This window comes from Nonlabens sp. (assembly GCF_018401815.1).
Taxonomy (GTDB): Bacteria; Bacteroidota; Bacteroidia; order Flavobacteriales; family Flavobacteriaceae; genus Nonlabens.
The window spans coordinates 346029-403699 of the sequence record NZ_JAGYKG010000003.1; the positions used below are offsets into that span (position 1 = coordinate 346029).

At 37.8% G+C, this 57671-nt stretch carries 49 protein-coding genes and 2 tRNA genes (2 of these 51 cut by a window edge); 26 read left to right on the plus strand and 25 right to left on the minus strand.

The window, feature by feature from the left end:
* The 3 genes in view from KG732_RS08210 to KG732_RS08220 are tightly spaced (at most 43 nt apart) and all read right to left on the minus strand, a layout consistent with a single transcriptional unit that may run on beyond the window.
* On the minus strand, positions 1-1096 hold the 5' portion of the coding sequence (locus KG732_RS08210) for an LptF/LptG family permease (protein ID WP_213522351.1). 347 nt of this gene lie to the left of the window's left edge; only the first 1096 of its 1443 coding nucleotides appear in the window; it begins with the start codon at positions 1094-1096; its stop codon lies beyond the left edge, outside the window.
* Between the two features lie 43 nt (positions 1097-1139).
* The gene (locus tag KG732_RS08215; protein ID WP_213522353.1) at positions 1140-1784 is read right to left on the minus strand and encodes an outer membrane lipoprotein carrier protein LolA; all 645 of its coding nucleotides are present in this window, start codon (positions 1782-1784) and stop codon (positions 1140-1142) included.
* A gap of 9 nt (positions 1785-1793) precedes the next feature.
* Complete coding sequence (locus KG732_RS08220; protein ID WP_213522355.1) at positions 1794-4229, minus strand: DNA translocase FtsK; 2436 nt, start codon at positions 4227-4229, stop codon at positions 1794-1796.
* A 1762-nt stretch (positions 4230-5991) separates the two neighbouring features.
* Between KG732_RS08220 and KG732_RS08225 the strand changes: the two genes are divergently transcribed.
* From KG732_RS08225 to KG732_RS08235, 3 genes are read left to right on the plus strand one after another with little or no spacing between them, the layout of a single operon-like run.
* Positions 5992-6291, plus strand: a complete 300-nt coding sequence (locus KG732_RS08225; RefSeq protein WP_213522357.1) for a hypothetical protein — start codon at positions 5992-5994, stop codon at positions 6289-6291.
* Entirely contained in the window at positions 6285-7100 is an 816-nt protein-coding gene (locus tag KG732_RS08230; protein WP_213522359.1) for a GLPGLI family protein, read from the plus strand. The genes KG732_RS08225 and KG732_RS08230 overlap by 7 nt, the downstream gene beginning before the upstream one ends.
* Positions 7084-9789 (plus strand): carboxypeptidase-like regulatory domain-containing protein, encoded by a 2706-nt coding sequence (locus KG732_RS08235; RefSeq protein WP_213522361.1) that lies wholly within the window; start codon positions 7084-7086, stop codon positions 9787-9789. Before KG732_RS08230 ends, KG732_RS08235 begins: the two co-directional genes overlap by 17 nt.
* Positions 9790-10758: 969 nt before the next feature.
* On the opposite strand, the gene KG732_RS08240 is transcribed toward KG732_RS08235, so the two are convergent.
* The 3 genes from KG732_RS08240 to KG732_RS08250 all read right to left on the minus strand — a co-directional run bounded on the left by KG732_RS08240 (position 10759) and on the right by KG732_RS08250 (position 11877).
* Positions 10759-11136, minus strand: coding sequence for a diacylglycerol kinase family protein (locus tag KG732_RS08240; RefSeq protein WP_213522363.1), 378 nt, complete (start codon positions 11134-11136; stop codon positions 10759-10761).
* Positions 11137-11637 (minus strand): thiol peroxidase, encoded by a 501-nt coding sequence (tpx, locus tag KG732_RS08245; RefSeq protein ID WP_213522365.1) that lies wholly within the window; start codon positions 11635-11637, stop codon positions 11137-11139.
* Positions 11638-11706: 69 nt separating this feature from the next.
* Complete coding sequence (locus tag KG732_RS08250; protein WP_213522367.1) at positions 11707-11877, minus strand: hypothetical protein; 171 nt, start codon at positions 11875-11877, stop codon at positions 11707-11709.
* Between the two features lie 193 nt (positions 11878-12070).
* Between KG732_RS08250 and KG732_RS08255 the strand changes: the two genes are divergently transcribed.
* Both KG732_RS08255 and KG732_RS08260 read left to right on the plus strand, forming a co-directional pair.
* A complete protein-coding gene (locus tag KG732_RS08255; protein ID WP_213522369.1) occupies positions 12071-12211 on the plus strand; it encodes a hypothetical protein in 141 nt (46 codons plus the stop codon).
* An 88-nt stretch (positions 12212-12299) separates the two neighbouring features.
* On the plus strand, positions 12300-13238 hold the full coding sequence (locus KG732_RS08260; protein WP_213522371.1) for a hydrogen peroxide-inducible genes activator: 939 nt from the start codon (positions 12300-12302) through the stop codon (positions 13236-13238).
* A gap of 145 nt (positions 13239-13383) precedes the next feature.
* On the opposite strand, the gene KG732_RS13085 is transcribed toward KG732_RS08260, so the two are convergent.
* The 3 genes from KG732_RS13085 to holA form a co-directional block, all read right to left on the minus strand.
* Positions 13384-13584 carry a hypothetical protein gene (locus KG732_RS13085; RefSeq protein ID WP_292891890.1) on the minus strand — a complete coding sequence of 67 codons (201 nt, stop codon included), beginning with the start codon at positions 13582-13584 and terminating at the stop codon, positions 13384-13386.
* A 238-nt stretch (positions 13585-13822) separates the two neighbouring features.
* The gene (gene menA, locus KG732_RS08265) at positions 13823-14899 is read right to left on the minus strand and encodes a 1,4-dihydroxy-2-naphthoate octaprenyltransferase (RefSeq protein ID WP_213522373.1); all 1077 of its coding nucleotides are present in this window, start codon (positions 14897-14899) and stop codon (positions 13823-13825) included.
* The gene (gene holA, locus KG732_RS08270) at positions 14899-15906 is read right to left on the minus strand and encodes a DNA polymerase III subunit delta (protein ID WP_213522375.1); all 1008 of its coding nucleotides are present in this window, start codon (positions 15904-15906) and stop codon (positions 14899-14901) included. The genes menA and holA overlap by 1 nt, the downstream gene beginning before the upstream one ends.
* Positions 15907-15939: 33 nt before the next feature.
* Between holA and KG732_RS08275 the strand changes: the two genes are divergently transcribed.
* The 3 genes from KG732_RS08275 to KG732_RS08285 all read left to right on the plus strand — a co-directional run bounded on the left by KG732_RS08275 (position 15940) and on the right by KG732_RS08285 (position 18368).
* On the plus strand, positions 15940-16386 hold the full coding sequence (locus tag KG732_RS08275; RefSeq protein WP_213522377.1) for a type I restriction enzyme HsdR N-terminal domain-containing protein: 447 nt from the start codon (positions 15940-15942) through the stop codon (positions 16384-16386).
* Positions 16383-17384 (plus strand): glycosyltransferase, encoded by a 1002-nt coding sequence (locus KG732_RS08280; protein ID WP_213522379.1) that lies wholly within the window; start codon positions 16383-16385, stop codon positions 17382-17384. Before KG732_RS08275 ends, KG732_RS08280 begins: the two co-directional genes overlap by 4 nt.
* A gap of 96 nt (positions 17385-17480) precedes the next feature.
* Entirely contained in the window at positions 17481-18368 is an 888-nt protein-coding gene (locus KG732_RS08285) for an OmpA family protein (protein ID WP_213522381.1), read from the plus strand.
* A gap of 408 nt (positions 18369-18776) precedes the next feature.
* Here the strand turns inward: KG732_RS08285 and KG732_RS08290 are convergent, their stop codons facing one another.
* Positions 18777-19400: a short-chain dehydrogenase gene (locus tag KG732_RS08290; protein ID WP_292891884.1), complete on the minus strand. Its 624-nt coding sequence runs from the start codon at positions 19398-19400 to the stop codon at positions 18777-18779.
* 165 nt (positions 19401-19565) lie between these two features.
* On the opposite strand from KG732_RS08290, the gene KG732_RS08295 reads away from it, so the two are divergent.
* Entirely contained in the window at positions 19566-21080 is a 1515-nt protein-coding gene (locus KG732_RS08295; protein WP_213522520.1) for a DEAD/DEAH box helicase, read from the plus strand.
* A gap of 158 nt (positions 21081-21238) precedes the next feature.
* On the opposite strand, the gene KG732_RS08300 is transcribed toward KG732_RS08295, so the two are convergent.
* The 4 genes from KG732_RS08300 to KG732_RS08315 are packed head-to-tail and all read right to left on the minus strand — an operon-like array spanning position 21239 to position 24402.
* On the minus strand, positions 21239-22267 hold the full coding sequence (locus tag KG732_RS08300; protein WP_213522385.1) for a M28 family metallopeptidase: 1029 nt from the start codon (positions 22265-22267) through the stop codon (positions 21239-21241).
* Between the two features lie 54 nt (positions 22268-22321).
* On the minus strand, positions 22322-23128 hold the full coding sequence (locus KG732_RS08305) for a carboxypeptidase-like regulatory domain-containing protein (protein WP_213522387.1): 807 nt from the start codon (positions 23126-23128) through the stop codon (positions 22322-22324).
* Positions 23129-23176: 48 nt separating this feature from the next.
* A complete protein-coding gene (rdgB, locus tag KG732_RS08310; protein WP_213522389.1) occupies positions 23177-23755 on the minus strand; it encodes an RdgB/HAM1 family non-canonical purine NTP pyrophosphatase in 579 nt (192 codons plus the stop codon).
* A gap of 2 nt (positions 23756-23757) precedes the next feature.
* Positions 23758-24402 carry an alpha/beta hydrolase gene (locus tag KG732_RS08315; protein ID WP_213522391.1) on the minus strand — a complete coding sequence of 215 codons (645 nt, stop codon included), beginning with the start codon at positions 24400-24402 and terminating at the stop codon, positions 23758-23760.
* A gap of 194 nt (positions 24403-24596) precedes the next feature.
* Between KG732_RS08315 and KG732_RS08320 the strand changes: the two genes are divergently transcribed.
* The 3 genes from KG732_RS08320 (at position 24597) to menD (ending at position 28515) form a co-directional block, all read left to right on the plus strand.
* Positions 24597-25010 carry a PaaI family thioesterase gene (locus tag KG732_RS08320; protein WP_213522393.1) on the plus strand — a complete coding sequence of 138 codons (414 nt, stop codon included), beginning with the start codon at positions 24597-24599 and terminating at the stop codon, positions 25008-25010.
* Positions 25011-25040: 30 nt separating this feature from the next.
* Positions 25041-26084, plus strand: a complete 1044-nt coding sequence (locus tag KG732_RS08325) for an isochorismate synthase (RefSeq protein ID WP_213522395.1) — start codon at positions 25041-25043, stop codon at positions 26082-26084.
* Between the two features lie 760 nt (positions 26085-26844).
* Positions 26845-28515 (plus strand): 2-succinyl-5-enolpyruvyl-6-hydroxy-3-cyclohexene-1-carboxylic-acid synthase, encoded by a 1671-nt coding sequence (menD, locus tag KG732_RS08330; protein WP_213522397.1) that lies wholly within the window; start codon positions 26845-26847, stop codon positions 28513-28515.
* Between the two features lie 272 nt (positions 28516-28787).
* On the opposite strand, the gene KG732_RS08335 is transcribed toward menD, so the two are convergent.
* The 5 genes from KG732_RS08335 to KG732_RS08350 all read right to left on the minus strand — a co-directional run bounded on the left by KG732_RS08335 (position 28788) and on the right by KG732_RS08350 (position 32533).
* Positions 28788-29222: a c-type cytochrome gene (locus tag KG732_RS08335; RefSeq protein WP_213522399.1), complete on the minus strand. Its 435-nt coding sequence runs from the start codon at positions 29220-29222 to the stop codon at positions 28788-28790.
* A gap of 614 nt (positions 29223-29836) precedes the next feature.
* Entirely contained in the window at positions 29837-30127 is a 291-nt protein-coding gene (locus tag KG732_RS08340; RefSeq protein ID WP_213522401.1) for a hypothetical protein, read from the minus strand.
* Between the two features lie 11 nt (positions 30128-30138).
* Positions 30139-31335 (minus strand): PQQ-dependent sugar dehydrogenase, encoded by a 1197-nt coding sequence (locus KG732_RS08345; RefSeq protein ID WP_213522403.1) that lies wholly within the window; start codon positions 31333-31335, stop codon positions 30139-30141.
* Between the two features lie 185 nt (positions 31336-31520).
* Positions 31521-31649, minus strand: coding sequence for a hypothetical protein (locus KG732_RS13090; protein ID WP_292891693.1), 129 nt, complete (start codon positions 31647-31649; stop codon positions 31521-31523).
* A 473-nt stretch (positions 31650-32122) separates the two neighbouring features.
* Positions 32123-32533, minus strand: a complete 411-nt coding sequence (locus KG732_RS08350; RefSeq protein WP_213522405.1) for a DUF2452 domain-containing protein — start codon at positions 32531-32533, stop codon at positions 32123-32125.
* Between the two features lie 44 nt (positions 32534-32577).
* On the opposite strand from KG732_RS08350, the gene KG732_RS08355 reads away from it, so the two are divergent.
* Both KG732_RS08355 and KG732_RS08360 read left to right on the plus strand, forming a co-directional pair.
* Entirely contained in the window at positions 32578-32748 is a 171-nt protein-coding gene (locus KG732_RS08355; RefSeq protein ID WP_213522407.1) for a hypothetical protein, read from the plus strand.
* Between the two features lie 357 nt (positions 32749-33105).
* Positions 33106-33945 carry a 1,4-dihydroxy-2-naphthoyl-CoA synthase gene (locus KG732_RS08360; RefSeq protein WP_213522409.1) on the plus strand — a complete coding sequence of 280 codons (840 nt, stop codon included), beginning with the start codon at positions 33106-33108 and terminating at the stop codon, positions 33943-33945.
* 287 nt (positions 33946-34232) lie between these two features.
* On the opposite strand, the gene KG732_RS08365 is transcribed toward KG732_RS08360, so the two are convergent.
* Both KG732_RS08365 and gcvT read right to left on the minus strand, forming a co-directional pair.
* Positions 34233-35048, minus strand: coding sequence for an NAD(P)-dependent oxidoreductase (locus tag KG732_RS08365; protein ID WP_213522411.1), 816 nt, complete (start codon positions 35046-35048; stop codon positions 34233-34235).
* Between the two features lie 12 nt (positions 35049-35060).
* Complete coding sequence (gcvT, locus tag KG732_RS08370; protein WP_213522413.1) at positions 35061-36143, minus strand: glycine cleavage system aminomethyltransferase GcvT; 1083 nt, start codon at positions 36141-36143, stop codon at positions 35061-35063.
* Positions 36144-36286: 143 nt separating this feature from the next.
* Here gcvT and KG732_RS08375 point away from each other — a divergent pair, with 143 nt between their 5' ends.
* The 3 genes from KG732_RS08375 to hutH all read left to right on the plus strand — a co-directional run bounded on the left by KG732_RS08375 (position 36287) and on the right by hutH (position 40527).
* Positions 36287-37816, plus strand: coding sequence for an NAD(P)H-hydrate dehydratase (locus KG732_RS08375; RefSeq protein WP_213522415.1), 1530 nt, complete (start codon positions 36287-36289; stop codon positions 37814-37816).
* Between the two features lie 196 nt (positions 37817-38012).
* On the plus strand, positions 38013-38798 hold the full coding sequence (locus KG732_RS08380; protein WP_213522418.1) for an alpha/beta hydrolase: 786 nt from the start codon (positions 38013-38015) through the stop codon (positions 38796-38798).
* 226 nt (positions 38799-39024) lie between these two features.
* On the plus strand, positions 39025-40527 hold the full coding sequence (gene hutH, locus KG732_RS08385; protein ID WP_213522420.1) for a histidine ammonia-lyase: 1503 nt from the start codon (positions 39025-39027) through the stop codon (positions 40525-40527).
* 169 nt (positions 40528-40696) lie between these two features.
* On the opposite strand, the gene KG732_RS08390 is transcribed toward hutH, so the two are convergent.
* The gene (locus tag KG732_RS08390) at positions 40697-43258 is read right to left on the minus strand and encodes an ATP-dependent Clp protease ATP-binding subunit (RefSeq protein WP_213522423.1); all 2562 of its coding nucleotides are present in this window, start codon (positions 43256-43258) and stop codon (positions 40697-40699) included.
* Positions 43259-43524: 266 nt separating this feature from the next.
* Here KG732_RS08390 and gyrA point away from each other — a divergent pair, with 266 nt between their 5' ends.
* Together gyrA and KG732_RS08400 are read left to right on the plus strand one after the other, a co-directional pair.
* Positions 43525-46050, plus strand: a complete 2526-nt coding sequence (gyrA, locus tag KG732_RS08395; RefSeq protein ID WP_213522425.1) for a DNA gyrase subunit A — start codon at positions 43525-43527, stop codon at positions 46048-46050.
* 13 nt (positions 46051-46063) lie between these two features.
* Complete coding sequence (locus KG732_RS08400; RefSeq protein WP_213522427.1) at positions 46064-47251, plus strand: tetratricopeptide repeat protein; 1188 nt, start codon at positions 46064-46066, stop codon at positions 47249-47251.
* 88 nt (positions 47252-47339) lie between these two features.
* Here the strand turns inward: KG732_RS08400 and KG732_RS08405 are convergent, their stop codons facing one another.
* Positions 47340-48089, minus strand: a complete 750-nt coding sequence (locus KG732_RS08405) for a C40 family peptidase (protein ID WP_213522428.1) — start codon at positions 48087-48089, stop codon at positions 47340-47342.
* 5 nt (positions 48090-48094) lie between these two features.
* Positions 48095-49270, minus strand: coding sequence for an acetyl-CoA C-acyltransferase (locus KG732_RS08410; protein WP_213522430.1), 1176 nt, complete (start codon positions 49268-49270; stop codon positions 48095-48097).
* A gap of 137 nt (positions 49271-49407) precedes the next feature.
* On the opposite strand from KG732_RS08410, the gene KG732_RS08415 reads away from it, so the two are divergent.
* The 3 genes from KG732_RS08415 (at position 49408) to KG732_RS08425 (ending at position 51779) form a co-directional block, all read left to right on the plus strand.
* Positions 49408-51444 (plus strand): HDIG domain-containing metalloprotein, encoded by a 2037-nt coding sequence (locus KG732_RS08415; protein WP_213522432.1) that lies wholly within the window; start codon positions 49408-49410, stop codon positions 51442-51444.
* Positions 51445-51539: 95 nt separating this feature from the next.
* Positions 51540-51623, plus strand: a tRNA-Ser gene (locus KG732_RS08420).
* 81 nt (positions 51624-51704) lie between these two features.
* Positions 51705-51779 (plus strand) — tRNA-Pro (locus KG732_RS08425).
* Positions 51780-52109: 330 nt separating this feature from the next.
* On the opposite strand, the gene KG732_RS08430 is transcribed toward KG732_RS08425, so the two are convergent.
* Positions 52110-53258, minus strand: a complete 1149-nt coding sequence (locus KG732_RS08430) for an AraC family transcriptional regulator (RefSeq protein WP_213522434.1) — start codon at positions 53256-53258, stop codon at positions 52110-52112.
* 427 nt (positions 53259-53685) lie between these two features.
* On the opposite strand from KG732_RS08430, the gene KG732_RS08435 reads away from it, so the two are divergent.
* The 4 genes from KG732_RS08435 to KG732_RS08450 form a co-directional block, all read left to right on the plus strand.
* On the plus strand, positions 53686-55554 hold the full coding sequence (locus tag KG732_RS08435; RefSeq protein WP_213522436.1) for a T9SS type A sorting domain-containing protein: 1869 nt from the start codon (positions 53686-53688) through the stop codon (positions 55552-55554).
* 16 nt (positions 55555-55570) lie between these two features.
* A complete protein-coding gene (locus KG732_RS08440) occupies positions 55571-55825 on the plus strand; it encodes a hypothetical protein (protein ID WP_213522438.1) in 255 nt (84 codons plus the stop codon).
* Between the two features lie 31 nt (positions 55826-55856).
* The gene (locus tag KG732_RS08445) at positions 55857-56738 is read left to right on the plus strand and encodes an FISUMP domain-containing protein (RefSeq protein WP_213522440.1); all 882 of its coding nucleotides are present in this window, start codon (positions 55857-55859) and stop codon (positions 56736-56738) included.
* Positions 56739-56958: 220 nt separating this feature from the next.
* Positions 56959-57671, plus strand: partial view of an FISUMP domain-containing protein gene (locus tag KG732_RS08450; RefSeq protein WP_213522441.1) — the 5' portion only. The gene runs 163 nt beyond the window's last position; 713 of the gene's 876 nt are visible here — the first part of the coding sequence; its start codon is at positions 56959-56961; its stop codon lies beyond the right edge, outside the window.

Sequence of the window (57671 nt, forward strand, 5' to 3'; positions counted from 1 at the left end):
TTTCTATTTCGTGTTTTGACAACCGAGATTCTTCTCCTTTTATTTGTGAGACGCGATTTTGAACAGCAGCTCGCTGACTGCGCATTTTTGACATGGCCACGTCTAAGGTCCTGCGTTGGTCAAATATTTTTAAGGAAGCTAATAGGTCTTCGGGGGTTTCTTTTATGCTGTCGAGGGCTATTCTGGTATCTAAGACGTTGGGAGCCCAAGTATTATGCTGGTTGTTTCTGTAGATTTTATAATTGTTGGTCAGTGCCAATGAAAAAGTATCAATGCGATTGTAGAGTTCATTAATTTTAAGCATTCTGTGGTTATCCGTAACCGACTCTTCACTGAGATCGACTTGATTCAATTTGGACACATCGATATTTAGGGTATAACTATCAAAATAACTTTTTATAAAAGGGGAGCTAGTTGCTTTTTTGGGTTGGGTCAGGTATAAATCTTCATAGTAATTGCCTTCTTCTAAAACCAGCTGTATCACGTTAGACTTTAAAGAACTTTTTAACTCTCCTCGGTTGCTTTTTATAACCGTATAATTACCATTTTTACTAGGATTCTTTTTGTGTATGATGACATCGTTTAGGAATTCACCGTTTTCACCAGACTTTTTGGCAACCTTGATGTTGATATCTCCCAGTTGATTAAAGCTTCCCTCGCTTATGGCCATAGCCGGTTTCATCTTAGCAATATTACCACGCAAATTTCTCTGTTTTAAATAGCCCCAAGGAATAACAGAATTAGCAAAAAGAAATGAAGTAATCCCTATTCCTAGAATAATAATAGTTAGTGATCTCATAGCTCTTTGCAGAGAAATACCATTAGACTTCATCGCCGCAAACTCATAGTTCTCTGCCATATTCCCAAACACCAAAATAGCCGCTAGTAAAACACTTAAAGGCAAGGCGATAGGCACGGCTACTGGAGTCGAATAGTAAAGAAACTTTACAATCGTTGCCACGTCGAGGTCCTTTCCTGCGAGCTCTTTTATGTATAACCATATGGCTTGAAGAATAAGAATAAACATTAACACCACAAAGACGCTTACAAAGGTCTTGAGGTACTGAGTTACTATGTAACGATCTAATATCTTCAAATGATATCGAATATAGGTGAATGTAATTTTGGATGAAACAACATCAATTCATTTCTTGAATGACCCAATTGGGATATTGAGCGGCGTCAAATGTAAACGAGCTCTTAGGTAAAGGCTGGTTGGTTTTTAAAGATTTTAAAGTAAATGTAGCTACAGTTCCAGAGTTTTCTGTAATGATCGCTTTTTTGATGTGCTTAGTATTGACATCTATACCTAATAAAACACTCTTGTACTCCGAGCTAGATTTTATAGGGATTAATTTTATAAATTGTATTTTTCTACCGCCTTCATTTTGAATAATATCCCACTTTTTGGCATATCCTTTTTCATAAAAAGTAAGAATGTTAGAAGGAGTGATCAGTTGATTATCATCGGCACTCACTTTTGAAATGCTTACCTCCTGATCTTCAGAGTTAACTGCATATTGCTTTTTACCGTCAAATATGTAGGTAGTTCCTAAAAAGTTGACTTGGTATTTTTGACCTGCCATTAGGGCATCACCTTGCACGTCCATATCGGTGCCGGATTTTGGATTTCTAAAATTTCCTTTATAAGTGAAGGATAGGTTGTTATAGGATTTGATTTTTTGTGCGACTTCATCCAGCAATTGATTTGCTTGAGGGTCTTGTGCTGTTGCTGCTTTCGCGAAAGCGAAGAGCATAAAAACCGAGAATAGGTAATTTTTCATGGTGGGACTTTAATTGTTGCTTTCTTCTTTTAAAAATACTTCTAGAGAGGCAAGATCTGGAATTAAAACATTTCTGGCTTTACTTCCTTCAAAACCACCTACAATACCTGCTGCTTCTAGTTGATCTATAATTCTACCAGCGCGATTGTAACCCAATTTTAATTTGCGCTGCAACAACGAGGCACTCCCTTGCTGGGCAACTACGATCACTTCTGCAGCTTCTTGGAATTTAGGGTCTCTCTCTTCTATATTATTATCAATACTTATGCCACCTTCTTCCCCTATATACTCCGGAAGTACATGTGCTTCAGGATAGGCTTTTTGACCGCCTATAAAGTCGGTTATTTTCTCTACTTCTGGAGTGTCCACAAAAGCGCATTGAATTCGTATCAATTCATTTCCAGCGGTATACAACATGTCTCCACGACCTATTAATTGGTCGGCACCACCGCTGTCCAAAATGGTACGAGAATCTACCTTCTGCATGACTCTAAAGGAAATTCGCGCAGGAAAGTTGGCCTTGATCATGCCCGTAATCACATTAACCGATGGTCGTTGTGTCGCAATGATCAAATGAATCCCTATCGCACGAGCGAGTTGAGCCAGTCGAGCAATAGGAGTTTCTACCTCTTTACCCGCGGTCATGATCAAGTCGGCAAACTCATCTACAACCAGTACGATGTACGGCAAGTACTTATGACCATTTGCAGGATTAAGTTGACGCGCTTTAAATTTAGTATTGTATTCTTTGATGTTGCGGCACATGGCATCTTTTAGAATATCATAACGCTGATCCATCTCAATACATAAACTATTCAAGGTATTGATCACCTTAGAATTGTCCGTGATAATGGCATCTTCACTGTCCGGTAATTTGGCCAGGTAATGTCGTTCTATTTTATTGAACAAGGTCAATTCTACTTTTTTAGGATCGACCAGTACAAACTTAACTTCGGCGGGATGTTTAGAATAGAGCAGGGAAGTAAGAATCGCATTGAGACCCACCGACTTTCCTTGTCCTGTAGCTCCAGCCATAAGCAGGTGCGGCATTTTAGCCAGATCTACCACAAAGGTTTCATTAGAAATGGTCTTTCCAAAAGCTATAGGCAATTCCATTTCGGCATTTTGAAACTTTGGCGATGCAATTACAGATCTCATGGATACTATAGAAGGATCCCTATTAGGCACCTCAATACCTATGGTTCCTTTTCCTGGTATAGGGGCGATGATCCGTATTCCTAGCGCTGCCAGAGATAAAGCAATATCATCTTCTAAACTTTTAATTTTTGAAATCCGTATTCCCGCTTCAGGAACAATTTCATAAAGGGTGACGGTGGGACCAACGGTAGCGCTAATCTTGGCAATACCAATTTTATAATTCTTGAGGGTTTCTACAATACGGTCTTTATTGACTTGCAGCTCTTCTTCATTAATGGTAATGGTCTTTCCTTTGGTATAATCTTTTAACAGATCAATTGGCGGAAATTGAAAGTTGCTCAATTCTAAGGTAGGATCAAATTCGCCAAAATCTTCTACTAGTTTTGAAGCTTTACTGTCAATCAGCTCTTCTTCATCGATGAGCTGTTCGATTTCCATACCTATATCGTTCTCATCTTTTGGAGCAACGGTTTTTTTAAAAAAAGGCTCTGATGCAACCTCTTCCTCTGGAACAGAGAGTTCCATGGCACCCTCAGAAAGGTCTATAGAAGATTCAGGGAATTCTTCAGTGTTGGCAGCATCTTCATAATTACCTTCTAGAGTTGCTTTTTTCCAATCACTTTCTTCGTCTGTACGTTCTACAGCTTCAAAACCTTCTTTAATTTCAGTTGCTTTTTTAGAAAAATAAGCACTGATGCGTTCTGGAGTTAATTTTAAACGCAATACCAAATAAACAATAGCAATAAACGCCATGACCAGTACGGCACCAAGCAATCCTAAATAATCTTGCAGAAAGTCATTGAGTTCATAGCCTACTTTACCGCCCAATAAGGCATTGGATTTATGAAAAAAGCCGAGGAAGATAGAAGTCCATACGAGCAATAAAAGACCCCAAAACCATAGATTAGATATCCGCTTTCGCGAAAGCGAGAACGCATTATCGCCACTGGCAAATAAAAATATTCCTGAAATAATTGTGAGTACCGCAATAGAAAAGGCTGGGATTCCAAAACCTTTATAAATAAAAACATGTCCTAGCCAGGCACCTAGCTGGCTGATCCAGTTCTTAGTTGGTGTGGTGCGCGCTCCTAATTCTTGTAACACACTTTGATCTTGCGTCCCAGTGAATAAATAAGAGATAAAAGAAAAAAGCAATAGCAAACCTATTACTACTAGCGCACTTCCTATGATTACTTCTTGTAATCTATTAAGCTTTAAACTAGGCAGCTGTAATGGCTTTTTAGGTGTTGCAGTAGTTTTCTTGGATGTAGTTTTTTTACTCGTCATGTGTTATAGTGAAGGGACAAAAATAAGAATATTGCGCGTTAATGAAGTTAGTAGTTGTTAGTTATTAGTTAACAGCGCTATTATTGGTTTCAATAAAGAGTGTTTATGGAAAAAGCAGCATCATGTGAAGTATCGATTTTAGGTATGAGGCATTAGGTTTTCCCATTAAAAAAAAGCCGACTTCAGTCGGCGCCAACAAAAAGAACACCGCAGGTGACAAAACAATTCATAGGGGCGGAATTCATTCCGCCCTTTTTCAGTCGGCGCCAACAAAAAGAACACCGCAGGTGACAAAACAATTCATAGGGGCGGAATTCATTCCGCTCTTCTAAAAGGGTTTGGCAGTTGATTTAAATCTCAAAAAAAAGTTTCTGCACCCTTTAGGGTTGGGGAACGGAAACTTTTGAACTCGAACTCAAAATCGAACTCGAACTCGAAATTCTGAATTCCCGAACTAGAGTTTCCAAACCCACAATTCATAGGGGCGGAATTCATTCCGCCCTTCTTCGTCCGCAACAAAGAACACCGCAGGTGACACCATTCATAGGGGCGGAATTCATTCCGCTCTTCTAAAGGTTTGGCGGTTATTTGAATCTCAAAAAAGTTTCTGCACCCTTTAGGGTTGGGGGCTTTGATGAACTCAAACTCGAACTCGAAATTTGAATTCGAACTCGATACGGAATCTGCTGGGCTCTATATCACTGCTATTAAGACGTTTCACCGCTCCAACTGGCATTCTAGTTCCAAACCCACAACATAGGGAACATCGCTCTTCTAAAAGGTTTGCGGTTGATTTAAATCTCAAAAAGTTTCTGCACCCTTTAGGGTTGGGGAACGGAAACTTTTGAACTCGAACTCGAAATCGAACTCGAAATTCTGAATTCCCGAACTCGATAGGGAATCTGCTGGGCTCTATATCACTGCTATTAAGACGTTTTCGACTCTCGCTCCAACTGGCATTCTAGAGTTTCCAAACCCACAATTCATAGGGGCGGAATTCATTCCGTCCTTTTTCAGTCGGCGCCAACAAAAAGAACACCGCAGGTGACACCACAATTCATAGGGGCGGAATTCATTCAGCTCTTCTAAAAGGGTTTGGCGGTTGATTTAAATCTCAAAAAAAAGTTTCTGCACCCTTTAGGGTTGGGGAACGGAAACTTTTGAACTCGAACTCGAAATCGAACTCGAAATTCTGAATTCCCGAACTAGAGTTTCCAAACCCACAATTCATAGGGGCGGAATTCATTCCGCTCTTTTTCTAAAGAATCAGAGGCATCGGTAACCGCGGATTCTTACAACAAGGGTTTACTAGAACTTTTTCACGAGTGGCAATTAGAAGATAAAAAAACGAGAAGAAATGAACTGGTGGCTGTTTCAATTATGGCTTCATGATTAATCAACTAAAAAAAGCAGGATTCCAACTCCTTCCCTCAGGGAAGGTTGGGATGGGATTTTGAATATCTAACACCGACTAAAGAATACTGAATATGGAAATCGAACTTTATTATTTGTTTTAAAAAAGCTCCTTCCCTCAGGGAAGGTTGGGATGGGATTTTGAATATCTAACACCGACTAAAGAATACTGAATATGGAAATCGAACTTTATTATTTGTTTTAAAAAAGCTCCTTCCCTCAGGGAAGGTTGGGATGGGATTTAAGTTAAAAAACACCTCATTAAGAAAATAATTCGATATAAAGTAGGATTTTTCTTAGTTTCTTAGTTTCTTAGTGCTCTACATGAATCATTTAAAACAGGTTAATTATGAGAAAATTAGTTGTTGCAGCACTTGCTGGAGTATTTATGTGGAGTTCATCATTTGATATCATTGATGATCAACAATTGGTGGTTGAAGAGGATTTCTTTTGCCAGTCTAGCTGTTCATTTGTTGGTTCTGTGAATGGTCAACCAGTATTATTCGAATTTTATTCAAGCTCAGCGGGTAGTTGTTCAACAATGACTAACGGCTATGGCACCTACGATTCAAATGATTGTCAAAGTGGTGCTGGAATGTTAAATTCTACTACTGTGGAAGAATTGAAAGCTGCTGAAAAAGGATGTTAAATAGGATATTCTTTCTCTTTTTCTACACTTTAATTAGTTGGAATGTTTATTCTCAAAATGATAAAGTTTTATCAATTAATTATGAGGTGAAGTTCAATCATCCGATGATAATTAATTCGGTTGTAAGTAAATTTGATTTATTCGTTGATGATAAAACCTATAAATATGAATTTAAAGAACAAATCAATTCCAATTCTACATATCAAATAAGTGATGATAATTATTACAAAAATTATTACTCTTATCATATTGGTAAAATAGATTCTTATTTGGATTATCATTTAACGAATGATGGTGAGGCTGATAATACTTATGGCTATAACGTGGTAGATTCACTTCCTAAGCTTAAATGGCATATCACAAAAGAAAAAAGTACAATAGGTAAGTATACTTGTTCTAAAGCCACTACAAATTATAGGGGAAGAAATATAATAGCCTATTTTACAACCTCCATACCTTGTAATATTGGGCCTAACAATTTGAACGGACTTCCAGGAGCAATACTATATGCTAAAAGTCATGATGACGTTTTCATTTTTGAAGCAAAAAAAATAGAGTATACAGAGAGACCTGATTCTTTTATAAAATTTGACAGTTTCGATTTTGCAGATACAATTAGCTTAAAGTCATTTCTTGAAATTAAAGATGCTAAAATGGGAAAGAAACTAAGAGAGATGAAAGCAAAATTTATGAATAGAATACGAGAAGTAGATTCTGAAGCAGCTGCATCCACAGCAAAAGTGTCCCGAGTTATAACTACTCTAGAATTGTTTTATGAATGGCAGTTAGTTGATGAAGAAAAAAAATAAGTTCAAATATTTATTTAACTCAAAGAAAAAGACCCTAAGTGGTCTTTTTCTATTTTTACTATGCTTTATAAGCAATGCACAAATCTCTGGTACTGCGGTAAATGAATTAAAAGAACCAGTGGCTTTTGCAACGGTGATTCTTAAAACCGCACAAGACAGTAGTATTGTGGCTTTTACACAAACAGATCAACTGGGTTTTTATAACATCCAACCAGAAGATACTGGCGCACACTTTCTTACTATCTCTTCTTTATCCTATAAAGCTGCGCCAGTTACTATCAATATTATAGATGTTAAGGAAGAGATCACCATTAACGTAACCATGCAAGAGCAACAACTAGAGCTCAATGAAATTATCATTAATGCAGACTTGCCTATACGTATTAAGAAAGACACCATTATTATAGATGCCAAAGCCTTTATACAAGGCAATGAAGAAGTGGTAGAAGATTTACTTAAAAAAATCCCTGGTCTCATTGTAGAAGCAGATGGCACGATTAAAATAGGTAATCAAGAGGTAGAAAAAGTCATGGTACAAGGCGATGACTTTTTTGAAAAAGGCTATAAAATCCTCACTAAAAATATGCCTGTAAAGCCCCTCAACAAAATTGAGATCCTTCAACACTATTCAAATAATAAACTTCTAAAAGGAGTAGAAGAAAGTGATAAAGTCGCTTTGAATCTTACTCTAGATGAAGATGCCAAACGCCAGTGGTTTGGTAATGTAGAAATAGGTCAAGATCTAGAAGGTGATTCTTTTTATCAAGCACGGTTTAATTTAATGAGCTTTGGTAAAAAGAATAAATTCTATTTTTTAGGAAATGCCAACTCTACTGGTCAAGAAGCCACAGGAGATGTGAGTACTCTTATCAATCCTATTCGCTATGAAGAACCTGGTCGTGTAGGAGATGGCGAGCAAGTTAGCAATTTATTGAGTCTAGAAGCTGGATTGTATAACTTTAAAGCCAGTCGTTCAAATTTTAATAACGCAGAGTTGCTTTCGCTCAACGCTATTTTTAACCCAAGCGAAAAACTAAAACTAAAAACCATAGGCTTTTTTAATTGGGACGAGAAGGACTTTTTTAGAAACAGCACCAATAGCTTTTTTGCAAACGATACTGATTTCACTACTACCGAAGATTATGTATTGCGCAACAAGTACCAGACCAGTTTTGGTAAATTCCAGCTCAATTATGATATTTCTAAAACCGCAAGTATAGAGTCCATAACTTCCTACAGCGATAGAGGCAACGATGCAGGTAGTAATTTAGTATTCAATGGTGTTTCTACACTAGAATCGCTTACCGCAGCAAACCAGCGACTGGATCATATTACCACTTATACGAATAGACTTGATGACGCGCGTGTGATACTCATTACCGGTAGATTTATTGATGAAAAAGCACCACAGCGATATGATGTGAATCAGTATTTCTTTCAGGATTTGTTCAATACGACACCACAACCAGAATCTGTTTTTCAAGATCTAGAAAATGGCATGACCTACGCCGGTTTTAACGCTCATTATTTGGATCGCAAAGAAAACGGTCACTTGCTAGAAGTACAAGTAGGGAATGAATATCGAGAAGATCGGTTAGAAAATAAGTTAGGCTTTCGCGAAAGCGGAAACACCATCAATCCCACGCCAGGTTATGAAAATGATACCAGATACCGTGTCAATGACCTGTACTTGAAAGGGAAATACCTTTACAAATGGAGCGATGTAAAACTAACAGGATCGCTAGACGCACACCAATTATTTAATAGTCTGGAACAATCAGGAACTAGCTCAAGTGAGCAACCGTTTTTCATTAATCCAAGACTCGATGCCAGTTATAAGATCAATAAAAAAAATAGAATAAGCATAGGAGGCGCACACAATACAACAAACGCTGGTATTCTTGATGTGTATGATCAATTTGTGTTGACCAGTTTTAGATCTTTTAATAAAGGAACGGGCAGTTTTAACCAAGTAGAGGCGAGCAGTCTTAATTTTAATTATCAGCTAGGTAACTGGAGCGATCAGTTTTTTGCCAATTTTATAGCCAGTTATACCCAAGATCACGATTTTTTCTCTACAAATTCTGTTTTACAACCTAATTACTCGCAAACGTCTAAGATTCTCATCGAAGACAGAGAGTCTATAATGCTCAATGCCAACATGGATTATTACTTGGGTAACATCAGTTCTAACTTTAAATGGAAAGGCGGCTACTCGCAACGTAATTTTAAAAACATCATTAATAATTCTAACTTAAGAGAAGTAGAAAGTGCCAACTATAATTTAGGTCTAGAAATGCGATCTGCCTTTGACGGTATTTTTAATTACCACATAGGTACTACTTGGACATGGAATGAAATAGAGTCGGCTGGTATTAAAAACTCTTTTGTAGATAACAACTCGTTTCTGGATTTAAACTTTGTTTTTAATGAGCAGTTTGATGTTCAGGTCAAATCAGAGCGGTACTTCTTTGGTAATATTAACGAAGGCGATAACACCTATTATTTCCTCGATATGAATGCTCGATATAATATAAAAGACAGTCCGTTTTCGTTCTCCTTTATGGCAAGGAACCTTACCAATACAGAGCAATTTAGAACCAGTTCCATAAATGATGTTTCTTCCTCTACGGTTTCTTATCGATTGTTACCTCGATACTTATTGCTTAAGGTGAAGTATCGATTTTAGGTATGAGGCATTGGGTTTTCCCATTAAAAAAAGCCGACTTCAGTCGGCGCCAACAAAAAGAACACCGCAGGTGACGTCATAATTCATAGGGGCGGAATTCATTCCGCCCTTTTTCAGTCGGCGCCAACAAAAAGAACACCGCAGGTGACAAAACAATTCATAGGGGCGGAGTTCATTCCGCCCTTCCAAAAGGGTTTGGCGGTTGATTTAAATCTCAAAAAAAAGTTTCTGCACCCTTTAGGGTTGGGGAACGGAAACTTTTGAACTCGAACTCGAACTCGAAATTCTGAATTCCCGAACTAGAGTTTCCAAACCCACAATTCATAGGGGCGGAATTCATTCCGCTCTTCTTCAGTCGGCGCCAACAAAAAGAACACCGCAGGTGACAAAACAATTCATAGGGGCGGAATTCATTCCGCTCTTCTAAAAGGGTTTGGCAGTTGATTTAAATCTCAAAAAAAAGTTTCTGCACCCTTTAGGGTTGGGGAACGGAAACTTTTGAACTCGAACTCGAAATCGAAATTCTGAATTCCCGAACTCGATACGGAATCTGCTGGGCTCTATATCACTGCTATTAAGACGTTTTCGACTCTCGCTCCAACTGGCATTCTAGAGTTTCCAAACCCACAATTCATAGGGGCGGAATTCATTCCGCTCTTCTTTTTAAAAGGGATAACAGAGCTTGTGCCTAAGAATATCGGTACTGGCTGCGATCTTAGCTATGCCAAGAGAGCAACCAAAAGGGTTTGGCGGTTGATTTAAATCTCAAAAAAAAGTTTCTGCACCCTTTAGGGTTGGGGAACGGAAACTTTTGAACTCGAACTCGAAATTCTGAATTCCCGAACTCGATACGGAATCTGCTGGGCTCTATATCACTGCTATTAAGACGTTTTCGACTCTCGCTCCAACTGGCATTCTAGAGTTTCCAAACCCACAATTCATAGGGGCGGAATTCATTCCGCCCTTCTTCTATTCAAAAAGCACCTGTATATAGGGGACATAGATAATCAATCCCACAATACAGGAAGCAATGGCGGTAATGACCACTGCACCAGCAGCAATGTCTTTTATATGACCTATCTTCTTATGAAAATCTGGATGTATAAAATCGGCAATAGCTTCTGCGGTAGTATTCATTCCTTCCATCCCCATAACAAGGCCTATGCAAAAGGTTTGTGCGATCCACTCCGTGGCGGTTATACCAAAGTAACAACCCGCAATAGTCATAAAAAGAGCTATTGCAGCTTGTACCTGTAAACTGGCTTCAGTGCGCAACAGTAAGAAAACACCTTTGAAGGCATACCTTACTGCCTTTAGCCTGCCGATTATGAATTTAATGAAACTCAATTACAAAAGAGTTTTAAGAGCTTCTAAATAATTAGGTTCGTCTGCTATTTCTCCAACTTGCTCGTTGTAAATTACGTTTCCTTCTTCATCAAGAACTAGTACTGCTCTAGAATGAAAACCAGCAAGAGGACCAGAGGTCATCGTCAAACCGTAATCCGTTCCAAAAGAACCATTAATAATATCACTTAGATGTTCAACATGTTCTAATTCTTCATCGCTTGCAAAACGCTTTTGGGCAAAAGGGGTATCTCTTGAGATACACAACACTGCAGTATTATCAAGTTGAGTGGCTCTTGTATTAAAGTTCTTTACTGATGTCGCACAAACGTCTGTGTCTATACTAGGAAAGATGTTCATAATAACGCGTTTTCCTTTGTAGTCCTTTAATGAAGCTTCAGAAAGATCTGTTTTTTTGAGTTGGAAGTCCGGAGCCTGAGTTCCTACTTCCGGAAGAGTACCGTTAGTGGTTATTTCATTTCCTCCTATAGTGATGGTTGACATGGTGTTGGTTTTAAAATGAAACATCAAAGTTACAATTAACCTCAAGATGCTTTTTTAATGTCTTGTTAATTATTTAGCCAGCTCCATCCATGACCGGATAGCGGCTACCTCTTCAGTTAAAAGTGGAGGGAACACCTTCCTATTAGATGGCTTGTACACTGTATATTGGGCCACTGCTTGCGCATCTCCAGATTGGATCATCGCTGTACTCTTATAGATCCAAGTATAGATCCATTCCATTTCTCTACGCTGGGTGAGGTCCTACTACTTTTTTATGTTATTGATGACAAGAAGCGCAATTGGCATTAAAAATGGACTTTTCTAATTCTTGTTGTTCTGTTATGGTTACTGTTGGTGGGAGGTCAATTGTTTCAAAAGGAGCTTGAATCGCATATTGTTGCTGCTTGTGTGCGACTAAAAATGCTGCGCAAAAATGACTGCAATCATTGCGAGAATACGTCCTGAAAGGACTGCTAGAGAAGCAGAAAGTTGGTTAAAGGTACGTATGGATTTGATAAGTTGTACCTGTGCCAAGCTCGCTTTCGCGAAAGCAAACCAACCTCAATACCGTTAATGCAACTCCTTATTTTAGAAAAGAAATACCCGCTTATCATGATAGATAAATCAAATGACATTCCTTATTTTTGTAGAAAATATCTATCATGACAATCACACAGTTAAAATATGTTCTTGCCGTTGCCCAATATCAAAACTTCACCAAAGCAGCAGATAAGGTTTTTGTGACTCAGCCTACGCTGAGTATGCAAATTCAAAAACTAGAAGACGAGCTGGATGTACAAATTTTTGATAGAAGTAAAAAACCTATCGAGCTTACTGAGACAGGAAGGAAAATAGTCAATCAAGCACGTAATATAGTTAATGAAAGTGATCGCATTCAAGATATTGTAGATCAGGAAAAGGGTTTTATAGGTGGCGAATTTAAGATAGGGATTATTCCTACGGTTATGCCTACTTTGTTGCCGATGTTTCTAGCCAATTTTGTAAATAAATACCCGAAAGTAAAACTGCGTATAGAAGAACTAACAACAGAAAACATTATAGAAAGTCTTCAAGATGGGAGTATAGATGCTGCAATTGCGGCTACCCCACTGAAAAACGAAATGATCAAAGAGCGAGTTTTATACTACGAGCCTTTCGTAGCTTATGATCCGAGGTTATCGAGCCAGCCAAAAACCAAAATTAAAGTAGAAGATATCAATATAGATGAGTTACTACTTTTAGAGGACGGACATTGCTTTAAGGACAGTATATTAAATTTATGTCGCAGTTCAAGAGATACGGATAGAGAGCGTTTTATGTTAGAAAGCGGTAGTTTTGAAACCCTGATCAAACTTGCCGATGAAGGGCTGGGGATGACCTTACTGCCTTATTTAAACACTATGGATTTATCAGATCATAAGAAAGCAAATTTGAGATTCTTTGAAGACCCGTCCCCAGCTCGTGAAGTGAGTTTAATCTACCATAAAAGCGAACTCAAAATGCAAATTATTGAAGCATTAAGAACCGTTATTGCTGGAGTGGTAAAAGGAGCGATCGCTTTTCAAAATGTACAAATAATAAGTCCGCTTGCGGGAAGGTAATACCGAAGTGACGCACTTCACCGCTACGTGTTTGTGCCGCGGCTTTGAGGTCGATGCAGCAGAAGTTGTTCACTTGTTAGAATAAAAAAAAGGATAAAAGGAATTTCAATTCCTTTTATCCTTTTTTGAAGAATTCATTTTTGAGTTATGATCCCTCCAATAAAGTCATGCACGATCCTAATTTTGGATGTTGTAAAACCAGTTGTTTGATCCAAATTTCTAATTCTTTTATTTCAAAGGGTAATAAACGACTAACTGCCTTTTGTAATTCCTTGCAAAATAGTGTAGAATCGAAACTCACTTTTTCAAGTATCATTTTAGTATACTCAAACATAGCTCTAGCCATAATTTTCAAGATTTTTGGTTAAGTAGTTTTTTTTAAACGGTTATTGCCTTATAAGACTGACTTAAATATACATCATAATCTTAATAACTACAAGTTTTGAAGTTTAAATTAACGCAATTTTATTTCCTGAAAAGGATCTATAATGCCGCATGTAACGCATGTATAGTGTTTGAAAATATTCCTGCTTTTAAAAGAGAAAGCCCTATAAAAAGGGAGCACCATCAACAACAGTTGAATGTCAAGATAACATCCAAATACTAATCACACAGAGCACCGCAAAAAGAAAGGTAGATAATGCTACCTTTTTTAGCTCAGGATCCAGTAGGGCAGGAGCACTTGTTTTTTTGACTTTAAATACATGCATAATTAAAGGAATGAAGGCGAGTAGCGGAAGAAAAGCTATGTAATTGAGCTCCTTTATGCTGCTTATTTTAAAGAGAACAAGCTGAGCATGCTGAAGGTTTCCAGTAATTCTTAGGGCACTTAAAAAAGCAATTAAAATCATTGCGTAATGCAACCACTTAGCCTTAGCAAGTCCCAGCTTTACGACTATGGTATTCTTTCCAGCCTTTTTATCACTTTCCATATCTCGCATATTGTTCAGGTTGAGAACGGCAACACTCAATAAGCCTATGGTGATCGAAGGAAAAATCATTTCCCAATTGCTGGTTTTGGTAATTAAATAATAGCTCCCCATGACACTAACTGGACCAAAAAAGACAAAAACAAAAACATCACCTAGTCCGCGATAACCATAAGCATTATCCCCTACGGTATAGTTAATCGCTGCCCAGATGGCCGCGATACCCAATGCTAAAAAGAATAAGGAAATCAATAAACGGTCCATTCCTAGACTTACATATATAAGGAGCACTGCACTGATTAGAGTAAGTATTGCCGTGATGACCATGCCACGTTTCATTTCTTGAGGACTGATGATACCACTTTGAATCGCCCGCATGGGGCCTATGCGATCTTCATTATCCGTTCCTTTTACTCCATCACCATAATCGTTAGCAAAGTTCGAAAGGATTTGGAATCCCAGAGTTGTAATTAATGCAAGGATTGGAATAAAGTAATTAAAATCAATTAGATATACGTCAAGAACCTCTGAAAGTTCATTTCGCAAATTATTTGACAGCTGGTGATAACCTTTTTCTTTTTGTATGTTTTCTAAGATAGACTTAGCTAATGTTCCTTGATATAAACCCCAATATGCGTAAGCACTTCCCGCCAAAATCCCACTAATACTCAACGGTAGTGTTCTTAATCTTGCAGCACTGATCCAGGCTTTTAATTTACTTGCTTCTGCCATTACTTAGACATGATATTTACCATGGCTTCTTTTAAAAGATCAGCATGCGTTGCTTGATGCGTTCCTACACCTTTTGATTTGACATCCATATCTCTAATCACTTGAATAGCGCGACTGCAGTATTTCATCGGGTAGTTTTTTGCAGCTGTAATAATTTCTTGAACAAAAAACGGATTCACCCCAGCAGCTTTTGCCACTGCTTGCGGATTCATGTCCTTTAAGGTGTGTACTTTTAATAATTGAGTGAAAAAGCTAAATAATTGAGCTGTTGTTAGTACCAACGGGTTTTCCTTAGGGTTCTCTGTAAAATAGTTGATGATTTTATGCACCTTTACCACATCTCTTGCCCCTAACGCTTTGCGCAGCTCAAAATTATTGTAATCCTTAGAGATCCCTATATTGTCCTCGATGACTTGAGGAGTAATAGGGTGTTCTTTGGGGTGTACTAAAGCTAATTTAGAAAGTTCGTTATTGATTTTACTCAGATCAGTTCCTAGAAATTCAACCAGCATTCGGGTGGCATTAGGATGGATTTGATATCCCATTTCTTGGAAACGGCCAGTGACAAAAGCAGGAATCTTATTCTCATAAAGAGGCTTGCTTTCCATGTAAACCGAATGTTTTTTTAATAGTTTAGTAATTTTGCTGCGGCCATCAGGCGTTTTGTATTTGTAAGCAAATACAAGAATCGTGGTGGGTTGAGGTTGCTCGATATAGCTTTCTAGTAGCGCTAATTGCTTCACTAGATGCTGTGCTTCCTTTACGATAATGACCTGGTACTCTGACATCATGGGATAGCGTTTGGCATTTTCCAGTACTTCTTCCATGCTGGTTTCTTTGCCGTAAATAACCATTTGATTAAAGCCTTTCTCACCTTCATCAAGAACGTTATCTTCTATATAATCACTAACTTGATCTATAAAATAAGGCTCGCTGCCGCATAAAAAGTATACGGGGGCGTATTTTCTTTGCTTTAAGGAAGCTAAAATGTTTGTGACATCACTCATCGAGAGCTGTTGTTGTTTTTGTATTATTGTGCTATGAAGCCATTGCGACTACCAACTGGAAATTTCAGAGTCAAAAGTACTGAAAAAGGACGTGCTATCTTTGACCAAATCAGGAAAAAGTTTGTCATTTTGACACCAGAAGAATGGGTGCGGCAACATGTTGTTTTGTTTTTGCTTTCGCGAAAGCGGATCCCGCAACACCTCATCAACATAGAAAAACAATTGATCATTGCAGGAACAACTAAACGATATGACATTATTAGTTGTAACACCGATGGCTCTATACATTTAGTAGTAGAGTGTAAAGCGCCTAGCATTAAGATTGATCAGTCGGTTTTTGATCAAATAGCCAGGTATAATTTATCTTTAAAAGCTGATTATTTAATGCTTACTAACGGTATGGAGCATTATTTTTGTACCATGGATTATGAAAACCAAACCTACCATTTTATCCCAGACCTACCTGAATACGTGTTATGAAAATAGGAATTGTCATATTAAATTGGAATGGAATAGAGTTGCTCAAAACCTATCTATCTAGCGTGGTGGAACACAGTAAAGAACATGTAATTTATCTGGCAGACAACGCCTCTACTGACGATTCGATAGAATGGACAACAACTCATTATCCAGAGGTGAAGATTATTGCTATGGAAGAAAATAGGGGGTATGCAGGTGGGTATAATACAGCTCTAGAAAGCATATCGGAAGAGGTGGTTTGTTTACTCAACAGCGATGTTGCGGTTACTTCTGGCTGGTGTGATGTAATCGTCTCGAGATTTGTAACCGATTCAAAACTTGCTGCATGCCAGCCTAAAATTCGCGATGATAAAAAGAAAGCGTTTTTTGAATACGCCGGTGCTGCTGGCGGATTTATAGACCGTTATGCCTACCCGTATTGTAGAGGTCGTCTTTTTGACACCATAGAAAAAGATAGTGGGCAGTACGACGATGTAATTGACTTAGACTGGGCGAGTGGTGCCTGTTTGTTTCTAAGGAAAAGCGCTTATTTAAATGTTGGTAGGCTGGATGAAGACTATTTTGCTCATCAAGAAGAAGTTGATTTATGCTGGAGGTTGAGGCATGCAGGTTTTGTAATTAGTTACGAGCCACAATCAATTGTATATCATCTGGGAGGAGGTACTTTAAATACATTGCACCCGAGTAAGTCTTTTTATAATTTTAGAAATTGTCTGTATAATATAGTCAAAAACGATCACTCCAGTTTATGGATAGGAGTTTTGACGATGAGAATGCTTATGGATGGTATAGCAGCACTAAAATTCCTTAGCGAACTGAAGTTTGCTCATTTTTTGGCAGTACTGAAGGCGCATTTTTATTTTTATAGTCAGCTAGGATCGCTATTAAAGAAAAGAAAAAGAATAAGAGCATTTGAGCATACTCTAACATTTGGGAACACTAATTTAAGTATCGTCTATCAATACTTTGTAAAAGGAAAGAAGACCTATCAAAAATAACCTGTAATAACTTAAATCCTTGTTAATGATCATGTCTTCTTGTAGGATATTGCTAATTTTGAGTTGTTATTTAACAAACTAAACAACAATTATAAAATGAAGAACCTATTTTTAATATTGCTCGCAGGGGGACTTATCGTTTCCTGTGCATCCAAAAAAGATCTTGAAGCAGCGCTTGCAAAACAAAAAGAAACTAAAGAACTATTAGATACTGCAACAGTAAAATTAAATGCTTGTCTTTCAGATGAAAGAGCAGCAAATGCCCGAATTGAAGGATTTAAAGAACAAATTGAAACCCTTAAAAATTCTAATAACGCACTTTTAAGTAATCAAGGGGATCTAGTAACGCTATCTACTACGGGTAGTAGAAATTTAGAGCGTTCTCTAGAAAGTCTGAAAGAAAAAGATATGCAAATCAGGTCTTTAAACGATGCGATCACCAAAAAGGACAGTGTAACACTAGCTTTAGTGACTAGTTTAAAAAGTTCTTTAGGTAATTTGCAAGATGAAGATATAAGCGTTAACGTAGAAAAAGGAGTGGTATATATCTCTATTTCTGATAAGTTATTATTTGCTAGTGGTAGTGATAAAATTAATGATAAAGCTATTGCTGTTTTAGGTAAAGTAGCCAAAGTAGTAAATGACAAGCCAGAAATCGAAATCATGGTAGAAGGCCATACAGATGACCAACCTATCTCTTCAGCAAAATTTGCAGATAACTGGGCTTTAAGTACAGCTCGCGCAACTGCTGTTACCAGAGTGTTACAAGAAGACTTTAAAGTTGCCCCTAAACGCATGACTGCTGCTGGAAGATCGTATTATATGCCAGTTGCTAGTAATGATACTGCCGAAGGTCGTTCTAAAAATAGACGTACCAGAATCGTGGTACTTCCGAAGTTAGACCAATTCTTTGATATGGTAGAAAAAGGAATGGAACAAGCAAAAGAAAATGCAAAGAAAGAAACGGAACTAAATAAGAACTAAGCAGTTCCCACTTGAACTATAAAGCACCTGCGTAAGCAGGTGCTTTTTTTGTAAGCAGTATGTACTCAAATGGGTTTTGAAGCATGCGATCTAAGCGACTAGAATGTTGCTTTGATTAAAGCTACATGATCTTCCATAAACTCTTCGTCGTGGACGCTGTAGTTGCACGTCATTATTGGTGCTTCCTTCTTCCTTCTTTACCTCAGACTTGCAATCCCAATGCTATAGAATGCTGCGATTGGACCAAAAGTAGAAAAAGTACAAGGAAGCAGAAGAATCACCTTAAATTCAAAGCTAAATCAGCACGATTAAGCAGTTATAATCGATCAGTGTACCCTTAGACTACCCAAATATTCAATTACAGCTATACATGGTTAGAAAACAGTTCATATCTTCTCATTAACTTCTCTATACTAAAGAAAAAATAGCAGCTCCGTATATAGCAAAACGCACAAAACGCAATAAGCCAATTAGAATCCATTGCTTTACCGGGAAACGCAACATTCCTGCTACTAGACTCGCCATAGAAAAAGGTAAGGGAAGTAAAGCGCCAACCGCTATAAGTACCCCACCCCATTTTCTAGCCATTACCAGTTGTTTGGCCATTTTGACTTCCAGATAATTGTGTAAACTGGGAATCCTTAAGGCTCTTTTACCTATGGAGTAAGAAGTAAAGCCTCCTAAATAAGAAAATAAGGCGATAAGAAATAAATTTAAAATAGGAGTACTGGTTTCTCCCGCCCAAGCGATAAATAACTCTGGGGGAATCAATCCCAATAGGGTTTCTGACACATAGAAAAAAGCAAGAACGCCGTAGTCCGGTAATTCTTCAACTGCAAGTTCCAGAAGCCCCATTAATCCACCATCCAAAGCAAAGTGAATAACAATTAGAATACCAACAACAACTAATACTGGGGGCATAGATTTCTTGATGCTACTAGTTACAAAACTGTAAAATCCTGTAAGCTTGTAGTATCTGTGAGCACGATCAGGTCTGAACCTAGTTTTTTTTTGTGTAGTGGACTGTTCCAATTTAGTTATTGTTAAAAACGTAAAATTACCATTTAAACGCATTTTAGAGCGTTAAATTCTTATCAATAAAAATTATATTAGATTCTTAACACTACACAACCTTTAATACCTTTAGAAAAGGCCTATTTTTGCAAATCTCAAAAATGAAAATCCAGAGCAATGTCGATGAAAATTCCTACTGAAATTAAATCCCTATACGATTACCAAGAACGCGATCTGGAAGCGGTTTTTGAACGTATAAAAAATCAACCAGATGATTATAATTTGTTGTATCAATTGCCTACTGGTGGTGGTAAAACAGTTATTTTTTCTGAAATGGTGCGCCGGTACATTAGAGAAACCGGCAAAAAGGTGGTGATATTAACCCACCGTATTGAACTCTGTAAGCAAACTTCTAAAATGCTTAACGGTTTTAATGTAAAAAATAAGGTCATTAATTCTAAAGTAAAAGAACTTGACGATCAAAAAGAATACGATTGTTTTGTAGCTATGGTAGAAACCTTAAACAACCGTATTCAAGACGATAAATTGAAATTGGACGATATAGGTCTGGTCATTATTGATGAAGCTCACTACAACAGTTTTAGAAAGTTATTTAAATACTTTGATCACTGTTTTATGTTAGGGGTGACAGCGACACCATTGAGTTCTAACTTTAAGTTGCCTATGAAGGACAACTATAAAGAACTAATAGTGGGTAATAGCATCACTTCACTGGTAGAACAAGGATTTCTTGCTCAAGCTGTTACGCATACTTACGATGTAGGCCTAAGTGGACTTACTATAGGAATGAATGGAGACTATACCGTCAAAAGTAGTGAGAAACTCTACACAGCAGTAACCATGCAGGATAAGCTAGTACAGTCGTACAATGAAGTAGCAAAGGGTAAAAAAACCTTAATCTTCAATAATGGTATCAGAACCAGTATTGAGGTAGAAGAAACCTTTAGACGTGCCGGAATAGAGGTAAAGCACTTGGATAATACTAATACCAAAGAAGAGCGTAAAGAGATCCTGAGATGGTTTAGGGATAAGCCAGATGCCGTTCTTACTTCTGTTAGTATTCTAACTACTGGTTTTGATGAGCCTAGTGTGGAATGCATTATTTTAAATAGAGCAACCAAATCCCTCACTCTTTATTATCAAATGATAGGTCGTGGCTCTCGTATTCTTGAAAATAAAAAGGAATTCCAAATTATAGATTTAGGTAATAACGTGGCTCGTTTCGGTTTATGGAATGAACCTATAGATTGGCAGCAAGTATTTAGGTCTCCAGATTTCTATGTAGAAAATATTGTTTCAGATGAAGAGATAGAACGCAACTTTGTTTACAAAATGCCGGAAGCCATCAAAGCCGAGTTTCCCAATACCAAAGATTTTACCTTTGATATCAAAGGAGCGTATAAACGCATTACCAAAGAAAACAGAAAGTCCAAGGATGTACTTGACGAATCCATCGCACAGCACGTACAATGGTGTATCGAAAATAGTGAAGATGTTTTTGACGCACGTATTCTAGCAAAATTGCTTAAGGAAGATATTAAAGACCGAATACGAAGATATGCTTACTGCATTATTAATAACACTAATAATTATAAAGACTGGTTGGAAGAGGATTATTACCGCCGCTTAAGAATGGCGATACAACAAGAGTTTGCAGGGATAGAGACAGATGCATAACAACCTCATTGTTGCGTGCTTTCGCGAAAGCGAGACCCTGATCCATCAATACTGACAAGTTGTATAGGTTTTCTGCCCCTTCATTCTTCATTAAAAGGACTAGTAAAAAGCGCTTCCCTGAAGGAAGCGCTTTTTTAATATGGTATAAATAGAATGGATTAGTTAAGTGCTGGACGTTGGTCTGCATTTGCGACATCCCATGCAGTTACGAATATTAATTTTATTCTTTTTTGGTACAACTCGTATTCAATTTTGTCAGGCGTGTCTGTAGCTTTGTGATAATCTTCATGAACTCCGTTGAAATAGAATATTACAGGAACATTATTTTTAGCAAAATTGTAATGATCGCTTCGATAGTAAAAACGGTTGGGGTCATTTTTACCATTATAAGTATAGTCCAATCTTAGATTCACAGATTTTTTATTTGCTGCTTCAGAGATATCATGTAAGTCTTGAGAAAGCATATCACTACCGATCAAATAAATATAGTTTGGGTCATCTTTTTGGTCAGGATCTATGCGGCCTATCATATCAATATTAAGATCAGCAATCGTATGTTCCATTGAATAAACAGGGTTATCAGCATAAAAAGCACTTCCCTTAAGACCTATTTCTTCTCCAGTAACATGTAAAAAAAGTATCGACCTTCTAGGTCCATAGCCGTCATTGACCGCTTGCTTAAATGCTTCTGCTAGTTCCAGGAGGGCTATCGTACCACTACCATCATCATCAGCTCCATTAAACACTTGACCATCTTCCATTCCGACGTGATCAAGGTGGGCAGAAATCACCAATACTTCATCTGGAAATTCTCTACCTTCTATAAAAGCCAATACATTTTCAGAAGAAAGTTCTGGCTTTCCAAAAGCCTTTCCAGGCACTACTTGAAAATAAGCACCATAAGGAGCACCTCCTGCAACCCCCATTTTCTTGTATTGATCTCTTAAATAATTTACGGCTCTTTTCTGTCCTGGACTACCCGTATAACGTCCCTCCATTTCATCACTGGCGTAGTAATACAGTTGTTCCTTTAATTCTTCTACGGTAATGGTATTGGCATAATCCATGACCTCTACTTGAGAATAATCGAGTACTGATTTACTAGGGCCCGTTACAGAAGCACTTGTACTCGGCTTAATGTCTTTAGTTTTTATGCCTTTACATCCTATAAATAGGCTGATTGACATAATGCTGATTATGATGTATTTAAAATTCACGGATTGTTTTTATTGAGGTTATTTTTAATTTTTGTCTTTCGAGGTCTTTAATACTTTATATTCTTCGTAGCATTCACTTATGGCATCTAGAATCTGCAAATCGTTTGCGGTTTCAATAAACTGCTTAGAGTACTGACAATTTCTTAAAATAGCATCTATATCTACTTTGTCCAATTGCAGCAAGTTCATTAGTGTTTCTCGGTCGTATTTGCTTTGTAATAAAGTTCTAATTTCGTCTTGTTCTTTGACCTGACGTAATTTACGCATGGATTGCCCCTTTTTTCCAAAAGTATTATATAAGAAATCTGCCGGATTAAAAACACTTTCTAGTACTTGCGTTATTGCACCTGGCTCGCTGTCACCAGCTTCATAACCTTTTGGCAACCCACTTATTTTGTACCTTCTCGTCGCGTAGATAGGAGCGCGTTTAGCATCTATTTCAAGAAATCCGGTCAAGGAGGTCTCGGTAACAGTAACTTCGTCTAAAGCAATTCCTTTTTCAGTCATGGAGATGGTGACATTACCAAATTTGAGCCAGTCTTCTGTAACTCTTACGTTGATGGTTTCAAACCCTAAATAAGATAAATAAAGAGTATCGTTAACTTTGGCAGCAATTTTAAAAAGTCCCTCTTTAGTGGTTGAGGTTCCTTTGATTTGATTGAGGTTTACAATATTAACATTCTCTAGGATGGAATTGTCTTTGGCGTTGAGGACTTTTCCATTGACAACGCTGCTAATCGCCTCTGCGGGTTTTTGATTTTTATCTTGAGCCTTACCCAGCGTAAGGGACAAAGAAAATAATAACAACGCAATGTAGTAATGTAATTTCATAGAATTATAAAAATAAACTAAAGCACTTATTTAATAGGCTTTTATCATTTAATTAACATCTCTCAAATAGGCAATAAGCTGGAACAAAGCCTTAGCTCTATGGCTTATCGCACCTTTTTCGGTTTGTGACATTTCGGCAAAGGATTGGTGAAAACCTTTCGGTTGGAATATTGGATCGTACCCGAAGCCTTGACTTCCTTTTTTCTCTTTTAAAATGCTTCCTTCACAAATGCCTTCAAACAATGTCTGTTTATGGTTCAAATCTAAGGCAATAGCAGTAACAAATCTCGCGTCTCTATGGTTATTGTCTGTTAACTTTTCTAACAATAAATTCATGTTGTCCTCGCTATTCTTGCCTTCACCAGCGTATCTAGCACTATAAACTCCTGGTTCTCCACCTAATGCATCTACTAGAAGTCCTGTGTCATCTGCAAAAATGGGCAGGTCATAGTATTTTTTTAAATACGCTACTTTTTGAATGGCGTTTCCTGCAATGGTGCCAGAAGTTTCTGGTATGTCTTCTTCAAAACCCAAATCTTGGAGGCTTATTAATGTGATGTGAGAAGGCATCAAAGCCTGTACTTCTAATAATTTATTCTGATTGTGTGTGGCAAAAATAAGCTCCATAATTACAAAGTTTTAGCGATTTTTTTAATAAGCGGGACGTGAACTACGTGTTTTATTTTAGGTCGATACAACTCACAATCTGTTCCAAAAAGGAGTTCTATTTTTTCTTTTTCTCTTTTTGTAATAGTACCGGTAGAATATTCATCGTTTGTTCCAGCGATGTGTATGAACCTAGAACAATACTTTTTAAAATGTGCACCATCCTCTGATGTTAGCTCTTCAGGAATACTGCCGCTGTGCAATAGGAGTGCTTTGACTGGCTGGAGGTAACTCTTTAAAAAGCGCATAGCAATAGATACGCCTTGCGAGTAACCAAAAAGAACTATACGTGGATCTCCTACGAGGTTTTCAGCGGCTAGCACCCCGTGGATGTACTCCAAGTTATTGTTCATTTCTCGAGCGGTATCAACCCTAGTTAACCAGCAAGCACCTACGTGTTTAAAATCAGATCCTATATACGATTTTGACGGTGCTTGAAGCACGATTACAAAATTGTCTTGAGCATGAAGACCTTCCAAATAGCGCTTGAAATACGCAGCTAAATATCCTAAGCCATGAAAGCAAATCCAGATATTTTTTGTCTTTTCTGTGAGTTCAAAAAGAGTCTCATAGGAATTAGTATGCGTATAGGAAACTGTTTTTACCATTATGCTGCCATTTATTTTTAAATTGATAAAATTGAGATGTTTGCTTTTGATGCCGATATCTAAAGAAACCTCAGCTTATACGATACTTTGTTTTCTATTAGTGCTAAAAAACGGTACTTGTAGACCTTTTATTTTTCAGGAAATTCAAACAATAAATACGTATTCTTTTAGGATGGCTTATTTTTGGTAAAGATATGGACAAAGAAAAGATACTACAGCGTTGTAATGCTATAAGTCGCAATACGCTAATGGAAACCCTAAATATTGATTTTGTAGACGTAGGAGATGATTTTCTAACTGCTCGAATGCCGGTTACTTCAAAAGTGCATCAACCAGATGGCGTGCTGCACGGAGGTGCTAGTGTAGCGTTAGCAGAGTCGGTTGGAAGTGCTGCAAGTTATTTGTTCTTAGATACTGATCATTTTACCGTTCGCGGTCTAGAGATTAGTGCCAACCACACCCGGTCTAAAAAGGATGGCCACGTATTTGCGACAGCTCGTTTCTTGCACAAAGGCAGAACAACTCAGCTTTGGGAAATCAGAATTACAGATGAAGAAGACAAGCTTATTTCTATCTGTAAATTGACGACTATAGCTTTGAGAAAATAACAGAATTTTTAACCTTTATTTCTTTACCGCTTGCGCGAAAATTTATTCCCATACCTGGCTGATTTACTGGAAAAACAACTGCCATTCTTATTACTAAGAACTGCCAACACCCATCGCGTGCGAGTTGTTTCACAACGCGATCAAAAGTGGTATACTACAGCACCTGACAATATGACTTATGCTGTTTTTTCTGAATTCCAAAAATCTGAAAATCAGGTGTTTATTATCGCTGAAGATGATCAATACTTTACTATAAATAATAATCAATCGCCAGCAGTTCAAGAAATCAATAGGCTCGATTTAATGGAAGAAGTGGAGCAACATCGGTACGTAAAACTGGTTGAAAAAGCAGTAACGATGTTGAAAGATACGCCTTTGAAAAAGGTGGTACTTTCGCGTAAGCAACGCTTTTTAAAAAAAGCTTCCGATTTAAAAATTCTTTCGAATTTATTAAATCAGTATATGGAAGCTAATTGTTATTTTTTTTACCACCCTCAAGTGGGAAAATGGATGGGCGCTACACCAGAAGTATTGCTAAGCGTAAAAGACGGGAAACTACAAACGATGTCACTAGCAGGAACAGCCATATATAAAGAAAATCACCTGCATCATTGGGGTAAAAAAGAACTACAAGAACAAGAATTGGTCACAGACTTTATTATTGATCACCTCCATAAAAAGGGTGCGAAAGACATTCGTAAATCAGAAGTAACCACGGTTCAAGCAGGTAACCTGATACATTTACGTACTGATATTAGCGCCTCTGTTTCTGCAGAAGATTCCAGTAATTTTATAGATGCTTTACACCCAACTCCTGCAGTGTGTGGGATGCCTAGAAATCAAGCATTGAAGTTTATTCTGCAGCATGAAAACTACGAGCGTTCTTTCTATACTGGATATTTAGGTATTGTGGATGAATGCACAGCAAATTATTTTGTGAATTTAAGATGCATGCAACTCTATGACCAAGAGGTCGACCTTTATGTAGGAGGCGGGGTTACTGCTTCAAGTAATCCACAAGCAGAATACGAGGAGACCGTGAATAAATTACTTACAATGAAAAAAGTATTATAAATTACTTATAAGACACTTCTAAAAGCAGTGCGCAATAATGTGGTCTTAAATCCTGCTCCTTGGCGCTGCTCCTTAGGATGATCACTCCATGATTTAAAATAACAAGAACCTTTTCTTATACCAAGCATAATAAATAAAGCAGATTGATACAATCCTACAAACGAATAAAAGATTAGGTATTTTAATAGAATCATAGTTGGAACTGTTTTTATGGAAATTTAAATATCGTCTAAATATTTCAAATAAACTAGTTTGATTTTTAAAAAAATCTTCGATTGAATTTATACAAAGTAAAACAACACAGATTAACTGTATTGTTAGAAAGTCCAGTAGATGGTTACCCCTCCCGCTTTGTTTTCTGCAGTATTCCGTTCTTTAAGCGATACCTTTAGGATCGTAAATTTTAACGATTAGAAATTATAGTTGTTATCTATTGTTACACGGGAGGTTTTTGTCATTTTTATTTAATTATTAAGGAGTGAATCCAGCCAATAAAATGATTTTTTAACTTCCAAGTGTCCAACCCTTAATTTGTAAAGCTTGATAATAAAGTGGTCTATAAGACTTATTTGGTAGCGTGATGTTGCGTTTTGGATCAATACATTAGCAAATTACAATAAGCACAAGGCGCCTTACATTTTTACCAAAATCATTCAGGTCTAGAGTCTTGAATAACATGCGGGTATCTTATTCATGAAGTATCGTAAGAAGCTGTTAAGGAAGTTGGTTACACCGTTTTTCGCAACTACCTTTGTAGCTTATGTATCCAGAAATTTTACATGCTCAACAAGTCATCCTTTTATTTCAAGAAAGAGGTATTAGGAATATTGTTATTTCGCCAGGTTCTAGAAACGCTCCATTAACTATAGGCTTTTCAGAAAACGATTTTTTTAATTGTTATAGCATTGTTGATGAGCGTTGTGCAGCCCATGTAGCTCTAGGGATGGCCCAGCAATTGCAAAAGCCAGTAGCCGTACTTTGTACTAGTGGTAGTGCTTTATTGAACTATTACCCGGCAATTGCTGAGGCTTATTATTCAGAAATCCCACTTATAGTACTCAGTGCAGACCGACCACTACACAAAATAGATATAGGTGATGGACAGACCATTAGACAACAACATGTATATGCCAACCATATCTTATACGATACGCAGCTAGAGATGATCACCTCGTTACAGGACAAAGAAGGAATTGCAACTAATGAGCGATGGATTAATAAAGCAATTAATACTGCTATCTCAAAATATGGCCCGGTCCATATCAATATACCTTTTGAAGAGCCCCTATACAGCAGGGTGAAAACCCCTTCCCTCCAGGTCAAGGTAATCAACCTGTTAAAGGACGAATCCACCGCTATTCCAGATCGCTTTACTGCCCAATGGAAAACAGCCAAAAAGAAACTCGTGATACTAGCAACGCTAAATCCGCCAGTATTGAATAAGGAAGATTTAGATATATTAACTAGTGACCCTAGTGTTCTTGTAATGAGCGAGGTGAGCAGCAATGTGGTACATGAAAAAGTGATTTGGAGTATAGATACCTTAATCGCTCCAATAGAGAGGGAAGAAGACCAGATTCAAGACCTTCAACCAGATCTTGTGATCACCATAGGTGGGATGATTGTGTCTAAAAAGATCAAACAATTCTTAAGACGTTTTGAGACTAAAGCACATTATCATGTAGGAAAACGCCGTGCGTATGACACCTTTTTTAAACTAGCAGGTCATATCCAAGTAAAACCACAAAAATGGGTGCGTCATTTGCCTGAAGTTGATATGAAAAGTACGTATCAAAAAAGATGGATGCAGCATTTTCATGGGTGTTTAGTCAAGAGAGCAGATTATTTTGCGCAAATGCCTTGGTCTGATTTTAAGGTATTTGAATTGATATTTTCAAGGTTACCAGACGCTATTGTCTTGCAGTTAGGGAATAGCAGCACGATCAGGTATGCGCAACTCTTCCAGATGAATGCTACGCATACCGTTTTTTCTAATCGAGGTACTAGTGGTATCGATGGAAGTACCAGCACAGCCATAGGAGCAGCGATGGCCATTGATCAACCCGTAGTTTTAATTACAGGGGATCTTAGTTTTTTCTACGATTCCAATGCTTTATGGAATAACTACATACCCAAAAACTTTAAGATAATTCTCATCAACAATTCAGGTGGTGGGATTTTTAGAATTTTGCCTGGCCATAAAGACACTAAGGTGTTTGATACTTATTTTGAGACGAAGCACCAGCTTACTGCTCAACACCTCTGTAGGATGCATGGTGTAAACTATAAAAGCATTAGTAAGCAGAACGCTTTCGCGAAAGCATGTAAAAAGCTGTTCTCTAGTAATGATCAACCACAATTATTAGAAATATTTACGCCTCGACAAATCAATGATGCTGTTCTACTAGATTACTTTAAAGTGCTTAAATAAAAGCTTTTTTAACTTTCAAAGCAATACAACTTAAAAATTTAAGGAAGGGCATCCAGCTAACGTTCCCTGGGAATTTCCCATGTGGTAGCTACCAAGAAAAGTTTGGTATACCTATACTAAAGAATCGCTGTAAAAAGTGGCTCAATAATAAAGTCGGTACACCTATCATAAAAATATGCAGAAAGAAAATGTTACGTCCAAAGAGAAGCGACGTAATCTTTATTGTAAAAATTCAACGAAGTTATAAATGCTCGTCGGATTCACAGAACAAATTATTTTTTTACAGCCTTGACTTCCTCTTCGGTAACCATCGCGCCAGTATTCCACTTTTGAATGGTGTAATTCATTACATCGGCTACTTCTTGATCACTTAAACCTAAGGGTAACATGACATTATTGTAACTCATACCATTAACTAGAATTTCACCTTTTAACCCATATTTAACCGCATGAATACTCTCTTTACGTTTGTTGACTAGCCAGTCGGAAGGATGAAGTGGTGGGAAAGCTCCTGGAACCCCTTTGCCATTGGGTAGGTGACAAGTTACACAAAGCTCGCCGTAGATCTCCTTGCCACGAGATACACTTTGCTCTAATGGTGTTTTTTGTACCGCATTTGCAGCATAGGTTCCTGTATCTTCCTTCTTTTTAGTACCGCCACAACTGCTAAAAAAAAATGCAGCGGCTAGTATGAATAGGTATTTCATAATTTCTTTGATGTGGCTTAAAAATACAAACCAATCGGTAAAGTATCCTTGTAATTGAATAAAATTTGATGTTATTATAAGTTTTTTATTCCGATAAGATTTCATCAAAAGTAGGCCGAATGATTTAGGTATCTTTCAAATTCAAATCCAATTAGAAAGCTCAGCATTTATAGCTAGGAGAAACTTTTCGATATTTTATAGGTACATCATAGCAAGGCGGAATGAATTCCGCCTCTGGGAATCTGTTTTGTCGTCTTAGGGCATTCTTTTTATTTAGCGGAATGAATTCCGCCCCTGGGAATCTATTTTGTCGCCTTAGGGCATTCTTTTTATTTAGCGGAATGAATTCCGCCTCTGGGAATCTATTTTGTCGCCTTAGGGCGTTCTTTTATTTAAAGGCGGAATGAATTCCGCCCCTGGGAATCTATTTTGTCGCCTTAGGGCGTTTTTTTTATTTAGCGGACTGAAGTCCGCCCCTGGGAATCTATTTTGTCGCCTTAGGGCGTTCTTTTATTTAAAGGCGGAATGAATTCCGCCCCTGGGAATATATTTTGTCGCCTTAGGGCGTTTTTTTTATTTAGCGGACTGAAGTCCGCTTTTTCAGTTCAAAAAATTTATTTTCCACATTCCACATTCCACATTCCACATTCCACATTCCACATTCCACATTCCACATTCCACATTCCACATTCCACATTCCACATTCCACATTCCACATTCCACATTCCACATTCCACATTCCACATTCCACATTCCACATTCCACATTCCACATTCCACATTCCACATTCCACCTTCCACATTCCACCTTCCACATTCCACATTCCACATTCCACATTCCACATTCCACATTCCACCTTCCACATTCCACATTCCACATTCCACATTCCACCTTCCACCTTCCATAAACGCAACAACTACCGATCTATTCTAAAAATCCCTTTGCCTTCCACAGCAATATAAATCAAGCCGTCAGGTCCTATTTTCACGTTACGCAATCGGCCCAAACCGTCGACTAGTTTTTCTCTTTTAATAACCCCTTGATCCATCACATAGAGCATTTCTAGGTATTGGAACTTTAAGGAGCCTACTAAATAGTTGCCATTCCAGTCTCCGTAAGCAGCATTATCAAGAATAGCAAAACCACTTGGCGCTATACTCGGCACCCAATAATAGAAAGGTTGTTCCATTCCTACTTTGGAAGTACTTTCTGCAAACTCACCGCCTCCATAATTCTCACCGTAACTGATGACTGGCCATCCGTAGTTGCGTCCAGGTTTTATAAAGTTAATTTCGTCACCACCTTGAGGGCCGTGTTCATGAGCGATGATTTCACCAGTCTTTGGGTGAACCGTCATCCCCTGCGGATTCCTGTTTCCATAAGTGAAAGCAGCGGTTTTAGCTTCAGGAACATCTACAAAAGGATTATCTGTTGGAATACGTCCATCGTCATGTATCCTATAGATTTTACCACCATCTCGCTTCAAATCTTGTGGGTTGATATCTCGTTCTCCGCGTTCACCAATAGAAAAATAGAGGTATCCTTCAGAGTCCCATGCAAATCGACTGCCAAAATGTTGCCCTTTTTTTGTATTGGGAGTTGCTTTGTAGAGTACTTTAAAATCGATCAACTCATCGTGTTTTAAAAGGGCTCTTGCAATTGCGGTATTTCCACCCGAACCTTCACCTTCCATGCTGGCATAAGAAATATAGAGGTGGTTGTTTTCTATAAAATGCGGATGTATTGTGACATCGAGTAAGCCACCTTGACCTCGTAAATACACTTCGGGCACTCCGGATATTTCATGTGATTTCTTCCCGTCAAAACGGTACAATTTCCCTTCCTTTTCGGTATAGATCAAATCGCCATTAGGCAACCAAGTCATGCCCCATGGATTAGTAAGGTCCTTTACAATTGGGGTTAAGGTATAGTCTTTTTGATCTTCTATAAGAGGAATGTTTTGTACAGAAGGAACTTGTTGATCACTTTTAAAGTTTGCAGAAGGAGCATCCTCTAATCCCTGATTAACCGCCAGATCTTCTGTAGAATTGGAGCTATTCTTACAACTGGCACACAGCATAATGAATAGTAATAGTGGAGGAAATCGTTTCATGATCTGTTATTTCATTTAAAAGTAAATATTTGACAGTCACAAAACAATAATAACATAATAAATCCCTTAGCGTTCACTAAGGGATTTATCTGTTTTTGATGCTGATTCAATTAACGTGTCTTTGGAATGGAGTAGGATAGAAGGCTAATTCAACTAGCTACTTGTTTGAAAAAACGCGAGTGCTCTTAGCATAAAAAGAATGTTCTAGTGGCTTCCATGTCTTCATTGAAAGGAAGGTTCTCATCTGTAGAACGATTTCTAGAAAGCATTGGAAAATCAGAGTTCAGGTCTAAAATCTTTATGGATGTTTTCATGATTTAAATTTTTGGAATAAATAATTAATTTATTTGTAACGACGTCTGGAGTTCCAGATATCTGAAAAAGTAATGGCGTTACTAGTTCTGTTGCTGGTTTCTTGATTTCCGTTTAAAAATCCTATTGAAGTTTTCATTGTGTTTTATTTTGAGATGACAATTTAAAGACCATTATTCTCTTGAATTGTTACAGCCCACCCCGTAAATAGTTCTATCGAATTTACTCCAAAGAATCATTTCAATGATATGGTCTTAAGGGTGCTAAATATCAAATACAGGGGAGTTTTTTGAGGTATTTTTTAAGTCGGCCACACATGATGTAACGATTATTCTTGTAGGTTTCGCCTGATTAGAAGTGCAGTTGCACCAGGTTAGCTGTACTTAGAAAAAGCTGACAAAAGCGATTTGAAAAGAACCTGTAGGTTGTTAAAAAAGAGGAAAGATCAAAAAGATTGTCGCGTTTGTACGATCACTTATGTTCCTATTTCTTCCCATAATTTTTCAGATGTAAGCCTGTACGTACCAATAAAATCCCAAGAACACTCCTCTGGAGATATAACAGATAGGAAAGGAAGTGCATCTTTAGTTCCTTGGTATAAATGATAGGTTGCACCAACGATAGGTTCAAAAGAGAATTTTGCTCCATATACAAGCTGGTTATCCTCGTATTTTTTAAGCATCGCGTCGTATTGCGCTTTAAGTTGGTCAAATTGGGATTTGATCTCGTGATTGACCTTATTGATATTGGTCTGTTTCCATGAGGTGATATCTGGAGTAGTGATTTTAGGAGCCGATACCCCACTAGAGTAGGGAAGAAGTGCGGCATTATAGGTGCCTGTTTCTTCGTCATAAACTACGTAATCTGGCTTTTTCTTTTGACTCATGAAGCAAAGTTACAACTTGATATCTTTTCTTGTAGAAGATTAACATGATTTTCTTAAACAAAAGAGAACAGGAGAACAATCTGGTTCGATTGGAATCATTTTTCAGTTCTAAAAATCACGAATTAGATGTCAACGTTATGGTAACCAATGCTATACCTAAAATATTCAATACCTATATAACTATTTCAAAAACAGGAACACTAATTTTGAGTTGATGTGATCTCGCTTTCGCGAAAGCTTAACAAATACCATCTTATTACCACTAATTTACGATAACAAATCCAATCAATTATATAGACTTTGAGCCTCAAGTAGTACATAAAAGTTTCTAGAAAAGGAATAAGTATAAAGCTACTAAGGTGGATACGGAACGCGTGAGTGAATGGGTGCGCAAAAACAACAACTCAAAAATCATCAACGTAGAAACAGTTCCTATTCTAGTTTTTAAAGATAACAAGAAAGAACACCATGCCAAATGATTGAACATGCAACGCGGTTATGTTTCTATGATTCCAGTGGCGAGAGTGTGGTATGAATAGGATAGATCTTATATTTGTCACAAAACTGATCTTATGTCCATACCTTGGAAAACTGCCATAGAATTTGAAGATATCACCTATAAAAAATGTAATGGTATCGCCCGTATCGCATTCAACAGGCCTGAGGTGCGCAATGCCTTTAGGCCTAAAACAGTCAGCGAACTCATCAAAGCATTTTATGACGCACAAGAAGATCTTTCTATAGGGGTAGTCGTACTGACCGGTGAAGGGCCTTCAAAGAAAGATGGAGGCTGGGCTTTTTGTAGCGGAGGAGATCAAAATGCTCGTGGTCACGATGGTTATAAAGACGCTTCTGGAACTGGACGCCTTAATATTCTTGAAGTACAACGCATGATACGCTTTATGCCTAAAGTGGTTATTTGTGCCGTGCCAGGTTGGGCAGTAGGTGGAGGGCACAGTTTACATGTGGTTTGTGATATGACTATAGCGAGCAAAGAACATGGTGTATTTAAACAAACAGATACCGATGTAGCCAGTGTAGATGCTGGTTATGGAAGTGCTTATCTCGCAAAAATGGTAGGTCAGAAAAAGGCACGAGAGATTTTCTTTTTAGGTCGTACTTATTCTGCTCAAGAAGCTATGGAAATGGGAATGGTGAATGCGGTTGTACCTCATGATGAACTGGATCAAACCGCATACGATTGGGGGCAAGAAATCCTTAAGAAATCTCCTATAGCTATAAAAATGGCAAAATTTGCATTAAACGCGACTGATGACGGAATGGTAGGTCAACAGGTATTTGCTGGAGAAATGACTCGATTGATCTACATGACCGACGAGGCAAAAGAAGGAAGAGCAGCCTTTTTAGAAAAGCGACCACCTAATTGGGGGAGTGATCGGTATATCCCTTAATTTTTAGTCTCAGTCTTTAGTTGGCAGTAGGCAGGTTGATTTGTGAGCAAGCTTACAATTTAGAATAAGCAGTATTTTATAATTTCAACTTTGGAAATTAATTTCGGCACTTGATGCGGATACCATGGTAGTTGCTATGAGTTACTAGGCGTGTTTTTCTATTTGGAGAAATTTCGGGGGGATAAGTGGCTTGCGATGCTTTAGTTATTTTAAATCTGGTGCTTTACCGGTCAAAATAACACAGTGTCATACGATCTCGCTTTAGCGAAAGCCTTATGCACATTCCTCTACATCACGACACTACTTTTTACCACCTCTTCCACATAGAGTTGTAAATGTTTAGGCAGCATATTGTCTTTGGGCAAGACCGCGAGATATCGGTCTTGATTGGAGTCGAAAATCTGTTTTAATAAAGGCTGAGGATGGCCTAACTGCAGGCAAATATCTTTTACTAAATCTATGTGATGTATCAGGTCATTACTGCCTAGATGAAAAACACCACGTCTTCTTCTATTGATAATATAATGCAGTTGTTGTACTAATTTGTTAATGTGAGTAGCATTGATTACCACATTGGGAAAAACATCTATTGCCTTATTTAAGTTAAGAAGCGCTTTTATTTCATGAACGCGGGGAGATCCTGCTCCATAAATCATAGGAATACGGCAAATCACATATTTAGCACTAGGTTTGCGCAGTAATTCATTTTCAATTTTAATTTTAAACCTTCCATAACTACTTTCAGATAGTGTTTTGTCGTATTCGTAACTAGGGTAATTGGTGAACCGATCAAAGACATTTGCACTGGATAGAAAGATAAGCTTGCAGTCATTCTTTTCTATATATTTTGCAAGTTCAAAATGTAAACGCACCAGACTGGTCACATTTCCTCTTAAGGCAGTTACTATAAACTTAGGCTTGAGGTTATTTAAAAGTATATCGAGAGGTTCAAGATCGTAATCAAACTGATGGAAATGTTTATTTTTTTCAAAACGAGCATGATCTGTTTTAAAAGTAGCATGCACATCAAAGAATGGTGCTAGTTCTTTATAAAGGGCATTACCTATAAAACCGCTACCTCCTAAAATTAAAATTCTATTCAAAAATGAATCTGTTTACTTTTTATAAAAAGGTAATGTTACCACAGTTGCAGGAACTAATTTTTTTCTAATTTGAATGTAAATGTTACTTCCTGGAGTTGCTGCAACCGCAGGCACATATCCCATTCCGATTCCTACTCCCAAAGAAGGAGACATCGTTCCACTAGTAACTATACCTATATCTTTATTGCTGCTGTCTTTTATTTCGTAACCACCGCGAGGTATCGCGCGGTCATTCATTTCAAAGGCAACTAGCTTGCGATCAACGCCATTTTCTTTATGATTTTGTAGCTGCTCATAATTAACAAATGGCTTGGTGAATTTAGTTACCCAACCCAGTCCTGCTTCAAAGGGAGAAGTGGTTTCATCAATGTCATTCCCGTAAAGGCAGTACCCCATTTCTAGCCGTAAGGTATCTCTAGCGGCAAGTCCAGCAGGTTTTATTCCAAAACTAGCTCCTGCTTCAAATACTTTTTTCCAGATGTGTTCAGCCTCACTATTTTTACAGTAGATTTCAAAACCGCCAGATCCAGTATAACCAGTGGCACTAATGATAACATGATCGATACCGGCAAAATCTGCCACCTCAAAATGATAGAATTTTATAGCACTTAAATCTACAGATGTTAAAGATTGCATCGCTTCCACCGCTTTAGGGCCTTGAATGGCAAGTAGGGAGTAATCATCAGACAGGTTTTTTATATCGGCATTCATGGTGTTATGCTTAGAAATATGAGCCCAGTCTTTATCAATATTAGAAGCGTTGACCACCAGAAGATACTCGTCTTCTTTTATTTTATAAACCAGCATATCATCTACTATACCCCCAGTTTCGTTAGGTAAGTACGCATATTGAGCTCCTCCTACAGTGAGTTTTGAAGCATCGTTGGAAGAAACTCTTTGAACCAACTCTAAAGAATTAGGACCACTGATCAAAAATTCTCCCATATGAGAAACATCAAAAACACCTACATGTTCTCTGACGTTTTGGTGTTCTATATTCACCCCATCGTATTGAACAGGCATGTTAAAGCCGGCAAAGGGTACCATTTTTGCTCCTAATGATTCATGAATAGAGGTAAGTGCAGTATTTTTCATGTATTAATTTTATAAAGTCAAATGTAAAGTTTTCCTATTAAAACTACCTAGTTTTTAGGTACTGCAAATTGCCAACTAATTCACAAATCTGATAAAGAGGTATTGCTGAGATTTAATTAAATTGCTTATCTAAAAGAGACCTATTGAAGATTTTAAGCGCAGAACAACTGGCAGAGGCTGATCAGTCTACGATTAGCAAACAGCACCTAACTAGTGTTGATTTGATGGAACGAGCTGGAACACTTGTTTTTGAAAGAATTCATCAGCGATTAAAAGCTGATGCAGTACTGGTGAAACTATTTTGTGGTAGTGGCAATAATGGGGGTGATGGTCTCGTGATCGCCAGACACCTTATAAATCACGGCTATCAAGTAATTGTTTATATTACCAATTGCAGTACAAAAAGGTCGCCTAATTTTCTTATCAATTACAACCGGATTAAAGAGGTGGCCAAGGATTGGCCCATTTTATTGAGTTGTAAAGAGGATTTTCCAGAAATAACAGCTCAAGACATTGTTATAGACGCCATCTTTGGAACTGGACTCAACCGGGTCCTGGAGGGTTGGGTGGCCGATTTGGTTCACTATTTAAATGACTCAAATGCTTTAAAAGTCGCAATAGATATGCCTAGTGGGTTATACGCAAATAAAGCTCATGATCCAGGCGATGCTATTCTAAAAGCAGATCACACCTTTACGTTTCAAACACCTAAACTATCTTTTTTTCTTCCAGAAACAGGAAGCTATGTAGGTAGTTTTGAGGTTGTTAATATAGGCTTAGACCCAGCATACCTGATGGGAGTTGCTCCTCTAGCAGAATTAATAGACCGAGAAGCAGCTCAAAATAGGTACAAGACTCGAGAGAAATTTACTTATAAAGGCGATTATGGTCACGTACTTACTTTTGCTGGCAGTAAAGGTAAAATGGGCGCAGCGGTTCTTTGCGCTGGTGCTGCTATTAACTCTGGAGCAGGAAAGGTAACTGCATATATTCCAGAAGAAGGGAATTATATGTTGCAGACTTCCTTACCAGAAGTGATGACTTTGCAGAGCAAAGGAGATGAATTTATTACAGATTTTAATCACGATTTGAAGGATTATGTTTTGTGTATAGGTCCAGGAATAGGGACAGAGAAAGATACGGTTTCCGCTTTCGCGAAAGCGATACAAGAGCAAACCACCCCGATAATAATAGATGCAGACGGTATAGTGATCCTATCCCAACACCCTGAACTAGTAACATCACTTCCCAAAGATTCTATTCTAACTCCTCATGATGGTGAGTTACAACAGCTTATTGGACCATGGAATCACAGTTATGAACGGATAAGGAACGCTCAAGAATTTTCTAAGAAGCATGGTGTCATCCTTGTCCTGAAAGGTGCACACTCGATGATTATCTCACCATCCGGTAGTTACATTAATGATACGGGAAATCCTGGTATGGCTACCGCGGGTAGTGGAGATGTGTTAAGTGGTATCCTTGCTTCTTTTCTAGCCCAAGGATATGATCCAATTTCAGCAGCTATTTTCTCTGTTTATATTCATGGAGCTAGTGGTGATCTCGCTGCTCAAACATACGCTTATGAAGGGTTAAAAGCCTCTGTAATTTCCAATTATATAGGCCCCAGCATCCTTGACCTTTTAAAAAATCCAATAGATCAGCAGCAATAACCATACTTATTATATAGAGTTTCTTCTATTTAAATGTGATACAGGATGTGATTAGTTGAAGTGTTAAAACAAAATTTAGGCGTATCAATAATTAAGATCAATAAGCTTTATTTGTGGGTGGTACTTTTGAAATGGATCTTTTACTCTTGTAACTTTAAATTGTAAGTGGTATACGAGTATATTTGCGATAGATAATATGCTACATCATTACACATATTTAAATGAAAACACCACCAAGTGGGTCAGCTTTGTGCATGGCGCTGGTGGGAGCAGTTCTATTTGGTTTCGTCAAATAAGAGCTTTTAAAAAGGAGTTCAACGTCTTAGTACTCGACCTTAGAGGGCACGGTAATAGCAAGCCAATACTCAAAGACACCTTTAATGAAATTTATACTTTTGAAGTGATCACAGATGATATTATTGAAGTTTTGGAGCATTTAAAAATTAAAAAATCTCATTTTATTGGTATTTCTTTAGGGACTATTTTGATTCGTAATTTGGCTGAAAAAAGACAAGACCTTGTGGAAAGTATGGTAATGGGAGGAGCCATTTTAAAATTAAATGTTCGTTCTCAGATTTTAATGCGTTTAGGTTCTATTTTTAAATCGGTAGTTCCTTATATGTTGCTCTATAAGTTGTTTGCATTTATTATTATGCCAAAGAAAAACCACAAAGAATCTAGAATTCTTTTTGCAAACGAGGCAAAAAAATTATACCGAAAAGAGTTCATCAGGTGGTTTAAATTAACAGCAGAAATTAATCCTCTATTGCGTTTATTTAGAGCAAAAGACATTCAAATCCCGACTTTATATGTTATGGGAGCTCAAGACCATTTGTTTTTGCCTTCTATTAGAAGGGTGGTAAAAGAACACGTACAATCTTCTTTGTATGTAGTAGAGAATTGCGGGCATGTTGTTAACGTAGAGCAACCAGAAAATTTCAATATAAAGGCTATTGAGTTTTTAAAAGCCGTACCTTCTTAACTTTCCTCACCAAAACCCCTTTCTTTTTAGGTGCCTTCTTATAATCTTGTAGCAGGAAGGAATGATAAGAACTACTAGATATAATAAGGTACAACTGTTTTTTTAATACGGAAGCTTATACCAGTATCCACAAGTGAATGCGTTTATATTCTTAGGGATAAGAATAAGAATTGCTATGAAAGCGCAATCTTTTTGTTTAATATTACCAGGTCTAAACAGCCTATAAATGACACACAAAATTTCTTCCAAAAGATTAAGTTTAAAAGATTTAAATCATATTTCTCAAAATGTTACTGAACTACAGCTATCAGAAAGTTCGCTTCATGCTGTTCAAGCATGCCGGGATTATTTAGATAAGAATTTTGGTAGTGCTAACAGTACGCCTACTTATGGCATTAATACTGGTTTTGGTTCTTTATGCCATACTTCAATAGATCGCAGTCACTTAACTCAATTACAGCATAATTTAATCATGTCTCACGCTTGCGGGACAGGTGAAGAGGTTCCTGAAAAGATTGTCAAGTGGATGTTATTTCTAAAGATTCAAAGTTTGTGTTACGGACATAGTGGGGTGAGTGTGGCTGTGGTGCAGCGTTTAATAGATTTTTATAATCACGGAATTTATCCAGTCATCTATGAGCAAGGTTCGTTAGGGGCGTCCGGAGATCTAGCGCCGCTAGCACATTTAGCATTACCGCTTATAGGTTTAGGGGAGGTTGTGTACAAAGGAAAGCGATACACTGGTGAACAAATCAATAATATTAAGGGTTGGGAATCATTACAATTACAATCTAAGGAAGGTTTGGCCTTGATTAATGGCACTCAGTTCATGCTTGCTTATGGAGTATACCTTGCTTTGGAATCTAGAAAGTTATGGTACTGGTCTCATATTACGGCTGCGTTATCTTTAGATGGATTTTCTTGTAATATGTCTCCATTTGATGAGCGTATTCATTTTATTAGACCTCACAAAGGGCAGTTAACAAGCGCTGCTTTATTCAGGGAATTATTAGACGATAGTGAAATAGCTGCAGACGAAAAACTGAACGTACAAGACCCGTACAGCTTTAGATGCACGCCACAAGTGCACGGTGCCTCCAAGGATGCACTAGATTATTTTATTAAAACTATCTTGACCGAATGCAATTCGGTAACAGATAATCCAAATGTGTTTCCCGAATCAGACGCTATTATTTCTGGGGGAAATTTCCATGGACAGCCGCTAGCTTTAGCTTTGGATTTTTTATCAATAGCTATGAGTGAAATAGGCAGTATCAGTGAACGAAGAATATTTCAATTGATGAGTGGAACTCGCAATTTACCACCTTTTTTATCCAGAAATGCAGGTCTAAATAGCGGTATGATGATCTTGCAATACACCGCTGCAAGTATAGTTAGCCAGAATAAACACCTAGCAAATCCTTCCTCAACCGATAGTATCGTTAGTTCTAATGGTCAAGAAGATCACGTAAGTATGGGAGCAAATGCAGCTACTAAATCATTTAAGATTATTGATAATATAAAAACGGTACTTGCTATAGAGTTATTAACTAGTTCACAAGCACTTGAGTTTCATACCAAACAGACGTCTAGCTTCTTAAAATCTATTATTTCCATAGTGCGTAGTGGTATAGCACCATTTGAAAATGATCGGGTGATGTATACCGACATACAACTCGCCAAAGAAATCATAGCGTCGACGGAGTTAGATATGGAGGTGTTGCATTAGTTTCTAGATGGCTTTCATCTTTAATAACAGCCAAAAAGGTTCTGTTACTTCTAAAAAACTGCTTGCTTGTTGTTTCAAGCATCAGCTGTATTCTTTCTATAAAAATAAAAACGCATCTTAGAGATTAATTTCTAAGATGCGTTGGTAGTACTAGCTGTCGTCGGTAAGGTTATTCTGCCGACTGTTCGGCGCTTGGCTTAACAATCTTTACGACCAGCTTATCATTTTCTTTATCAAAATCCATGAATATGGAATCGCCTTCTTGCATTTGACTATTCACGATCTCTTCAGCAAGAGTATCTTCGATGTACTTTTGAATAGCACGTTTAAGAGGTCTGGCACCATATTCTTTGTCAAAACCTTTATCTACTATGTAATTTTTAGCTTCATCACTTAAGGTTAATTCGTACCCTAAATCTTTAATACGAGCAAAAAGCTTTGCCAATTCAATATCGATAATTTTATAGATATCTTCTCGTTCTAAGGCGTTAAAAACAATAACATCATCAATTCTGTTTAAGAATTCAGGTGCAAATGTCTTTTTTAAAGCTGCCTGTATAACACTACTCGCATTGTCGCTTTCAGCTAATTTACGGGCTGCGGTACCAAATCCGACTCCAGAGCCAAAATCCTTCAATTTACGAGCTCCTACATTAGAGGTCATGATAATAATGGTGTTTCTAAAATCAATTTTTCTTCCTAAGCTGTCGGTTAAGAATCCATCATCCAGTACTTGAAGTAACATATTGAATACATCTGGATGTGCTTTTTCAATTTCATCTAGCAAGATAACAGCATATGGTTTGCGTCTTACTTTTTCAGTAAGTTGGCCACCTTCTTCGTAACCTACATAGCCTGGAGGTGCACCTATTAATCTAGAGATAGCAAATTTCTCCATGTACTCACTCATATCAATACGAATAAGCGAATTTTCAGAATCAAAAAGCTCGCTAGCAAGAACTTTTGCTAGCTGTGTTTTACCAACACCAGTTTGTCCCAAGAAAATAAATGAACCAATGGGTTTGTTAGGGTCTTTTAATCCAGCTCTATTGCGTTGTATGGCTTTTACTACTTGTTTTACGGCTTTTTCTTGACCTATCACCAGATCTCCTATAGATTCATTAAGGTTGCTCAGTTTTTTCATTTCCTTAGTAGCGATGCGATTTACAGGTATTCCTGTCATCATGCTCACTACTTCAGCGACATTTTCTTCTGTTACCGTATCTTTATGAAGTTTAGAAGCTTCTTCCCAGGCTGTTTGCGCTTCAGCAAGTTGTAGTTCTAATTTTTTCTCATCATCGCGCAATTTTGCAGCTTGTTCATATTTCTGCTTTTTAACGACGTTATTCTTCTCTTCTTTAACTTCCTCTAGTTGTCTTTCTATTTCAACGATTTGGTCAGGAACTTCTATATTGTTGATGTGAATGCGAGATCCAGCTTCGTCTAGTGCATCAATGGCTTTGTCTGGTAAAAAACGATCTGTCATATAACGATTGGTAAGCTTTACACAAGCATTGATGGCTTCAGGAGTGTACGCAACATTATGGTGTTCTTCATACTTACCTTTGATGTTGTTCAAGATTATAATGGTTTCTTCTACTGAAGTAGGTTCTACCATAACCTTTTGAAAACGTCTTTCTAAGGCACCATCTTTTTCAATACTATTTCGGTACTCATCAAGCGTTGTGGCTCCTATACATTGAATCTCTCCACGAGCTAGCGCGGGTTTGAACATGTTTGAGGCATCTAAGGAACCAGCAGCCCCACCGGCTCCTACAATGGTATGAATTTCATCTATAAAAAGAATGATGTCCTCATTCTTCTCCAATTCATTCATTACTGCTTTCATGCGTTCTTCAAACTGCCCCCTGTATTTAGTGCCGGCTACTAGACTGGCTAGGTCTAGGGTGATCACTCTTTTGTCAAAAAGAATACGAGATACTTTTTTCTGAATAATCCTTAAAGCAAGACCTTCGGCTATAGCACTTTTACCAACTCCAGGCTCTCCTATTAACAAAGGGTTGTTCTTCTTGCGTCGACTTAAAATTTGAGATACGCGTTGTATTTCTTCTGCACGACCAACTACAGGGTCTAACTTATCATCTTCGGCCATTTTAGTTAAGTCACGGCCAAAATTGTCAAGAACAGGAGTTTTAGATTTTTTGTTACCCTTTTTATCCCCGCTTGGAGAGAATAGATTTTCTTTACTCCCATCTTGCATTTCCTCCCCAGCATCATCATCACTAAAAGATTGTGCACTTACATCTTCTACATAACCATCTTCTTGGGATAGGATCATTTTAAACTCGTCCTTGACATTATCGTAATCGACTTTAAGCTTGTTTAGAAGCTTTGTAGTAGGATCATTTTCATTGCGTAAAATACACAATAAAAGGTGTGCCGTATTTATAGAAGTACTCTGAAAAAGTTTGGCTTCTAGAAAAGTAGTTTTAAGTGCCCGTTCTGCCTGTCTGGTTAAATGCAAATTCTTCTTTTCATTGATAGCGCTGGAGATATTAGGGTTTGCTGGGCTGAGTATTTCAACTTTGCGACGCAAACTATCCAAGTCTACCGATAAGTTAGTTAAAATCTCTATCGCCTTACCGTCACCATCACGCAGTAATCCTAACATTAAATGTTCTGTACCTATAAAATCATGCCCTAATCGCAACGCCTCTTCCTTGCTATAGGCGATGACGTCTTTTACTCTTGGTGAAAAATTATCGTCCATATTGCTTCTTTCGTTTAAATGTATTGAATTTATTCTTTCAAAAAGCATTCCGTATTATAAAAAAGGGTTAATACTTTTTTAGCTTTCGCGAAAGCCTAATGTTACCGCTTAATTCCCTCCATTTGTAAAGGCATAAAACTTATCCACAGGAAGGGATTAAAAGTGTTAATAAAAACAGTTCATAAGGTGTATCAAAGCCTTATTAAAACTAGGGATTTACTTAAATTGCTAGTTGTTAAATTAACTAATAATATAATCTGATTTACATGGCAGATGGAGAAAAGTTAATCCCGATAAATATCGAGGATGAAATGAAGTCAGCATACATCGATTACTCGATGTCAGTCATAGTGTCACGTGCACTGCCAGATGTGCGAGACGGACTAAAACCAGTACATAGACGCGTTCTTTTTGGAATGTATGAATTGGGAGTACTCTCTAACAGAGGTTACAAGAAAAGTGCAAGAATCGTCGGAGAGGTGCTTGGAAAGTATCACCCGCATGGAGATACTTCTGTTTACGATACCATGGTACGTATGGCTCAAGAGTGGTCATTGCGTTACATGATGGTAGACGGTCAAGGTAACTTCGGTAGTGTGGATGGAGATCCACCTGCAGCAATGCGTTATACAGAGGCGAAAATGCGCAAGATATCTGAAGAGATGCTTGCTGATATTGACAAAGAAACAGTAGATACACAACTGAACTTTGATGACACCTTATCAGAGCCTACGGTTCTTCCTACCAAAATCCCTAATCTTCTCGTAAATGGTGCCAGCGGTATAGCGGTGGGAATGGCTACTAATATGCCGCCACACAACTTGACAGAAGTAGTAGATGGTACTATAGCCTATATCGAGAATAATGATATTGAAATCGAAGAATTGATTACCCATATCAAAGCTCCTGATTTTCCTACTGGAGGAATTATTTACGGCTATGATGGAGTGAAAGAAGCTTTTCATACTGGACGTGGACGCGTGAAAATACGCGGAAGGGTGAGGGTTGAGGAAGTTAAGGGTCGCGAATGTATCATAGTAGATGAGTTGCCTTATCAGGTCAACAAGGCTGATATGATAAAGAAAACTGCCGATCTTATTAATGATAAAAAATTAGAAGGAATTGCTTCTATTAGAGATGAGTCTGATAGAAATGGAATGCGCATAGTTTATGTTCTTAAACGCGACGCTATTCCTAATATCGTGATTAATAAACTCTACAAGCATACCGCACTTCAATCTAGTTTTAGTGTCAATAACATTGCATTGGTAAAGGGACGTCCACAGTTGCTCAATGTAAAGGAAATGATCCATCACTTTGTAGAACACCGACATGATGTAGTGGTTAGAAGAACCGTATATGAACTGCGCAAGGCAGAAGAACGAGCTCATATATTAGAGGGATTGATTATTGCAAGTGATAACATCGATGAGGTGATTGCTTTGATAAGGTCCAGTAGTAATGGTGAAGAAGCCCGTGAAAAATTAATAGAGCGTTTTGATCTTTCAGAAATACAAGCTCGTGCGATAGTTGAAATGCGATTGAGACAGCTTACTGGGCTGGAACAAGATAAATTGCGTACCGAGTACAGTGAGTTGATGGCGACCATAACCGATTTAAAAGACATTCTTGAAAAGAAAGAACGTCGCATGCAAATCATTAAAGAGGAACTTGTCGAGGTAAGAGAGAAATTTGGTGATGAACGTCGCTCTAAAATTGAATATGCCGGTGGGGACCTGAGTATAGAAGATATGATCCCAGATGAACAGGTAGTAATTACTATTTCGCATGCAGGTTATATAAAAAGAACCAGCCTTACCGAATACAAAACCCAAAATCGCGGCGGAGTAGGACAGAAGGCAAGTACTACAAGAGATGAAGACTTCCTAGTAGATCTGTTTGTAGGAACGAACCACCAGTACATGCTATTCTTTACCGAAAAAGGAAAATGTTTTTGGATGCGTGTGTACGAAATTCCAGAAGGAAGTAAAACTTCTAAAGGTCGCGCTATTCAAAACTTGATCAATATAGAGCAGGATGATCAGGTGAAAGCGGTTATTTGTACGCAAGACATTAAGGACGAAGACTATATCAATAGTCATTTTGTAATTATGTGTACCAAGAAAGGTGTGGTTAAGAAAACATCTCTAGAACAATACTCTAGACCTAGATCCAACGGTATCAATGCCATCACTGTCAGAGATGGAGATACGCTTCTAGAAGCAAAACTCACTACCGGAGACAGTCATGTGATGTTAGGCCTTAGAAGTGGTAAAGCCATCCGTTTTGATGAATCTAAAACACGTCCTATGGGTAGAAATGCTAGTGGAGTGCGTGGAATTACATTGTCTCATGACGATGATGAGGTCATAGGAATGGTTGCGGTTAACGATATGGATTCTAATATTCTTGTTGTTTCAGAAAAAGGATATGGAAAACGTTCTAGTCTTGACGATTACAGAGAGACCAATCGTGGAGGAAAAGGTGTAAAAACCATCTCAGTTACCGAGAAAACTGGAGGTCTTGTAGCCTTAAAGAATGTAAGCAACGAAGATGGGTTGATGATAATTAATAAATCTGGAGTTGCTATACGTATGAATGTATCAGACTTGAGAGTAATGGGACGCGCAACGCAAGGAGTGCGTTTGATTAATCTAAAAGGAAATGATTCTATTGCAGCGGTAGCTAAAGTTGTCAGAGAGGAAGAGGAAGTAGTAGCATCTGAGGATGATGTAGTTTCTGAAGCTCAAGACACTGAGGCAAATGTGGTAAATGATGATAGTGAAGAATAATAAAATTCATAGTATGAAAACTAAATTAACACTACTTTTTCTGGCTGTAGCTTGTATAGCTATGGCCCAGAAAAAAGAAATGAAAAAAATCGAGAAGGCAATAAAGGCAAATGATAGTTCAAAAGCTATAGAATTATTTAATTCCATAGATGAAAGCACTTTAGAACCGGAGTATGAAGGGGCTTATTCTTTTTACAAAGCAGTCACTTTAGTAGGTATTTCAGGTGAGAGCAATGCATCGGAGCAGGATGTTTATGAATCTTTTAACTTGATTGAAAAAGCAGAGAAATTAGGATACGATGAAAAGGATCTCATAGCCGTATTACAAAGTAACGCAAAAATACGATTGTTTAGTCTTGCTAACGAAAAGCTTCAATCTAATGATATCGAAGCAGCCTTTACGATGGTCAGTTATTTATCTGATAAGGACCCTTCTAATATGGGAATGTACTTTGATGCGGCTAACATGGCTTATCAAGCAGGTAAATTTGAAATAGCCAAAGAAAAGTATCAAAATTTGCTGGATAAAAAATATACAGGTGAACAGGTGGCTTACCTCGCGTTGAATAAATCAACTGGTCAACAGGAGGGTTTTCCTAGTAAAATATTACGTGACTTAGCCATTACTTCTGGGTCGCATACCAACCCAATGGAGGATCGAACTTCCTCTCAGGTAGGCAGTATGGTAACGAACTTAGTCTGGATGCATAAAAATGACGGGAATGAAGCTCGAGCAACATCTGTATTGGAGAAGGCTTTAAAAGATTTTTCTAACGATCAGTCCTTAAAGTTTGCATTGGCAGATATATATTTGATCTTAGAAATGATAGAAGAATATAAGGCAGCCACTAAAAGTCTTACCGAAGAAGTAAAAGATCCTAAGGTTTATGATAAACTTGCGCTTGCTGCACTCAATACAAAAGATTATGATCAAGCAATCAACTATTACGAGACGAGCATTGGGTTGGAGCCTATTAATTTTGTTGCACAAGCAAATTTAGGACTTTCCTATATAGAGAAAGGAAATTTAGAAGCAACTTCTGCTCAGGATCAATTAGAATTGTACAAGAAAGCAATTGCTTGTTATGAAAAAGCGCTTTCAATAGATGCAGAAAATACACTAACTATTAACACCTTAATCAGTTTATACGGTGTGTTTAATATGAGCGACAAGGTGGCGGAAATGAAAGCCAAATTGTAATATACATAAGTTACAGATGTCGGTGTCTCGCTTTCGCGAAAGCATTGTTAAAAAGTTCTTAGATAATACTTTTAAGAGCTTTTTTTAATCAAATGATTTTCTTGATCACTCTCAGTTTATGAGTATGTATATTTTTTTCTAAATGGAAGATGCCACTTTGATCCAGTCGGTCCATACGTACTTTACCGTGAGCATGTATAATATAATTATCACTCATAATGATGCCCACGTGAGTGATCCTTCCTTCGGGATTGTCAAAGAAAGCTAAATCACCTGGTTCAGATTCTTCTATAAAACTAAGAGCTTCACCTTGTGTAGCTTGTTCATTAGCATCTCTTAAGAGGTCAAAACCGTTTAATCTATAAATAAGTTGTGTAAAACCACTGCAATCTATTCCTAGAGGGGTTCGACCGCCCCACAAATAAGGGGTGTTTAAAAATAACAATGCGTTATTTACAAGTTGAGATTTATTAAGATTAATTTTAGCGCTATCAATAGGGAACAAGTCGTGTAGAAAATTAGAAGAACTCACTTGAGCTCCAATGGTTATCGTACTCAATGTATGATCTTTATGAGTGAGATGCGCTATTAAATCTTTAGCGTAATAGTGGTCCTGTTTTAATAGATGGTGATACTCTTCTGCTTCAATCTCTTGGAACTGTTTGTTGTCGATCCAGCCTTCATAATTATCATGAGCCAGCCTTATTTTAGACCACTTTTTTCTGCTTTCTACAATTTTAAATAGTTCTCCGTAAAGTACTTGAGACCGCATTTCACTAGCGTCACTAGTTTCAGACCTTAAAGGAGCGATAGAAATCGGACAGATACCGTATCTCATGTAACTTAATTAGATTGTAAAATTATAGCACTAGCACCACCACCACCATTGCAAATGGTAGCTGCTCCTATAGTTCCATTTTCTTGTTGTAGTACACTCAAAAGAGTGGTTACAATCCTTGCTCCGCTACATCCTAATGGATGGCCTAATGATACGGCACCTCCATAAACGTTAACATTTTTATCTTCAAGGCCTAGAATTTTCATATTGGCAAGACCTACTACGGCAAAAGCTTCATTAAACTCAAAGTAATCAACATCTCCTAAATTAATCCCAGCTTTTTTAAGCGCTTGAGGTAATGCTAAAGAAGGTGAGGTAGTAAAATACTTAGGTTCTTGAGCGGCATCGGCATAACCTATGATGGTTGCAAGTGTTACTAAACCTAGCTCCTGAGCTTTTTCCTCGCTCATTAACACTAAAGCTGCAGCGCCGTCGTTAATGGTAGAGGCATTTGCAGCAGTTACAGTTCCGTTTTTTGAAAATGCAGGTCTAAGAGCAGGGATCTTTTCTAGGTGTACATTGGTAAACTCCTCATCAATAGAAACAATTACATCATCCCCTCTTTTTTGAGGAATAGTAACTGGGACTACTTCATTTTTAAATTTACCATTTTCCCATGCGGCTTTTGAACGTTGATAGGATTGAATGGCAAAGTTGTCTTGATCTTCTCTTGTAAAATGATGATCTGTAGCACACAGGTCTGCACAAGTTCCCATGGCTTCCTGACTGTAAGCATCAACAAGACCATCTTTTTGCATTCCATCTATTAGGGTAGATGGACCAAACTTCTGTCCAGTCCTCATTTGAACATAATGAGGAATCATGCTCATGTTTTCCATTCCGCCAGCAACAACGATATGGTTATCGCCTAGTGCTATAGATTGTGCAGCCATCATTATGGTTTTCATTCCACTAGCACATACTTTATTTATAGTGGTAGCAGGGGTGCGATCGCTTATTCCTGCTCCGATAGCAGCTTGTCTTGCTGGAGCTTGTCCAGTGCCAGCTTGTACGACGTTACCCATCAATACCTCATCAACATGATTTGGATCCAACGAAATTTTATCTAAAGCGGCTTTAATAGCTATGGCTCCTAATCGTGTCGCTGGAACAGACGATAAGCTACCCATAAAACTACCTATTGGAGTTCTAGCATAAGATACAATAACTACTTTTTTCATGTTTCTAATTTACCTTGCAAAAATAATGAATTTAACAAGCAATTCATAGAGTTCTGGCAATACATCAATCAATTGTTTATCATTAATATACTGGTATTTTAAAAGTATAGTTGTTAATTTGTGGTATACTGTATGAGATGAGTAGTTTGTATAATTATCAAAATATTATTTACCGAGTATTTTTGTTGTGCTTTTGCACCGCATTAACCGTTTACATATTCCCTAATAATAATCGCTTTAAATACGATTACCAGCAAGGAGAGCCCTGGGATTATGAAACTTTGTACGCCCCTTTTTCTTTTCCAATAGAGAAAAGTGAAGCAGCTCTTTTAAAAGAAAGGCAACGTGTTTCAGATGAAGCGCCGTATTATTTTAAAATTGATTCAACTATTGAAAAAAAGGTGCGCACCAATTGGGCTAATAAATACTTGATCCCCTCTAAAGAGGACCTCCCTGAGCAAGATTTTAAAAGCATAGAAGCTGAATGGAACAACATACTCTATGAGATTTATAAAGTTGGCTATCTAGAATTACCGCTGGAATTAAATCAAAGCCAGCCTATTTTAATAGAATTGAATAACGAATTAAAAGCTGCTATTTATGATGACCTTTACAAGCCAGAAGATTTAGGTAGGCTTATAAATGATCGAGTACAGCGCTTAAAGGAGGTTGGCATTAATAGAAGTGAGCTATTAGCTGAGTTTTTAGAGGTGATACAACCCAATATTACTTATGACAAGCAATTAACAGAATTAGCAATTCAAGAGGAGTTAAATAAGATTCTAACCACTCGAGGCGTAGTTTCACAAGGAGCCAGAATTATCGCTCAAGGTGAGATTGTTGAAGGGGAGCAACTGCAAATACTTCAGACACTCAATAACACCTATAAATCTCAAACATGGACAGAGTCTCAGTATAATTGGAAGCTCGGTGGTTATATTGTGCTTGTCGGTATGGCTTACACCATGTTGATCTTATTTTTACGGAGGTATAGAACGTCTGTTTTTGAGAACTTCCGAAAGCTATTCTTTATATTTTTTAACATTCAAGTAGTGGTTGTTTTAACCGCGACCGTTGTTACTATTGATGTTCAGTACATTTATGTTGTCCCCGTATGTATTTTACCTTTAATATTAAAAGCCTTTTTTGATGCGAGATTAGGTTTATTTACGCATGTGATTGCTATTTTTATTTTAAGTTTTATTGTCCCTAATAGTGACGAGTATTTGTTTTTGCAAATGATGGCTGGTATTGTGACAGTTCTTTCCAATAATGAAATCTACAAGAGAGCAAATCTATTTCTTACCGTAGCCCAAATAATAGGGATCTATTTTCTATCGTATTTTGCTTTTTATGCTATTAATCAAGGAGGAGTTATTGGTCTGGATTGGAGTCGATTAGGTTACTTTGTGCTCTGTGGATTAGCGATGCTTTTTGTTTGGCCATTGATTTATATTTATGAGAAGATTTTCGGATTGGTAAGTGATGTATCACTTTTAGAGTTGAGTGATACCAATTCCAAACTTTTGAAAGCATTATCTAATAAGGCTCCTGGAACATTTCATCATTCTTTAAACGTTGCTAATATCGCAGAAACTGTAGCAAATGAAATAGGGGCAAACGCCATGTTAGTGCGTGTTGGAGCACTTTATCACGATGTCGGTAAAATGTCTAATCCCACCTATTTTACAGAAAATCAAGGTAGTGGTATTAATCCACATAATGATTTAGATCCAGAAGACAGTGCGAGAATTATCATTGATCATACCCTTAAAGGAATAGAGATTGCCCGTAAATACAACTTGCCAGACCGCATCATCGATTTTATAAGAACCCATCATGGCGATAGTTTGGTGTATTATTTTTATACCAAAGCCAAGGAACATCATCCGGAAGTTGCCAAAGATAACTTTCGGTATCCGGGTCCAAAGCCTTTTAGTCAAGAAACGGCCATACTGATGATAGCCGATAGTGTAGAGGCAGCTACCAAAAGCATTAAGAATCCAACCTCAGTAAAAATAGATAATTTAGTAAATAAAATTATAGAAGGGCAGGTAGAAAGTGGCCAGTTTCTCAACGCAAATATCACCTTTAAACAGATAGAAACAATTAAAGCTGTGATTAAAAAGAAGTTAGCTAGTATATATCATTTACGCATAGAATACCCTGAATAATTTATTGAAAAAACATTCATTTTTATTTGTGAAAATCTAAAGTTCGCTTACCTTTGCAACCGCTTTCAGAAATGGAGCAAGTTCTTTAAAATTTAGGAGAGGTGCCAGAGTGGTAATGGAGCAGTTTGCTAAACTGTCGACGGGTAACCGTCGCCAGGGTTCGAGTCCCTGTCTCTCCGCAACTTAAGCCTTTTAATACTTTTAAAAGTATTAATTTTAAAGCTAAAGTCATCAGTTCCCGAACTGATGTAAAAAAAAATCGGGGTGTAGCGTAGCCCGGTCATCGCGCCTGCTTTGGGAGCAGGAGGTCGCAGGTTCGAATCCTGCCACCCCGACTAAGTAAAAGCCTAACAACTTAATTATTAAGATGTTAGGCTTTTTTATTGCCAAAAAATCCGAAATACCGTCTCAACTATTTTATTTTTCAAAGTGTAATTGAAACATATTAAGGTTTTTAAAGAACAAAATGAAGAGAAAATCAAGCTATTTTAAAATGTGAAAACTATATACTTAGATGAACAATAGGTTTAAATTGGGGAAGTCTACATAAACAAAAGGAATCTATTATCTACTTGCAAAGAGTCAACTACCGCCTCGTTGGATTCCCAAAGGCCTTCAGAGGCTTTGAAAACTAGCAAGGATTGATATCATTAAGTCAGTTTTATTTACACCGTATGATAATATTCTTTTGGAGAAACTCCTGTAACTGATTTAAAACTTTTGAAAAAAGCACTATACGATGAAAATCCAATTTCAATAGCCAAAGCCTCTAAGGTATTCATTTTTAAAAAACCCTTCTCAATTAGGCCAATTGCATTTTGAATCCTCACAATTTTTTTAAAGTCGTTAAAACTTATTTTTGCGTGGTATTTAAACACATAAATCACATGACTTTTAGGAATATTGAGTTTGTCTGACAAGTCCTTTACTTTAAATGATTCTGTGAAAATTAAAGGAATAGCTAAAGCTAAATGCTCAATTTGAATTATATAATTATCAATTTCTAGGTCTATTTTTTCTTTTAAAACATTATCCTGAAAATTTGTAGGAGCTGCTACGCTTTTTAAAATCCATATAGTATCAAAAACAATTTTATATTTTTTGTATTCTTTGATTTTATTTTGAAACAAATCATAGCCGTATAAAAATTCAGGTGAATACAATACTTTTAAATAAAGTACAATCCACATTAATGCGGTAACCCATAAGAAATTGCTATCGTGTTGGTACCATAACCCATCCCTCTTTACAAGGAAAAATAAAGTAAATCGGATTAACACTAAGATAAAAAATCCAAATAATATATAGGTCCATTTTTTTACCCACACATTTTGTTGGTTAATCATCAATATGTTGCTTTTTCTTTTCCAAACCGATTTATGAAGTAAAAAATAGGATTTTACGGCATAGAATAGATTAAAAACAACCAAAACTAGTACTCGACTTTTTAGCACTATTGTGTTTGGATAATAAGTGACTATACTATTGATGATTGCGAATAAAACAATGGCGGCTAATACATGTAAAAAATTCTCTTTGGGGTTGTGACGTTTAGAAGATACCAATTTTTTGAAATACAAAAACACTAAAGGAGAAGTGATTACAATAATAAATAAATCTAATTGTCTTAAATAATCAGTATCCAAAGAAAAGTCTCCTAGGGCATAAAATAAAAAACGAATGGAGGAGGTTGCAAAAATAACAACTAAGTATAAATTGGTCTGACGGTTATTTTTGTAACGATTGCCTATTAAAAAAACAGTTACAAATCCTAATAACGCACTGGTAAAAAAAATAATTTCCGAATAATTCAACTTAGGGGACGGTTAGGTTTTTATCAAGCAAATTTAGTTATTCTATCAGTATACCTCTTTTTTAAAATGGTATAAACCTGAAAATATTGGTACAAAACTCAAAAATAAGGTATTTCGATCTTTACACTTTTTAAAAACTTTTCAATTTCATAGTATTATTGCTCTTGAATTGTAGCGGGTTTTAAGTAGCAACCGCTTTTTAAGCATTGGTTATCATTTGTAATCACCTCGTTACAACTCACAAATTTTAATTTTATTTAATACAATTTTTGATGCTATTATGTATTGAGCCTCATAGGTTTAAAAAAGCTACCATGTTGCTTGACCGTTCTGGGTATCAGTATTCTGACGAAATCAAAAACACCAGCAATTTAATTGAGCAACCGTTGATTTATTCTTTTTGAACACCTATCACACCACCTAACTTATGAAATTACATTACCGCCTTTTTAGCAGCGTTTGGATTACTTTATTTTTAATGAGTTTTTCCAATGCTCAAGACGTATTTATTACCGCCGGTACAACGATAAGCTCAAGTGGCGAAGTCATTATTAATTTTGGCAGCGGTACGGTAACCAACAACGGAGTTATAGCAAACTCTGATGGAACTCTTAATTTTTCGGGTCCCGTGACCTTTTCAGGTGCAGGAACAACACATACCAAAAACTTGACTATTGCGCATTCGGGAACGAGTGTATTAAACAATACCATAGAAGTTACCGGATCCTTGTTGGTTTCTAGTGGGACATTAAACGCTAACGACCACCTGACCTTAGTTTCTAATGCGGCAGGCTCGGCAGTGGTGGCTCCTGTGGGGGGAAGCATAACAGGAGCAGTGACCGTGCAGCGCTATATTCCACAAGGCAAAAGAGCCTTTCGTTTTTTAACCCCAAGTGTAACAACCACTAATTTTATTAGTAACAACTGGCAGTTAACTACTCATATTACAGGTTCTACAACAGGTGCTGATGGATTTGATACTACCGTTTCAGGCAATCCTTCTTTATTTACTTACGATAATCAACAAGCAACTGGTTCTGGTTGGGAAGCCATTCCCACTACAAATGCCACTAACCTTAACGCTATGCAAGGCTATCTGCTTTTAATTCGTGGGGATCGAACTCCTGCCTTGATCACTCAGGCTTCACAAGCCGACATGAATGCCCCTATTACATTATCAGCTACTGGTACCTTGACCACAGGTACAGTAACCTTTGATAGCAGCTCTTCTCCTGCTCCTATAAATGACACGAGCAATAGTACTACAGATGGCTATAGTTTTATAGGAAATCCTTATGTGAATACTATAGATTGGAATGCACTCACAAAACCAGGTTTAACAGGTACCTATTATGTATGGGATTCCAATATGGGCACCTCAGATAATAGAGGGGCTTATGTAGCATATGATACTTCATCAGGGTCTAGTGCACCGAGTAGTAGTAGCGTCAACCGATACATACAACCAGGGCAAGCTTTTTTTGTAAAAAACAGTGTTTCAGGAACGCCAGGTGCTATCACCTTTAATGAATCGGATAAGCTGGGAGCCAATATCACTAATTTTTACCGAACCGAGACAACTAATTTTTCTAGACTAGAGCTACAGGTCTATGAAACTAGTGAGCTGTCTTTGGGAGGATACCCTATTGATGCAGCTGTATCGGTTTTTGACCACCAATTTACCAATGCTATAGAAAATGGAGATGTCACAAAGTTAAGCACTGGAATAGAAAACATTTCTTTTTTAAACAGCAATCTTTCTTTGGCAATTGATGCCAGACCACAAGTAGTACCCACCGACGAATTGCTTATACAATTACAGCAATTTAAAGCAAATAAAGACTATACGTTTATTACCCACTTCAGCAATTTAGATGCTTCAACCACACCGTTTTTATTGGATACCTATCTGAATCAATATACTGCTTTGGCAAATAATGCCGCCACAGAGGTTGCGTTTACTACAACAACTAATGTGCTTTCACATGCTCCAAATCGCTTTAAGATCGTGTTTCAAAACAATACCTTAACCCAACCAGATATTGATGCAGCACTGATGGTTATTTATCCTAACCCAGTAACCAACAACCAATTTAATATCTCATTACCCAGTAATCTTACTGGCGAGGTTTCTATACGAATCATCAACACCTTAGGTCAAATAGTATACGGAACGACAACAGCGGCTCAACATGCGATCAGCATAACACCAAGAAGTGTTCTAGCTCAAGGGGTGTACCTTGTAGAACTAACCCATGAAGGAAAAAGCACTACGGAAAAAATAATAATACAATAATACTAATACTACCATAATGATACTACCAAAAGTTCCCGCCATCAGCTTACAAAAACAGTGGTGTATGGTCTTTATACTGCTGCCATTTCTTGCAATATCTCAACCCGAATTTATGCCGGGCATGGGCGTGGACACGGATGATGTAACAGCACCTATAGATGATTATATCTATGTGGTTTTAGCTCTAGTGGGGTATGTTGCCTACAGTTTTTTTAAAACACGCCGTGGCGTGAAGCGCATTGCCTTAAATGATCGCTTACCAAATTTGTAATATGCAATCAAAAAACAATAACTCAAGAATTATGAACAACTTCTTTTTATCCATTGTTATACTAGGTAGCTGCATTGCTCAGGCTCAGGTCGGTATAGGCACTACCACCCCAAATGCCGCCGCGGCTCTAGACATTACCTCTACTACCCAAGGGCTTTTACCACCACGCATGACAGCGGCACAGCGCGATGCTATTGCTACTCCAGTCCAAGGTCTTACTATATTTAATACTGATCATAAATGTCTTAACGTATATGTAGGTTACTGGCGAAGTTTATGTGCTTTTGACAATACTGATAGTACTGGCACCATTACTCATAATAGTTTAACTTACGAGGATATATATAGTGCTGCGACTGGTTTAATTTGGTTAGACCGCAACTTGGGGGCTACACAAGTAGCGACTAGCAGCACCGATGGTCTCGCTTATGGAAATTTATACCAGTGGGGCCGTGGTACAGATGGGCACCAGATAAGTACCTCACCCACAAGGAGTGCAAGAAGCGGAACGGACGATCCAGGTCATGGAGATTTTATAATAACAACCACTTCACCTCGTTATTGGCGCAGCCCTGAAATCGTCAATTTGTGGCAAGGTGCTAATGGTGTAAACAACCCTTGCCCAAGTGGGTATCGATTGCCTACAGAAGCAGAGTGGGATGCCGAACGTGTAAGTTGGGTAAGCAACAATGCAGCAGGAGCTCTTGCCTCACCGCTTAAATTGCCCAAGGCAGGCTTCCGTTACCACGAAGATGGTTCGCTTAGAGCTTTCGGTGGCAAAGGATCGTATTGGAGCAGTACGATAAAAGCAAGCCCCCATTTTTCTGGCTACCTTAATTTTGATGATAACAATTCTAACGCGGGTGACTACTATCGTGCATCTGGTTTTTCCGTTCGCTGCCTTAAGGACTAGTGCTGAGGGCCATGGTGTACTGATTGTGCCGAATGATGATTAGTGCAGCGACTGGTGCTGACCGCTATCGGGATTGGTGCCTACAGTTTTTTTTAAAAACACGCCGCGGCGTTAAGCGCACTGCCTTAAATGATCGCTTACCAAATTTGTAATATGCAATCAAAAAAAATTCAGAATTATGAACAACTTCTTTTTATCCATTTTAAGTAAGCAAAGTAAAATGAAAAAAACAATTTTAACTATAGTAACGCTTACCTTCATGGGCTGGAGCATCGCCAACGCTCAAGTCGGTATAGGCACTACCACCCCAAATGCTTCTGCGGCTCTAGACATTACCTCTACAGCCAAAGGATTATTACCCCCTCGCATGACAGCTGCAGAGCGCGATGCAATTGCTACGCCAGCCCAAGGTCTTACTGTATTTAATACCGATCATAAATGTCTTAACGTATATGTAGGTTACTGGCGAAATTTATGTGCTTTTGACAATACTAATACTACTGGCACCATTACTTATAATAATTTAACTTACGAGGATGTATATAGTGCTGCAACTGGTTTAATTTGGTTAGACCGCAATTTAGGTGCCACCCAAGTAGCAGCAAGCAGTACCGATGCGGCTTCTTATGGCGATTTATACCAGTGGGGACGAGGTACAGATGGGCACCAGATAAGAACATCAGCTACATCAACTGTGCAAAGTAGTTCAACGAGCCCAGGGAATACTTTTATTATAAGTTCTACAAACTGGTACACTGGTGCTGATCCTGATACCCTCTGGCAGGGAATAAACGGTATCAACAACCCATGCCCAAGTGGGTATAGGTTACCTACAGAAACAGAGTGGAGTGCAGAACGGACAAGTTGGAGCAGCAATAACGCAGCCGGGGCTATAGCTTCACCGCTTCAATTGCCCATAGCGGGCCGCCGCTG

What these genes read in the sequence shown, in the direction of transcription:
- KG732_RS08275 (WP_213522377.1), top strand. Translation starts at nt 15,940, where the DNA reads ATGAAGCCATTGCGACTACCAACTGGAAATTTCAGAGTCAAAAGTACT.
- KG732_RS08380 (WP_213522418.1), top strand. Translation starts at nt 38,013, where the DNA reads ATGCTACATCATTACACATATTTAAATGAAAACACCACCAAGTGGGTC.
- menA (WP_213522373.1), bottom strand. Translation starts at nt 14,899, where the DNA reads ATGGCAGAAGCAAGTAAATTAAAAGCCTGGATCAGTGCTGCAAGATTA.
- KG732_RS08360 (WP_213522409.1), top strand. Translation starts at nt 33,106, where the DNA reads ATGTCCATACCTTGGAAAACTGCCATAGAATTTGAAGATATCACCTAT.
- KG732_RS08230 (WP_213522359.1), top strand. Translation starts at nt 6,285, where the DNA reads ATGTTAAATAGGATATTCTTTCTCTTTTTCTACACTTTAATTAGTTGG.
- holA (WP_213522375.1), bottom strand. Translation starts at nt 15,906, where the DNA reads ATGAGTGATGTCACAAACATTTTAGCTTCCTTAAAGCAAAGAAAATAC.
- KG732_RS13085 (WP_292891890.1), bottom strand. Translation starts at nt 13,584, where the DNA reads ATGGCTAGAGCTATGTTTGAGTATACTAAAATGATACTTGAAAAAGTG.
- tpx (WP_213522365.1), bottom strand. Translation starts at nt 11,637, where the DNA reads ATGTCAACCATCACTATAGGAGGAAATGAAATAACCACTAACGGTACT.
- KG732_RS08215 (WP_213522353.1), bottom strand. Translation starts at nt 1,784, where the DNA reads ATGAAAAATTACCTATTCTCGGTTTTTATGCTCTTCGCTTTCGCGAAA.
- KG732_RS08250 (WP_213522367.1), bottom strand. Translation starts at nt 11,877, where the DNA reads ATGGAATGGATCTATACTTGGATCTATAAGAGTACAGCGATGATCCAA.
- KG732_RS08390 (WP_213522423.1), bottom strand. Translation starts at nt 43,258, where the DNA reads ATGGACGATAATTTTTCACCAAGAGTAAAAGACGTCATCGCCTATAGC.
- KG732_RS08260 (WP_213522371.1), top strand. Translation starts at nt 12,300, where the DNA reads ATGACAATCACACAGTTAAAATATGTTCTTGCCGTTGCCCAATATCAA.
- KG732_RS08280 (WP_213522379.1), top strand. Translation starts at nt 16,383, where the DNA reads ATGAAAATAGGAATTGTCATATTAAATTGGAATGGAATAGAGTTGCTC.
- KG732_RS08445 (WP_213522440.1), top strand. Translation starts at nt 55,857, where the DNA reads ATGAACAACTTCTTTTTATCCATTGTTATACTAGGTAGCTGCATTGCT.
- hutH (WP_213522420.1), top strand. Translation starts at nt 39,025, where the DNA reads ATGACACACAAAATTTCTTCCAAAAGATTAAGTTTAAAAGATTTAAAT.
- KG732_RS08255 (WP_213522369.1), top strand. Translation starts at nt 12,071, where the DNA reads ATGACTGCAATCATTGCGAGAATACGTCCTGAAAGGACTGCTAGAGAA.
- menD (WP_213522397.1), top strand. Translation starts at nt 26,845, where the DNA reads ATGTATCCAGAAATTTTACATGCTCAACAAGTCATCCTTTTATTTCAA.
- KG732_RS08355 (WP_213522407.1), top strand. Translation starts at nt 32,578, where the DNA reads ATGATTTTCTTAAACAAAAGAGAACAGGAGAACAATCTGGTTCGATTG.
- KG732_RS08340 (WP_213522401.1), bottom strand. Translation starts at nt 30,127, where the DNA reads ATGGAAGGTGGAAGGTGGAATGTGGAATGTGGAATGTGGAATGTGGAA.
- KG732_RS08235 (WP_213522361.1), top strand. Translation starts at nt 7,084, where the DNA reads ATGAAGAAAAAAAATAAGTTCAAATATTTATTTAACTCAAAGAAAAAG.
- rdgB (WP_213522389.1), bottom strand. Translation starts at nt 23,755, where the DNA reads ATGGAGCTTATTTTTGCCACACACAATCAGAATAAATTATTAGAAGTA.
- gcvT (WP_213522413.1), bottom strand. Translation starts at nt 36,143, where the DNA reads ATGAAAAATACTGCACTTACCTCTATTCATGAATCATTAGGAGCAAAA.
- KG732_RS08405 (WP_213522428.1), bottom strand. Translation starts at nt 48,089, where the DNA reads ATGAGATACGGTATCTGTCCGATTTCTATCGCTCCTTTAAGGTCTGAA.
- KG732_RS08300 (WP_213522385.1), bottom strand. Translation starts at nt 22,267, where the DNA reads ATGTCAATCAGCCTATTTATAGGATGTAAAGGCATAAAAACTAAAGAC.
- KG732_RS08335 (WP_213522399.1), bottom strand. Translation starts at nt 29,222, where the DNA reads ATGAAATACCTATTCATACTAGCCGCTGCATTTTTTTTTAGCAGTTGT.
- KG732_RS08225 (WP_213522357.1), top strand. Translation starts at nt 5,992, where the DNA reads ATGAGAAAATTAGTTGTTGCAGCACTTGCTGGAGTATTTATGTGGAGT.
- KG732_RS08320 (WP_213522393.1), top strand. Translation starts at nt 24,597, where the DNA reads ATGGACAAAGAAAAGATACTACAGCGTTGTAATGCTATAAGTCGCAAT.
- KG732_RS08435 (WP_213522436.1), top strand. Translation starts at nt 53,686, where the DNA reads ATGAAATTACATTACCGCCTTTTTAGCAGCGTTTGGATTACTTTATTT.
- KG732_RS08295 (WP_213522520.1), top strand. Translation starts at nt 19,566, where the DNA reads ATGAAAATTCCTACTGAAATTAAATCCCTATACGATTACCAAGAACGC.
- KG732_RS08440 (WP_213522438.1), top strand. Translation starts at nt 55,571, where the DNA reads ATGATACTACCAAAAGTTCCCGCCATCAGCTTACAAAAACAGTGGTGT.
- KG732_RS08285 (WP_213522381.1), top strand. Translation starts at nt 17,481, where the DNA reads ATGAAGAACCTATTTTTAATATTGCTCGCAGGGGGACTTATCGTTTCC.
- KG732_RS08315 (WP_213522391.1), bottom strand. Translation starts at nt 24,402, where the DNA reads ATGGTAAAAACAGTTTCCTATACGCATACTAATTCCTATGAGACTCTT.
- KG732_RS08345 (WP_213522403.1), bottom strand. Translation starts at nt 31,335, where the DNA reads ATGAAACGATTTCCTCCACTATTACTATTCATTATGCTGTGTGCCAGT.
- KG732_RS08400 (WP_213522427.1), top strand. Translation starts at nt 46,064, where the DNA reads ATGAAAACTAAATTAACACTACTTTTTCTGGCTGTAGCTTGTATAGCT.
- gyrA (WP_213522425.1), top strand. Translation starts at nt 43,525, where the DNA reads ATGGCAGATGGAGAAAAGTTAATCCCGATAAATATCGAGGATGAAATG.
- KG732_RS08415 (WP_213522432.1), top strand. Translation starts at nt 49,408, where the DNA reads ATGAGTAGTTTGTATAATTATCAAAATATTATTTACCGAGTATTTTTG.
- KG732_RS08410 (WP_213522430.1), bottom strand. Translation starts at nt 49,270, where the DNA reads ATGAAAAAAGTAGTTATTGTATCTTATGCTAGAACTCCAATAGGTAGT.
- KG732_RS13090 (WP_292891693.1), bottom strand. Translation starts at nt 31,649, where the DNA reads ATGAAAACATCCATAAAGATTTTAGACCTGAACTCTGATTTTCCAATG.
- KG732_RS08350 (WP_213522405.1), bottom strand. Translation starts at nt 32,533, where the DNA reads ATGAGTCAAAAGAAAAAGCCAGATTACGTAGTTTATGACGAAGAAACA.
- KG732_RS08220 (WP_213522355.1), bottom strand. Translation starts at nt 4,229, where the DNA reads ATGACGAGTAAAAAAACTACATCCAAGAAAACTACTGCAACACCTAAA.
- KG732_RS08305 (WP_213522387.1), bottom strand. Translation starts at nt 23,128, where the DNA reads ATGAAATTACATTACTACATTGCGTTGTTATTATTTTCTTTGTCCCTT.